The organism is Rhizobium sp. BK661, assembly GCF_024808825.1.
GTDB lineage: Bacteria > Pseudomonadota > Alphaproteobacteria > Rhizobiales > Rhizobiaceae > Rhizobium.
Map to the genome: position 1 here is coordinate 674056 of NZ_JANTYT010000001.1, position 56649 is coordinate 730704.

The 56649-nt window shown below is 60.0% G+C and carries 57 protein-coding genes (1 of these 57 only partly in view); 39 read left to right on the forward strand and 18 right to left on the reverse strand.

The features are described 5' to 3' along the window. The 5 genes from FHX16_RS03315 to FHX16_RS03335 all read right to left on the reverse strand — a co-directional run. Window positions 1-707, reverse strand: partial view of a glycosyltransferase family 2 protein gene (locus FHX16_RS03315; RefSeq protein WP_183752736.1) — the 5' portion only. 211 nt of this gene lie to the left of the window's left edge; the window shows 707 of its 918 coding nt (coding positions 1-707); the start codon lies at window positions 705-707; its stop codon lies off the left edge, out of view. Between the two features lie 722 nt (window positions 708-1429). After that, the gene (locus FHX16_RS03320; RefSeq protein WP_183860252.1) at window positions 1430-3052 is read right to left on the reverse strand and encodes a VOC family protein; all 1623 of its coding nucleotides are present in this window, start codon (window positions 3050-3052) and stop codon (window positions 1430-1432) included. Further along, on the reverse strand, window positions 3049-4665 hold the full coding sequence (locus tag FHX16_RS03325; RefSeq protein WP_259126498.1) for a response regulator: 1617 nt from the start codon (window positions 4663-4665) through the stop codon (window positions 3049-3051). The genes FHX16_RS03320 and FHX16_RS03325 overlap by 4 nt, the downstream gene beginning before the upstream one ends. Further along, window positions 4658-5095 (reverse strand): response regulator, encoded by a 438-nt coding sequence (locus FHX16_RS03330; RefSeq protein ID WP_183752730.1) that lies wholly within the window; start codon window positions 5093-5095, stop codon window positions 4658-4660. Before FHX16_RS03330 ends, FHX16_RS03325 begins: the two co-directional genes overlap by 8 nt. Further along, window positions 5082-7229: a PAS domain S-box protein gene (locus FHX16_RS03335; RefSeq protein WP_183860248.1), complete on the reverse strand. Its 2148-nt coding sequence runs from the start codon at window positions 7227-7229 to the stop codon at window positions 5082-5084. Before FHX16_RS03335 ends, FHX16_RS03330 begins: the two co-directional genes overlap by 14 nt. Before the next feature lie 169 nt (window positions 7230-7398). On the opposite strand from FHX16_RS03335, the gene FHX16_RS03340 reads away from it, so the two are divergent. The 3 genes from FHX16_RS03340 to FHX16_RS03350 all read left to right on the forward strand — a co-directional run bounded on the left by FHX16_RS03340 (window position 7399) and on the right by FHX16_RS03350 (window position 9239). Then, on the forward strand, window positions 7399-7773 hold the full coding sequence (locus FHX16_RS03340; protein ID WP_183752726.1) for a response regulator: 375 nt from the start codon (window positions 7399-7401) through the stop codon (window positions 7771-7773). A gap of 312 nt (window positions 7774-8085) precedes the next feature. After that, window positions 8086-8790: a helix-turn-helix transcriptional regulator gene (locus tag FHX16_RS03345; RefSeq protein WP_183752724.1), complete on the forward strand. Its 705-nt coding sequence runs from the start codon at window positions 8086-8088 to the stop codon at window positions 8788-8790. 14 nt (window positions 8791-8804) lie between these two features. Beyond that, entirely contained in the window at window positions 8805-9239 is a 435-nt protein-coding gene (locus FHX16_RS03350) for a response regulator (protein WP_183860246.1), read from the forward strand. Between the two features lie 8 nt (window positions 9240-9247). On the opposite strand, the gene FHX16_RS03355 is transcribed toward FHX16_RS03350, so the two are convergent. From FHX16_RS03355 to ybaL, 4 genes are all read right to left on the reverse strand, one after another. Further along, window positions 9248-9955 (reverse strand): ATP-binding protein, encoded by a 708-nt coding sequence (locus tag FHX16_RS03355; RefSeq protein WP_183860244.1) that lies wholly within the window; start codon window positions 9953-9955, stop codon window positions 9248-9250. 85 nt (window positions 9956-10040) lie between these two features. Next, a complete protein-coding gene (gene secD / locus FHX16_RS03360; protein ID WP_183860242.1) occupies window positions 10041-12596 on the reverse strand; it encodes a protein translocase subunit SecD in 2556 nt (851 codons plus the stop codon). A 91-nt stretch (window positions 12597-12687) separates the two neighbouring features. Further along, on the reverse strand, window positions 12688-13071 hold the full coding sequence (locus FHX16_RS03365) for a hypothetical protein (RefSeq protein ID WP_183860240.1): 384 nt from the start codon (window positions 13069-13071) through the stop codon (window positions 12688-12690). Window positions 13072-13125: 54 nt separating this feature from the next. Continuing rightward, window positions 13126-14943 carry a YbaL family putative K(+) efflux transporter gene (ybaL, locus tag FHX16_RS03370; RefSeq protein ID WP_183860238.1) on the reverse strand — a complete coding sequence of 606 codons (1818 nt, stop codon included), beginning with the start codon at window positions 14941-14943 and terminating at the stop codon, window positions 13126-13128. Between the two features lie 34 nt (window positions 14944-14977). Between ybaL and FHX16_RS03375 the strand changes: the two genes are divergently transcribed. After that, window positions 14978-15286 carry a DNA-binding transcriptional regulator gene (locus FHX16_RS03375; protein ID WP_183752712.1) on the forward strand — a complete coding sequence of 103 codons (309 nt, stop codon included), beginning with the start codon at window positions 14978-14980 and terminating at the stop codon, window positions 15284-15286. A gap of 81 nt (window positions 15287-15367) precedes the next feature. On the opposite strand, the gene FHX16_RS03380 is transcribed toward FHX16_RS03375, so the two are convergent. After that, window positions 15368-15736: a hypothetical protein gene (locus tag FHX16_RS03380; RefSeq protein WP_259126501.1), complete on the reverse strand. Its 369-nt coding sequence runs from the start codon at window positions 15734-15736 to the stop codon at window positions 15368-15370. 205 nt (window positions 15737-15941) lie between these two features. After that, entirely contained in the window at window positions 15942-17375 is a 1434-nt protein-coding gene (locus FHX16_RS03385; RefSeq protein ID WP_183860234.1) for a glycosyltransferase family 39 protein, read from the reverse strand. Window positions 17376-18020: 645 nt separating this feature from the next. Here FHX16_RS03385 and FHX16_RS03390 point away from each other — a divergent pair. The 13 genes from FHX16_RS03390 to visR all read left to right on the forward strand — a co-directional run bounded on the left by FHX16_RS03390 (window position 18021) and on the right by visR (window position 30109). Continuing rightward, the gene (locus FHX16_RS03390; protein WP_183860758.1) at window positions 18021-19634 is read left to right on the forward strand and encodes a globin-coupled sensor protein; all 1614 of its coding nucleotides are present in this window, start codon (window positions 18021-18023) and stop codon (window positions 19632-19634) included. A 63-nt stretch (window positions 19635-19697) separates the two neighbouring features. Next, window positions 19698-19994: an STAS domain-containing protein gene (locus FHX16_RS03395; RefSeq protein WP_183860232.1), complete on the forward strand. Its 297-nt coding sequence runs from the start codon at window positions 19698-19700 to the stop codon at window positions 19992-19994. Further along, window positions 19991-20356 carry a chemotaxis response regulator CheY1 gene (gene cheY1 / locus FHX16_RS03400; protein ID WP_007530053.1) on the forward strand — a complete coding sequence of 122 codons (366 nt, stop codon included), beginning with the start codon at window positions 19991-19993 and terminating at the stop codon, window positions 20354-20356. Before FHX16_RS03395 ends, cheY1 begins: the two co-directional genes overlap by 4 nt. Before the next feature lie 17 nt (window positions 20357-20373). After that, complete coding sequence (locus FHX16_RS03405) at window positions 20374-22656, forward strand: chemotaxis protein CheA (RefSeq protein ID WP_183860230.1); 2283 nt, start codon at window positions 20374-20376, stop codon at window positions 22654-22656. 4 nt (window positions 22657-22660) lie between these two features. Further along, complete coding sequence (locus tag FHX16_RS03410) at window positions 22661-23128, forward strand: chemotaxis protein CheW (RefSeq protein ID WP_183752702.1); 468 nt, start codon at window positions 22661-22663, stop codon at window positions 23126-23128. Next, a complete protein-coding gene (gene cheR, locus FHX16_RS03415) occupies window positions 23125-24036 on the forward strand; it encodes a protein-glutamate O-methyltransferase CheR (RefSeq protein WP_183860228.1) in 912 nt (303 codons plus the stop codon). The genes FHX16_RS03410 and cheR overlap by 4 nt, the downstream gene beginning before the upstream one ends. Beyond that, window positions 24033-25076, forward strand: coding sequence for a protein-glutamate O-methylesterase CheB (cheB, locus tag FHX16_RS03420; RefSeq protein WP_183860226.1), 1044 nt, complete (start codon window positions 24033-24035; stop codon window positions 25074-25076). Before cheR ends, cheB begins: the two co-directional genes overlap by 4 nt. Further along, a complete protein-coding gene (locus tag FHX16_RS03425; protein WP_007530058.1) occupies window positions 25076-25465 on the forward strand; it encodes a response regulator in 390 nt (129 codons plus the stop codon). The genes cheB and FHX16_RS03425 overlap by 1 nt, the downstream gene beginning before the upstream one ends. Beyond that, entirely contained in the window at window positions 25462-26016 is a 555-nt protein-coding gene (cheD, locus tag FHX16_RS03430) for a chemoreceptor glutamine deamidase CheD (protein ID WP_016552743.1), read from the forward strand. Before FHX16_RS03425 ends, cheD begins: the two co-directional genes overlap by 4 nt. 17 nt (window positions 26017-26033) lie before the next feature. Continuing rightward, entirely contained in the window at window positions 26034-26426 is a 393-nt protein-coding gene (locus FHX16_RS03435; RefSeq protein ID WP_016552744.1) for a hypothetical protein, read from the forward strand. A gap of 110 nt (window positions 26427-26536) precedes the next feature. Beyond that, entirely contained in the window at window positions 26537-28228 is a 1692-nt protein-coding gene (gene fliF, locus FHX16_RS03440; RefSeq protein ID WP_183752696.1) for a flagellar basal-body MS-ring/collar protein FliF, read from the forward strand. Window positions 28229-28603: 375 nt separating this feature from the next. After that, window positions 28604-29350 (forward strand): transcriptional regulator VisN, encoded by a 747-nt coding sequence (gene visN / locus FHX16_RS03445; RefSeq protein WP_114711407.1) that lies wholly within the window; start codon window positions 28604-28606, stop codon window positions 29348-29350. Window positions 29351-29362: 12 nt separating this feature from the next. After that, window positions 29363-30109 (forward strand): transcriptional regulator VisR, encoded by a 747-nt coding sequence (gene visR / locus FHX16_RS03450; protein ID WP_183860224.1) that lies wholly within the window; start codon window positions 29363-29365, stop codon window positions 30107-30109. Window positions 30110-30127: 18 nt separating this feature from the next. On the opposite strand, the gene FHX16_RS03455 is transcribed toward visR, so the two are convergent. The 6 genes from FHX16_RS03455 to motA form a co-directional block, all read right to left on the reverse strand. Next, window positions 30128-30568, reverse strand: coding sequence for a hypothetical protein (locus FHX16_RS03455; protein WP_259126509.1), 441 nt, complete (start codon window positions 30566-30568; stop codon window positions 30128-30130). A 4-nt stretch (window positions 30569-30572) separates the two neighbouring features. Beyond that, the gene (gene flhB / locus FHX16_RS03460) at window positions 30573-31652 is read right to left on the reverse strand and encodes a flagellar biosynthesis protein FlhB (RefSeq protein WP_183860220.1); all 1080 of its coding nucleotides are present in this window, start codon (window positions 31650-31652) and stop codon (window positions 30573-30575) included. Between the two features lie 129 nt (window positions 31653-31781). After that, on the reverse strand, window positions 31782-32822 hold the full coding sequence (gene fliG / locus FHX16_RS03465; protein ID WP_183860218.1) for a flagellar motor switch protein FliG: 1041 nt from the start codon (window positions 32820-32822) through the stop codon (window positions 31782-31784). A 29-nt stretch (window positions 32823-32851) separates the two neighbouring features. Beyond that, the gene (fliN, locus tag FHX16_RS03470; RefSeq protein WP_183860216.1) at window positions 32852-33436 is read right to left on the reverse strand and encodes a flagellar motor switch protein FliN; all 585 of its coding nucleotides are present in this window, start codon (window positions 33434-33436) and stop codon (window positions 32852-32854) included. A gap of 64 nt (window positions 33437-33500) precedes the next feature. Further along, window positions 33501-34439, reverse strand: a complete 939-nt coding sequence (locus FHX16_RS03475; protein ID WP_183860214.1) for a FliM/FliN family flagellar motor switch protein — start codon at window positions 34437-34439, stop codon at window positions 33501-33503. A 6-nt stretch (window positions 34440-34445) separates the two neighbouring features. After that, entirely contained in the window at window positions 34446-35318 is an 873-nt protein-coding gene (motA, locus tag FHX16_RS03480) for a flagellar motor stator protein MotA (protein ID WP_007796569.1), read from the reverse strand. A 250-nt stretch (window positions 35319-35568) separates the two neighbouring features. Here motA and flgF point away from each other — a divergent pair, with 250 nt between their 5' ends. From flgF to fliP, 13 genes are all read left to right on the forward strand, one after another. Next, window positions 35569-36303 (forward strand): flagellar basal-body rod protein FlgF, encoded by a 735-nt coding sequence (flgF, locus tag FHX16_RS03485; protein ID WP_016552754.1) that lies wholly within the window; start codon window positions 35569-35571, stop codon window positions 36301-36303. Window positions 36304-36317: 14 nt separating this feature from the next. Continuing rightward, entirely contained in the window at window positions 36318-37709 is a 1392-nt protein-coding gene (fliI, locus tag FHX16_RS03490; protein WP_183752684.1) for a flagellar protein export ATPase FliI, read from the forward strand. Window positions 37710-37720: 11 nt separating this feature from the next. Then, window positions 37721-38272, forward strand: a complete 552-nt coding sequence (locus FHX16_RS03495) for a flagellar protein (RefSeq protein ID WP_183752682.1) — start codon at window positions 37721-37723, stop codon at window positions 38270-38272. A 173-nt stretch (window positions 38273-38445) separates the two neighbouring features. Further along, on the forward strand, window positions 38446-38838 hold the full coding sequence (gene flgB / locus FHX16_RS03500; RefSeq protein ID WP_114711419.1) for a flagellar basal body rod protein FlgB: 393 nt from the start codon (window positions 38446-38448) through the stop codon (window positions 38836-38838). Between the two features lie 4 nt (window positions 38839-38842). Then, window positions 38843-39259: a flagellar basal body rod protein FlgC gene (flgC, locus tag FHX16_RS03505; protein ID WP_037114251.1), complete on the forward strand. Its 417-nt coding sequence runs from the start codon at window positions 38843-38845 to the stop codon at window positions 39257-39259. Continuing rightward, entirely contained in the window at window positions 39259-39585 is a 327-nt protein-coding gene (locus FHX16_RS03510; protein ID WP_183860212.1) for a flagellar hook-basal body complex protein FliE, read from the forward strand. The genes flgC and FHX16_RS03510 overlap by 1 nt, the downstream gene beginning before the upstream one ends. A gap of 19 nt (window positions 39586-39604) precedes the next feature. Then, complete coding sequence (flgG, locus tag FHX16_RS03515; RefSeq protein ID WP_016552760.1) at window positions 39605-40393, forward strand: flagellar basal-body rod protein FlgG; 789 nt, start codon at window positions 39605-39607, stop codon at window positions 40391-40393. Between the two features lie 17 nt (window positions 40394-40410). Then, the gene (gene flgA, locus FHX16_RS03520) at window positions 40411-40896 is read left to right on the forward strand and encodes a flagellar basal body P-ring formation chaperone FlgA (protein ID WP_183860210.1); all 486 of its coding nucleotides are present in this window, start codon (window positions 40411-40413) and stop codon (window positions 40894-40896) included. After that, a complete protein-coding gene (locus FHX16_RS03525; protein ID WP_183860208.1) occupies window positions 40893-42014 on the forward strand; it encodes a flagellar basal body P-ring protein FlgI in 1122 nt (373 codons plus the stop codon). The genes flgA and FHX16_RS03525 overlap by 4 nt, the downstream gene beginning before the upstream one ends. Beyond that, entirely contained in the window at window positions 42011-42544 is a 534-nt protein-coding gene (locus FHX16_RS03530) for a MotE family protein (RefSeq protein WP_183752674.1), read from the forward strand. Before FHX16_RS03525 ends, FHX16_RS03530 begins: the two co-directional genes overlap by 4 nt. Continuing rightward, entirely contained in the window at window positions 42541-43257 is a 717-nt protein-coding gene (flgH, locus tag FHX16_RS03535) for a flagellar basal body L-ring protein FlgH (protein ID WP_016552764.1), read from the forward strand. The genes FHX16_RS03530 and flgH overlap by 4 nt, the downstream gene beginning before the upstream one ends. A gap of 11 nt (window positions 43258-43268) precedes the next feature. After that, entirely contained in the window at window positions 43269-43787 is a 519-nt protein-coding gene (locus FHX16_RS03540; protein ID WP_183752672.1) for a flagellar basal body-associated FliL family protein, read from the forward strand. Then, on the forward strand, window positions 43784-44521 hold the full coding sequence (gene fliP, locus FHX16_RS03545) for a flagellar type III secretion system pore protein FliP (protein ID WP_183752670.1): 738 nt from the start codon (window positions 43784-43786) through the stop codon (window positions 44519-44521). The genes FHX16_RS03540 and fliP overlap by 4 nt, the downstream gene beginning before the upstream one ends. 91 nt (window positions 44522-44612) lie before the next feature. On the opposite strand, the gene FHX16_RS03550 is transcribed toward fliP, so the two are convergent. Continuing rightward, window positions 44613-46544, reverse strand: a complete 1932-nt coding sequence (locus FHX16_RS03550) for a glycosyltransferase family 41 protein (protein ID WP_183860206.1) — start codon at window positions 46542-46544, stop codon at window positions 44613-44615. A 321-nt stretch (window positions 46545-46865) separates the two neighbouring features. Between FHX16_RS03550 and FHX16_RS03555 the strand changes: the two genes are divergently transcribed. From FHX16_RS03555 to FHX16_RS03595, 9 genes are all read left to right on the forward strand, one after another. After that, complete coding sequence (locus FHX16_RS03555; RefSeq protein WP_183860204.1) at window positions 46866-47756, forward strand: flagellin; 891 nt, start codon at window positions 46866-46868, stop codon at window positions 47754-47756. A 282-nt stretch (window positions 47757-48038) separates the two neighbouring features. Next, entirely contained in the window at window positions 48039-48929 is an 891-nt protein-coding gene (locus FHX16_RS03560; protein WP_183752664.1) for a flagellin, read from the forward strand. 242 nt (window positions 48930-49171) lie between these two features. Further along, window positions 49172-50080 carry a flagellin gene (locus FHX16_RS03565; RefSeq protein WP_183860202.1) on the forward strand — a complete coding sequence of 303 codons (909 nt, stop codon included), beginning with the start codon at window positions 49172-49174 and terminating at the stop codon, window positions 50078-50080. Between the two features lie 265 nt (window positions 50081-50345). Next, entirely contained in the window at window positions 50346-51311 is a 966-nt protein-coding gene (locus FHX16_RS03570; RefSeq protein ID WP_183752660.1) for a flagellin, read from the forward strand. A 165-nt stretch (window positions 51312-51476) separates the two neighbouring features. Further along, window positions 51477-52112, forward strand: coding sequence for a hypothetical protein (locus FHX16_RS03575; RefSeq protein WP_183860200.1), 636 nt, complete (start codon window positions 51477-51479; stop codon window positions 52110-52112). Continuing rightward, on the forward strand, window positions 52109-53392 hold the full coding sequence (locus FHX16_RS03580) for a MotB family protein (protein WP_183860198.1): 1284 nt from the start codon (window positions 52109-52111) through the stop codon (window positions 53390-53392). Before FHX16_RS03575 ends, FHX16_RS03580 begins: the two co-directional genes overlap by 4 nt. A 2-nt stretch (window positions 53393-53394) precedes the next feature. Continuing rightward, window positions 53395-54702: a chemotaxis protein MotC gene (gene motC / locus FHX16_RS03585; RefSeq protein WP_183860196.1), complete on the forward strand. Its 1308-nt coding sequence runs from the start codon at window positions 53395-53397 to the stop codon at window positions 54700-54702. 1 nt (window position 54703) lies between these two features. After that, window positions 54704-56101: a flagellar hook-length control protein FliK gene (locus FHX16_RS03590; RefSeq protein ID WP_259126522.1), complete on the forward strand. Its 1398-nt coding sequence runs from the start codon at window positions 54704-54706 to the stop codon at window positions 56099-56101. Next, window positions 56043-56606 carry a transglycosylase SLT domain-containing protein gene (locus FHX16_RS03595; RefSeq protein ID WP_114711449.1) on the forward strand — a complete coding sequence of 188 codons (564 nt, stop codon included), beginning with the start codon at window positions 56043-56045 and terminating at the stop codon, window positions 56604-56606. Before FHX16_RS03590 ends, FHX16_RS03595 begins: the two co-directional genes overlap by 59 nt. Window positions 56607-56649: the final 43 nt, after the last annotated feature.

The window sequence follows — 56649 nt, forward strand, 5'->3', positions numbered from 1 at the left end:
CCGAAGGCGTAGCCGGTCTGCAGGCGCTTGATATCAGCGAGATCACGCCGTCCATGAAAGTGCTTGACGGCAAAATCGGGCAGATATTCGACGCGCACGCCGGCATTGAAGGCGCGGTGGACATAATCCGTGTCTTCGCCGGAGCGGAAAGGCGTGCCGGCCCCGAAACGCGTGTCGAAGAGGCCGATCCTTTCGACCAGGCCATGCGGAAACGCCATGTTGGCGCCATGAATGAAGCCGCCGGCGTGCAAGTCGCTGGTCAGCACCGCGGGTTCCATCTCAGGCTTGATCGTCACCGGCAGGTCGCGGGCATCACCGAGTTCGATCCGTCCACCGCGCATGACCATCTCGGTATCCGAGCTGAAAAGCGCCGCAAGCGTCGTGAAATAGTCTGGGAAAATCTCGCAGTCGTCGTCGGTAAAGGCAAGGATGCGGCCCCTCGCGGCGTTCAGGCCCGTGTTGCGGGCAACGGCGAGGCCGGGCTTCGCTTCGTAGATCAAGTTGGTCTTGATCGGCGCGGTCGACGCCCATTGGCGAACGACGTCCGACGTCTCGTCCGTGGATCCATTGTCCACGAAGACCAGCTCAACTCTCAGATAGTCTGCCTGCCGGGCGGCAACAGACACGGCATCCAGGCAGTTCGTCAGTCCATAGGCCCGATTTCTCGACGAGATAATCAGGCTGATGTCCACGGGCCGAGGAGGCATGCAATTTCCCCTTCTGCGATCGATGTCGAGGCGAGGATAGGGCTGAGACCCCGCTTCGGCAAGGAGCTTTTTGCGCTGCAGCAAAATAGAACAGTTGGAGCAGTTCGCAGACGAATGTGGTAATTTCTTGCCTCAAGAAGACAGAAAATAAATACAAATATAGATTTTGTCACAAATCAAAGTTAATCGTAAAAATAACAATGAAAAATAATCTTATGTAGTTCTATCTAAGCACCAAAGAATTTTTAGCTTGCCAAAATTAAAGAAGATTGGCGTGGCTTCGGTTGTTTCTATAGTATTCCCCTGTCAAAATGCAATAAGAAGTATTTTGTCGATAAGTGCTTGCAATAATCGTTGCGGCAGTCGGTAGTCCTTAACAGAAACGATCACAAACACCCTTCTGGGTAGCATTGGCCATTGCCAACGGCATGGCGCGATCACTGTGCAGATTCGAGAATAGATAGCCATCGGATCTGTTGGAGTGCCATTTCGCATGTCTTCATCGTCGTCTCATGCCGCCAACGTAGTGTTGTCCGCTACCGCCGCTGTGCGGACGTTAAAACACTACTCTGCCAACAACTGGCAAAACTGCGGGCGCCTGGGCATGGGTCGGAGCACGCGGGCAAACGCCTTGCTCGCAAGGGGGCTATTATCCCCAGTTATACCAAGGCGCTGTAGCCGAATCGCTCGACGCTGATGCCCTTCGCCACAAGGCGCTCTGCTCAGTTGATTTGCTGCGACAGCCATTTCTGGATGATCGAGACGTCCCCCTCTCCGAGGTCGTGTCCGCCGGAGATGACATCCGAATCGACTGTCGCGCCCGATTGCTTGAGGCGCGTTTCGAGTTCGTTCGCATACTTTCCGTAGGCATCCGTCTTTCCGCTGATAACAAGAAGATCCGTGCCTTTTAGATCGGCATGCGGATAGGTCTTCAAAACAGGCATGGAGCGCAACAGCACCGCACGGTGCACCAGATTCGGATGCAGATAGAGCAACGAGTTGAGCAGGTTCGCGCCATTGGAATAGCCGACATAGACGATCTTCTTGGGATCTAGACCGTATGACGACACGGCGCCCTCGATAAAGGCGGCGAAGGCCTCTGCTTCGCTCTTGATGTCATCCTGGTCGAAGGAGAACGGCGTGATGCGCTTGTACCAGCGCGGGATGCCTTCCTCGGTCGCCCGTCCGCGCACACCAAGCAGCGTGGCACGCGGGGCAGCCTCATGCAGGAGCGGCATCAGCGTTGTTTCGTTACCGCCCGAACCGTGCAACAGCACGAACACGCTGCCGTCAGGATTTGGCGGCGTATAGAAGCGGTGCACGAAAGGCAGGTCGCGATAATTGACGCGCGGCTCGCCCGGCATCGAAAACTGCGGCAGCACGACCTTGAGGTCCTTGAGGTCAGTGATCGGATCCTTGGGGACGAAGAGCTTGGTGCCGAGTGTGGCCTGCGGCTCGTCCACCATCATACCGGGCTTGTCAGTCGCCAGTTCGATTAGCGTGCCGCCCGGCTCGCGGGCGTAGAGCGATTCGAAATATTTGCGATCGTGCAGGTTCGTCGCTGCCGCGCCGCCATCCTTCAGCGCATCGTGTACCTTATGGAGCTGCTTTTCGTTGGCGGCGCGGAAAGCGACGTGGTCGGCAGTCCCTGTGCCCGGCGCGCCGGCCCAGAAGCCCTGAGCGTTTCTGACGTCGACAATATCGCCCGATTCAGAGACAAGCCGTTCGATGTTGCCGCGGCTCTCCTGGAAGCGATAGCCGAAATGCCGCTCCACGAAGTCACGGCTTTCGGCCGGTTTTTCCGTCAGCATGGTAACGCCGCGCACCCGCTGCACGGCATGCTCGATCGGCACGCCGGCGCCATCCCAGGCGGCCGGGGACTTCAGATTACGAGCACCGGCAAGCTTGACGATGATGTTGTCGGGGTCTTTCAGCCGCAGCACGGGTTCGCCAAACTCGTCGGCCGGACCTTCGGAGCGAAACCCGAAACTCATAGAGCGGGTGAGCCAATAACCGATACTGGAGGGATCGATGGCAAGCGAGAGTTCGCCGATCTGGCTATGGCCGACACGACCGGGCGAACCATCCTCCCAGACGAGGAAGGTCACCAACGAGCCGGGGCTGCCCACGGTGTCTCCGTAGAACAGATGAAGCTGCGTGGCGTCTTCGAAGCCCGCGGTCTGCTTGACCAGCCGCATGCCGAGAAACCCCGCGTAGAAATCCACGTTGGCCTGTACCTTTCGGGTCAGAAGGGTCACGTGATGGATGCCAGATACCATTGAGTTCAGTCCGGATGGCGTGGAGGGCGTCGTAAGCGCCAGAATCAGTGCGAGTATAAACGTCATGCCGTTACAATTGGAGTTTGCCTCGAAGGTTCCGCATAAAGAACTAGGCTATCTCCGCGCGACTTCAAATCCAAACTGTCCAGTCCGGCCAAGGCCTCCTGAAACTGTTGGAGGGTTGGCGGCTTGGTCATGTAGGCGCTAGCGCCAAGTCTTTTTGCCTGCTGGATGTCGCTTTCGTCGCTAGAAGTGCTCAGGATGCAAACCGGAATGGTCTTCAGCCGCGCGTCCGCCGAAAGCGCCCCGAGAACCTCGAAACCGTCCATGATCGGCATGTTGATGTCGAGCAGCATGAGGTCGATTCCAGGGATGCCATCTGATGTCGCCCGCTCCTGCAGTAGTCGCATGGCATCGCGGCCGTTGCCGGCGACATGGAGGTTGAAGTTCACCTTGGCGCGTTGCATCAGCTTGATCTTCAGCAGTTGAACGTCCGCAGGGCTATCCTCGACGAGTAGAACCTCGGCAAGCCTGGGCGAGCCTTCGGGTGCTGGCGACAACACATTGGCAGCATGTCCATACGGCACATTTGCCGAAGCGGAGGCAGCGGGTCTGGCAAGCGGCAATTCGACGACGAAGGTCGAACCGGTGGCCTGCCTGCTTTCGCACCAGATCGCGCCGCCATGCAGCTGCGCGATGCGCCGGCAGATTGCAAGTCCGAGCCCCGTGCCCTCGATGCCGCGTCCCACCAGTCGTTTGAACGGCTGGAAGATGACCTCGCGATGCTCCGCGTCGATACCTGGACCGTTGTCCTGGACGGCTAGGCGGCATATCTCACCATCGCTTGCCGCGGAGACATGGATTTCTGGCCGATCGACGCAGTAGCGGATTGCATTCGAGACGACGTTCTGCAGCAACTGCACCAATAGCGTTGTATCGCCCATTACTTCGGGCAGGTCGCCATAGGAAAGCGACGCGCCGGAACTGGCGATCTGTTCACGAAGGTTGCTCTCCACGCGTTCGATCACTGCCGCAAGCGCGATGGGCTTCAACTCCAGCTCGCCCGAAACCTCGAGCTTGGTAAAGCCGGAAACCTTTACGATGAGATCTTCCATGTGACCCGCTGCCCCGACGACGTAGTCCAGCAATTCGCGGTCCTCGTCTGACAACGTCGGGGAAACCTGCAGGATCTTGCTGAACGACCGGATCGTGCGCAGCGGCTCCTTCAGGTCATGCGCCATCGCGCGGGTAAAGATTTCCAGCGACTGCCGCTTCTGCTCCAGCTTGGCTTCGAGGTCGCCATGCATGATGGCGTTCTGGATGCACCAATGAAGAGTTTGCGGGGAGAGCGAATCCTTCGTCAGGTAGTCGCGAGCTCCGGCCTTCATCACCTCGACGGCGATGGTTTCGCTTCCTTGGCCGGTCAGCATGACGACGTTTGCGGTCGGATCCTGTTTCAGGATTTCTTCCAGCACGCCGATGCCGTCGCGGCCGGGCAGAGAGTAGTCCAGCAAGATGCAGTCAGGACGTTTCTGAAGGCTAAGTGCGACTCCCTCGTCGCCGCTTTCGGCCTCGCGAACACTGTAGTGGGCCTCGGACACCCGCGAGAGCATGCGTCGATAGAAATCGCGGTCGTCGACGTTGTCATCGACGATGAGTATGGCGCAGTCGTCAGCCACGGTCGTCCCCATCGGCGGGTAGGATGGCGATCTCGAACCAGTATTCCTTCAGCCGTTGTATGGCGGCGAAGAGGCCATCGAGATCCACCGGCTTCTGCACATAGGTATTGGCGCCGAGCGCATAGCACCCTTCGATGTCGCGCTCGTCGTCGGATGTCGTAAGGATCACGACCGGGATCTTGCGCCATTCCGGATTAGATTTGATCGCCTCCAGCGTCTTGCGGCCGTCGAGGCCCGGCATGTTCAGATCCAACAGGATCAGGCCGGGTCGCGGCATCATGGCGGCCAGCGCTTCCAGGGCATCCTGCCCCGACGCTGCCCAGCGGATAGGATTCTTCAGCTTGGCACGCTGAAAGGCGCGCAGCGTTGCCTCGAAATCGTCTTCGCTGTCCTCGACGATGAGGATCGGCTGTGATTCACGCTGTGGCATTCTGGTCCTCTCTTTTGTGGCCCAAGGTGAAGTAGAAGGTCGTTCCACGCCCCACCTCGGACTCCAGCCAGATATCGCCCTCATGCCGGGCGATGATCTTGCGCACGAAGGTCAGCCCGGCTCCGGTACCGTCGTCGGAATCCTTAGGCTTTTCCAGCCGTTTGAAAATACGAAAAATGTCTTCGTGGAACTCAGCCGGAATGCCCTTCCCATTGTCCCTGACGAAGAAGACGTCGCGTGCCGAAGTGCCATCATTGCCCGTGAATTGCTGGAGATGTCCGATTGTTACGATGGGGTCGGGCTTGTCGTTGTACTTGACAGCATTGGTGATCAGGTTGCGGTAGACCTCCGTCAACCGCAGAGCATCGCAGACGATCTCCGGCAGGCGACCTTCGACCTGAACCTTGGCATGGCGCTCCTCCAGATAGAGTTCCATGGTCGAAACGACGTCCCCGACGATCGCGTTGACATCGCTGCGCTTGATTGCCAGCTGCTGCCGCCCGATGCGCGAAAAATAGAGGAGGTCGTTGACAAGCTTCTCCATCCGCTGGCTAAGGAGAACGAGCCGGTTGAGACGCCTGGTGCCGTCCTCGTCGAGCTGGCTTTGATAGTCTTCCAGGAGAAAACGGGAGTGATTGTGCAGACCGCGCAGGGGCTCCTTGAGGTCATGCGAGGCGATGTAGGCGAACTCGTCGAGATCCGCATTGCTGCGCTCTAGATCGGCCGTATAGGCCTGCAATTGGCGAAACATCGTCTTCAGCTGCTCCTCATGCGCGACGCGATCGCTAATGTCGCGAAGGATGCCGACGAAGGTAATGGTCGTGTCCGTTGCCAACCGACTCACTGAGAGATCGAGAGGAAATACCTCGCCGCCCTTGCGTCTGCCGGAAACGGACCGCGTTGTTCCGAGGATATGCTTTTCGCCGGTCCGGGCGTACCGAGCAAGATAGCTCTCATGCTCGGAATGATAGGGCTCCGGCATCAGCAGTCGAACGTTCTGGCCGATAGCTTCTTTGGCGGCATAGCCAAACATTTTCTCCGCTGCCGGATTGAACAGCGAGATTAAGCCTTCCGCGTTTATGGCGATCACGGCGTTCGGCGTGTTTCTGATGACGCTGTCGAAGCGAATGCGCTCCGCATTCAGGCTGCTGTCCTTGCGGAGAAAATAGAAGACGAGCAGGGCGACCAGCCACAGCGTCGCTATGGTGATGGCCCGGTTGGTGGCCTCGTACCAGTAGCCTGCGCCCGCCCGATCGACCGCAAAGAACCCGAGTGACACGAGAACGGAACAAGCAAACGCGAAGGAAAAGGGTGCATTCTTGTTGCCGAACCACAAGGAGGCGAGCACGAGAGGCACATAGAGAATGCCGTTGGCCACGCCGAGCGGCGTATAGAGATCGACGAATAAGCCGGTAAGGCAAACGACTGCCGGCAACCAGATCGGCATGCGGCCGCGACTTTCCGGATTCAGCCACCAGGAGCGTGCCAGCATCGCCGACCCGAACAGCACCAGCCCAGCCGCGGTATGGACGGCCATGCCGATATTGGCACCCCATTGGTATCCTTGCTCAGACCGCGTCGCATAGCCGGCAAGCGCTGCCATGCCGAGCCCGATGACGACGTAGCCGACAAGCTCCTGCACAAGCTGTGTTCGCTCCGCTCGCCCGGAGAGCGCGAAAGCGAGCGAGAGGTTGGCGACGAAGAAGATGACCGCCGTATTCGGGGCCATGCCGCGATTGACCCTCGCGGTAAAGGCGGGGTCAACGATCAGGCTTGCGAGAAAGCGCTCGACGATCTGCGCCTGATTTCCGACAAACAGGATCTCGATCAGCCGCTGTCCGCTCATCGCTGCCGCAAGGCTGAAGAGCAGGAATGCCAGCATGTGACCGCGGTGACCGGGTTGAACGGAGGAGATGAGACCGAGCCCGGAGAGCGCAAAGCATAGGGCCGTGTTCAGGGCCATTGACGAGAAGCCGGGCAGCACTGAGAGAATACTCTGGACCTGCGCGATCCAGGCGACGATCACGACCGCGCCGAGCGCAACGAGGAGGGCGCTGATCGCTATAACAACGAACCGGTACTGCCGTTGGCGGCGTAGTATATCGGCGCTGGCGGCCTCGATCGGCTTTGGCACGCGGTCTCTCCCATTTGCGCGCTCATCTAGTTCTGGAAACTGGGAACTTTCAATATGGTTCGTTGCGGTTACGAGAGCTTTCCCGCGCGCTGCAGGGATGGCGTATTTCGGTTTTCCCGCCACCCGATCCTAAGGCATAGTGGCAGCCTCATGGTTCGAACGGATCGATATGCCGACGGTATTCTACGTAGATGACAACGCCGACGACCTCTTCTACGCCGATTATGTGCGCAAGAAGCAGCAGGTTGGCGTCACGCTCCTATGCTTCTCCAAGGCTGAGGATGCCGTGCAGGCGCTGGAAGAAACATATGCGAAGCATGAAGAATTGCCGGACGCCCTGATCGTCGATCTCTATATGCCGCTCGACAGCGGCCTCGACCTGATCATGCGACTGCGCGCCGACGCACGGTTTTCGCAGGTTAGGCTCGGTGTTTGCACAGGCTCGGATGCGGATGAGGATCGCCGGCGCGCGCTGGCCGCGGGTGCCGACTTCTATGTCGAGAAACCGATCGATCTCCCGGCCATGGTGGCGCGGATAGGCTGATGTTGGAAGAAAAAGCTGAGAGAGCCGGGCAACCTTAAGTTTGCCGCCACAAACACAGCCAACCCCTTGACTGAAAGGCTGCCGGCTCCCTCCAATGCCGCTACGGCACCGCCTTCCGCACTCAAGGGGTGTTGGATGCGGAAAGACAAAAGACTGGGAGGAGACGGCGCGGGCCCCTAATCCGAAGATCGAGGTCTTGTTTCACGCTCTTCCTGCAATAGTCTTGCTGGTGGTAATAACTGTGCCGGTCTAGGACGTGTATCCTTAGATCTAGGGATAAGGCCGCCAAACCCGAGAGGCCCAGGACGTGCAATGAGCAGTGCCGCCGCCATTCCTTTCCATCTCGGACCGGAGCTCGGTCGGGCGATAAACCGCACCGATTTCTTTCGGTTGCTGAAGTCCGCAGCACAGCACTACCGCTTCGACTGCTTCGCCCTGGCGCGTGTCTCCGAAGCTTCGCCACCGTTCAGCAACCGCGAGATCATCATCACAAACGTTGCCGAACGGCGCGTCGCCCTGTTTCTCTACGGCATGCGCCAGGCTCTAGGCCTGCTGAAGACGAAAGCCGCGCAGTTTCTGGCGATGCCGCTCACCGGCAGCGGCAGTTTGCGGGAAGATTACCCGCGCGATCTCGTCCTCAACGAATTTGACAGTAATTCCTTCCTCCTTGTTCCGTTGTTCACTCCGGAGGGCAAGCGCTATTGCGTCGCCTTCAGCGGCAAGCGGGCGGAGCCGGATCAGGGCGAGGTCGCCGAGGTGCTGCTCGACACGATCCGAATCTTCGATAAGTTTTATGAGGAGATCCTGGCGCATGAAATGTCTGCACGTCTTACCCAGCGCGAGACCGAAGTCGTGAAGTGGACCAGTGAGGGCAAGACATCCGCCGATATCGCGATCATCCTTGGCCTGTCGGAACACACGGTCAATTCCCACATAGCGGCCGCCGTGAGAAAGCTTGAGGCTGTCAACCGCGTCCACATGGTCGCAATCGCGCTGAGGATGGGGCTGGTGTCGTGATCGGAGAAACGGGAATGACAGCCGGTGAGGGCCGCAGGGCGGTAAAGGTGCTGTTCGTCGACGACGAGTTCATCGAGTTTCGATCGCTGAAAAAGAAGCTCTCTACGTTGACCGAGCCGCCGGTCGAGATCGACTATGCACAATCGATCGGCGACGCTTTGGGCAAGCTCGGTGGCGACAGGTTCGACCTGATCCTCCTCGACAATCGGCTGCTGCCGAATGCCGATTTTCGCGAAACAATGCCTAAGCTGCGGGGCAGCGGCTATACCGGCCCGATCGGCGTCATTTCCATGGACATCTCGGACGGCTACTTCCAGCAGTTCCCAGACTACGGCGTCGACTTCCGGATCGGCAAGGACGAGATAGACGCAGACACCTTGCAATACATCATCCGCGAATATGTGACCTACAACATGCCCGACATCTGGAAGGACGACTACACCACGTAGCTCGTTTTTTATGCTCGCGAGGCGGGGAGGCGAATGGCAAAGCGACTGCCGCCCGCGTCCGACCGCTCCAGACGAATGCTGCCGCCGAGCGCCCGCAAGATTTCGCGCGAGGCCGTCAGTCCAAGCCCAGGGCCGACCGGCAGGCCCTCCTGCGGCAGCTTCCAGAAAGCATCGAAGATCTTGTCTTGATGAGTCGGGTCAATACCGGGACCGTTGTCGGAAATGCGGATTGTCACTTCGGCGGCTTCCCGCTCGGCTTCGATTGTCACGACCGGAACCAAGCTGCCGCGATGGGTCAGTGCATTGGCAATCACGTTTGTCAGCGCGATCCTGACGATCGCACCATCCGAAACGATCGTCGGGAGGCGATCGTGCTGCAAGGTCGCACCCGATGCGATCACGTCGCTCTCCATAGCGGCCCAGATCTCCCTGACAAGACCGTTTAGATCGATCTCATCCGCGGTCACCTGAGGCATGCTGGTGGCAAAGCCGATCAGCGCCTTTGTCAGTCGCTGCGCCGTCTCTGCTTTATGGAGAATGGTTTGCAGGCTTTGCAACTGCTCGCTGTCGAGCTTGTCACCCAGGTCGTCGAGCAGGATTTCCGCATACATCGCAATATGCCGCAGCGGCGACTGCAGATCGTGCGAGGCGATCGCGAGGAAGCGGCGAATGCGCTCCTCGTTCTCAGTCGATGCAAGCGATTGTTCAGACGACATGCCGCGGAATCTCCTTGCGTCAACATAGAAAGAGGGCGCCGGCTCTGCAACCGGCGCCCTCTTTTCAAGTCACGTCAGCATGTTCTCAGCCCGCGGTCTTGCGCGACTGGCCCTCTTCCGGAGGGATGATCTCCGGCGCGCTTTCTGCGGCCGCGACAGCCTTGCCGTGGCGACGACGCCAGTCGCCGAGGAAGAGCAGGATGGGTGCCGCGATGAAGACGGACGACGCGCCGGCAACGAGGATGCCGAAGACCATCGGGATCGCGAAGCTCGAGACCGCGCTGCCACCCCAGATCGCCATCGGCAGCAGGGCGAGGAAGGCGGTCGCGTTGGTGTAGAGGCTACGTGCCAGCGTCTCGTTGATCGACCGGTCGATGATTTCGCGGAGCGGCATCGACTTGTAGAGGCGCATGTTTTCACGCATGCGGTCATAGACCACGACCTTGTCGTTCACCGAGTAGCCCACCAGCGTGAGGATGGCGGCGATGGCGGTAAGGTTGAAGTCGAGGCCGGTCAACGCGAAGAAGCCGATCGCCTTTGTCACGTCGAGGATGAGCGTGACGATGGCGCCGACTGCAAACGGCCATTCGAAGCGGTACCAGATGTAGAACAGCATCGCGAGGCTGGCGATCACCACCGACAGGATGCCGGCCCAGGCAAGTTCGCCGCTGACCTTCGGACCGATGACGTCGGTGCCGGTGACAGTTGCCGACGGGTCGATCTTGATGATCTCCGCCTTCAGCTTTTCGACGGCTGCCGTCTGGGCTTCTTCACCGCCGTCCTGGCGTTGCGCGCGCACCGCCATGGTGTTGTTGTCACCATAGGACTGCAGCGACACCTCGCCGAGGCCAAGGCTGTTCAAGCCTTCGCGGAAGCGGCCAAGATCGCTGGCTTCCGCGGTCTTCACCGACATCTGGATACCACCGCGGAAGTCGACGCCGTAGTTGAGGCCCGGATGGATGAAGAGGACGACCGAGGCGATCGACAGAAGCGCCGAGACCGTCACGCCGAAGAAGCGAGCCTTCATGAACTGGATGTGGCGGCCGTAAGGGTTGAACATCATCGGGATCAGCGGCTTGATGTTCAAAACCTTCAGCTTACGGCGACGCGTGATCTCGATCATCGTGACGCGAACGAAGGCAACCGACGTGAACATCGAGATGATCAGGCCGAGCGCCATGGTGACCGCGAAGCCACGAACCGGACCGGTGCCGAACCAGAACAGGATCGCCGCTGCGATTAGCGCCGTCATGTTGCCGTCGATAATCGTCGAGTAGGCGCGGCGGAAGCCGGTGTCGATGGCTGCAAAGGCGCTCTTGCCCTTGCGCGTTTCTTCGCGGATGCGCTCGTTAATGAGAACGTTCGCGTCAACCGCAAGACCGATACCGAGAACGACACCTGCGATACCCGGCAGCGTCAGCGTCGCGCCGACGAGCGTCAGCGCCGAGAAGGTCAGGATCGTGTGGATGAGCAGCGCGAAGTTCGCGAGGAAGCCCCACTTGCCGTACAGGATGAAGATGAAGACAGCGACCAGCACGAAGCCGACGAGGCCGGAATAGATACCCATGCGGATAGCGTCCGCACCGAGGTCGGCGCCAACGGTGCGTTCTTCGATGACGGTGAGCTTGGCGGGCAGGGCGCCGGCGCGCAGCATGGCGGCAAGCGTCGTTGCGCTGTCGGCCGAGAAGCTGCCGGAGATCTGGCCGGAGCCGCCGGTGATCGGTTCGCGGATAACAGGCGCGCTCAGCACCTTGTCGTCGAGAACGATGGCAAACGGGTTGCCGACGTTCTGGCGGGTGATGTCGGCGAAGCGGGTTGCGCCGGCGCTGTCGAAGCGGAAGCTAACGACAGGCTCATGCGTGTTCGGATCGAAGGAGACGCGGGCATCCGAGAGGCGGTCGCCCGAGATTTCGACGCGATCGAGAACCGGATAGCTGTTGCCCTGCTCGTCCTTGAGCATCGTCACGCCCGGTCCCGGCTGGTTGTTCGGAGCGAGCATGTGGAAGGACATCTTCGCGGTGGAGCCGAGAAGCTGGCGAAGGCGGGACGGGTCCTGTGCGCCCGGAAGCTGCACGAGAACGCGGTTTCCGCCGATACGCTGGATCGTCGGTTCGGCAACGCCGACCTGGTCAACGCGCTGGCGAATGACTTCAAGGCTCTGCTGGACCGCGGAATCGACGTTGGCTGCGATACCGGCCGGCGAGAAGGCGACGAGGATGTTGCCGCCGCTGGTCGTCACCGCGAGATCGGACTGGCCGGCGCTGAGGCCGGTGGCGATGGCGTTGCCGAGCGTCTTCAGCTGCGTGACGGCTTCGTCGGTCTGGGCAGTATCCGTCAGGGTGACGACGATCTGGTTCTGATTGCGAACGATCGACTTCGTCTGGATATTCTTTTCACGAAGCACGCGACGCGCGTCCTGCAGAAGCGATTGCAGGCGCTCGCGGGTCAGGTCCGCCTCGTCGACTTCGAGAACGAGATGCGAGCCGCCGCGAAGGTCGAGACCGAGGGAAACCCGGTCGTGCGGCAACCACGAGGGCAGGCGGTCGAGGGTGGACTGCGGCAGTGCGTTCGGCAAAGCGATCAGAATGCCGAGGAGAATGATCACCGTATAGGTGAACACCAGCCATGGTGAATTACGCATGTTGTTGTTTATCCTTGATAACGCTTGAGCCTGCGCTCCTCGCGCAGGCGGCGTGTCTTAAAAGCCATGGAAAGCGCCGGAGGGCGCGCATTCATGCCGCGGCCGCAGGCGGGCCGTGCGAATCGTAAGCCTTCGCATCGGCGGCACGAAGCTGCGGGTGGAAGGCGACGGGATATGTAGGCTCCACGAACGAAAGGAGCGCAATTCCGGGGATTGCTCCGACTGCGGCGTTGGCGGAATCGTAAGGAATATATTTCGGTGCCGCTTTGCGCTCGGCGGTCAGAATACCGCGGACGGCGTCTCGCACGCTGAGCTGCAGCGGCTGGCCATCCTTGCTGGACGAGGAGACAGAGTTCGGGCCGCGCGTCGGGCCGATGACAAGGTTGCCACCGAACAGCAGGCCGAGATAAGCGAAGACGGCAATGACCAGAGAAATCGCAACGCGACCGCTCATGCGGCGTGCGTCGAGCCTCATCTCGTGGTCACCCAAATTTTCGGCCTCGTACCGGTTCAACGGCGCAAAAGTCTCTCATTCTTTGTCGGGAGAAGGCGCTTCCTTGGCTGCAATTGTAGCAGTCTCGGCCTCGTCTTCATAGCGCACACTGTCATGATGCACTTGAGCGAGCCGGTCAACCATGCCCATGGCAATTTCCCGTTCGCCCATGATGACGGTATCGGCGCCGTATTCCTTCAGTTCCTCGACCTCGGCGTCCGAATGCGCACGCGCGACAATCAGGATGGACGGGTTGATGTCGCGGCCCTGTTCGGCGATGCGGCAGGCCTCGAAGGCATTGGGGATGGCGATGACGAGGCTGCGGGCGCCACCGATGTTGGCAAGGTCGAGCACCTCGCGCGATACAGCATTGCCGCTGATTGCCTCGATCCCTTGATCCCTGAGTTCTCCAATGCGCTTGTCGGAGTCCTCGATGACAAGGAAGGGCGTACCTGAAGATTTCAGGTTTTGCCCGACGATGCTGCCCACACGGCCGTAACCGACGAGGATCGCGTGCCCCCGAAGCGCCGTCGGGTGCACATCGTCTTCTTCTGCCGCGGGCTCGTCAGCCGGCTCTGGTGCCGTCTCAGCAGTCAGCTCGGCGACAGGCTCTTCCCGCTTGCCACGCTCCAGCATCGGGCGCAGACGATCGCAGACGTAGAAAAGCAGCGGATTGAGGATGATCGAGATGATCGCGCCCGCCAGGATGAGGTCGCGCCCTTCCTCCGGCAGCAGGCCGAGGGCGACGCCAAGCGTTGCCAGGATGAAGGAGAATTCGCCGATCTGCCCGAGGCTTGCCGAAATCGTCAGCGCCGTGCCGACGGGCTTGCGGAACAGCAGTACGATCAGGAAGGCGGCGATGGATTTGCCGATGACGATAATGAAGATGGTTGCAAGCAGCGGCAGCGGCTTGTCGACCAGGATGTTCGGATCGAACAGCATGCCGACGGAGACGAAGAAGAGAACCGCGAAGGCATCGCGAAGCGGCAGGCTTTCCTGGGCGGCCCGGTGGCTGAGTTCGCTTTCGGCCAGAACCATGCCGGCAAAGAAAGCGCCAAGAGCCAGCGAAACGCCAAACATCTTCGAGGCGCCGAAGGCAACGCCGAGCGCAATGGCAAGCACGCCGAGGCGGAAGAGTTCGCGCGATCCGGTGTGCGCGATGCGGTGCATCGTCCAGGGAATGATGCGCCGCCCGAAGACCAACATCAGCCCAACGAACAGCGCGACCTTGATCAGCGTCATGACGATAATGCCGCCGATGCCGAGATCGAGGCCGAAAATTCGGCTGACAGCGGCTGAGAGCGGCTCGACGGTCGCATGCTCCCCACCGCCGATGCTGGCCGCGGCCGGGATGAGAACCAGCGCCAGCACCATGGCGAGGTCCTCGACGATCAGCCAACCCACCGCGATCTTGCCGCGATCGGTTTCGATCAGCCGTCGCTCCTGCAGCGCCTTCAACAAGACGACCGTCGAAGCGACGGAAAGAGCGAGTCCGAAGACGAGGCTCCCGCCCGTCGGCCATCCCATCAACGCCCCCAGTCCCCAGCCGAGCAACGTCGCAAATCCAATCTGCACGATGGCGCCCGGAACGGCGATCCCGCGAACGGAGAGGAGATCCTTGAGAGAAAAGTGCAGCCCGACGCCGAACATCAGCAGGATGACGCCGATTTCGGCGAGTTCAGGAGCAAGGTTTTGATCGGCAACGTAGCCGGGGGTATGCGGGCCGACGAGCACGCCGGCAATGAGGTATCCGACCAAGGGGGGCATGCGGAGCCTGTTGGCAAGCGCGCCGAGGATGAACGCAAGCACGAGACCTCCGACGATCGTCGAAATCAAAGGTGTGTCGTGCGGCATCACGTTCTCCTGTACTGGAAATCCCGGTTCAATTATGACATATATGGCTTATATCAACCAATATGGGTGGTTTGACATTATGGGTCAAGGCGCGAAGGAAACAATTCTGACCCCGGCACTCTGCCGGGCCGCTCGTGGATTGCTCGACTGGACGCAACTCGATCTGGCAGAGCATGCGGCCGTGTCGCGCAGCACCATCCGCGACTATGAAGGAAAGCACCACGAAATCCACCGCGCAACCGAGGCGCAGTTGCGGCTTGCTTTCGAAAACGGCGGCGTCGCGTTCGTGGATGTCGAAGGCATGGGGATCTGCCTGGGCCTGTCAGCGCCAGACGATCGCTAGATGTTAGCCTCACGAGGTTGTCCATGCCGCTTCCCGGCAGGGACCTTCGGTGCGGTATAAGGGGCACGCCGCGCCGGACCGTTAGCCGGAAGCGAGTGTAATGTCGCGAATGGCCTCCCAGTGGTCCAATGGTGCGGAGCCGAGTTCAAAGCAGACCGATACGTGACCGTCAGGCAGGTCAATGACAAGCTGGTGGAAATTGCCGTATCCGATCGCGACGAAGCGCATGCCGCCACAATCGAGGTCGCCGCGTTGGCGCGCCAGCTTGAGCAGCGTGGGATTGACGAACAGTTCCTCGTATTTGTCCGATTCCGATGCAGAGGCGCCAGCCACCTGCGATTTCTGTCGCGAAACCAATTCGCCCCTTCGGTAGAGGGCGACATAGCGGATCCCATCGGACACCTCGAAAATGCGATCGATCAGCAGTGCGTCGGGCGAACTGGATGGCATGTCTCGCTCCCTCTTCGCTGGAATGTCGGTCGGCTGCGAAGCCTAGCGCTCAAGAGAATCGTGTCAATGTCAGCCCCGACGGGTGACTACATCAGCCTCCGGTCGCTGGCCGTTGCGCTTAGCGACCTCTCGGCAAGCCCTTTACGCAAATGACAGCGATAGCTCCTCCAGCCGAGGCCTTGGCGTCCGAAACCGATATACTCACTCAACGCGGTTGGTTAGGTACCGCAAGGCAATTCGGTGAAATCCGGTAAGCGAAGATCGTCTTGCCGCGATAGTAGCCTTCCGCCGGCTGCCAGCTCCGGACGAGTTCAGGCGCTTGCGCACAGTCCACCGGATGGATCGTTATGTAGAGCACGTTGTCCGCGATTTGACTCGGCAGCGCGAAGGTCTGCTCGTAATAGTTATCAGGCGCGTCGACCGGTGGCTTCGCATAGATGTGGACAGGATCGTTCCGCAGCGTATGGAACATGTCCGCCAGAAGGTCGCGGCTGTCGCTGACGATCACCGGTGTCGCCGACTGCCGCGCCAGCTCGCCGGCCTCGCGGCTTATCGCACTGCGGCCCAGGTAGCGCTTCATGACTTCGCTGCCGTTCGGCAGCACCAGCTGATGTGCAAAGACCGCGGCGAGGGGAAACAGGAGGCTGGCCGTGCCGTTGATCGCGAGCGATAAGCGCAACCCCTTCGGCCAGAGGCGGTCAAGCACCCACACAGCAAGGATCGTTCCAGCAACATAGGCGGTCACACCCCAGTTGGCGTAGGCCTTGGCGACCAGTGCCTGAAGCGTGATTAGCAGCACGACCGGGATCGACAGCCAGATCAGCAACCGTTCCTGCGGCTCGCTCTCCCCCTTGAGCGCACGCGCAACGCCCCACAGCATGGCGAAGAAGATGATCGGCCCGACAACGCCGAATTGCGCGGCGAAGAATTCGAGGCCACCGCCGATGTCAATGCCGAGCTTGCTCCAGTGTGCGATGTTTGTCGTGTGCCGGACGGTCGTGGCGTCATGCGCAAGGTTCCACCAGAGATTCGGGGCGGCGACGGCGAGGGCAACAATCACGGACAGAAAGAAGTCGCGCCAGGCGATCCGCGCGTTTGGAACAAGGATGAGCGCGATCAGCCCGCCGGGGACGACGAAGAGGATGGCGTATTTCGACAGAAAGGCGCAGCCGAACGCAAATCCCATCAGGAGAGCGAGACCGACAGAGCGCTTCTCGGTCAGGCCGAAATAGGCCCACAGCGCCACAGTCAGGAAGAAGAGAAGGACCACATCGGTGGAAAAGAACACCGATGAAAGGGCAACGCCCGGCAGCGTGATGAAGGTGGCGCCGGTCCAGCCTTCAATCTTTGGTCCGACAAAGCGCTTCGCCGTCTTCATCAGCACAATTGCCGTCGCCATATGGATCAGCGGTCCGCTGACCCTGATCCAATAGATCGATGTCGATCCGGCGATCTCGGTCATCACGCGAATGACCCAGGCGATCATCGGCGGTTTCGAGTAATAGCCGAAATCCAGATTCTGCGACCAGAACCAGTACTGCGCCTCGTCGACGAAGAGGTCGGTGGTGTCAAAATGAAGGGTGAGAACTCGCCAGAGTGTCACGCCAAGGATGATGAAGAGGCCAAGTCTGGCAGACATGAACGGAAATTCCGCTGAACGCAAACAGTAGTCGAGCCGAGGTTTAGCGCGCCGGCGTGCCGGGCGCGTGGCTGGTTTCTACTGGCGTATTATGGAAATTCAAAGAACACGGAGGGCGATTTGGCCGCGGGTCGCTTCGATGCGGTCCAGCAGCGTAACGGCTGCGAGAACAGCAATTGCGAGGAAGCACGACCCCAATCCGAGAACAATCATTGCCCAATCCTTCTGACGTCATGTCACGGTTATTTTCGGGGCTATAGCACAAAGCTTGCGCCGGACTTGTAGCAGCGCGGCAACGCAAGCCCAGTAATTCGTAGATGGTTATTAGGGTCTGCCGGAAAGTCGACATTCATAAAATACGCATTAACCTTCAGGCAAGGAATTAACCATAAACATTGCATGACACGTCGGAATGGGAAAACTCACTCGTTCCCACCAGGCATGACGCCGCACCGCCGTACCGGTCAATCCGGAATCCATCTCTTCAAGTAGCTCCGAAGTAGAAACTACTGATCGGGAGGCTTCAGGCCGCCGGCGGCCGCCGGAGGCAAGCCATCAATCAGCAGTGTGCCTGCCGCTCGGAGCGGTAGAATTATGACGGGCACCCGCCCGGCATGTGGTTGGGGGCAGGCGTTGGGGCAGGAAATGCCATCAGATCAGGCACGAGGAGCGCAGGCAGGCAGCTTGCGCGACAGGCTGCGTTTTGCCGGTCTCGATGCCGAGCACTGCGACCTGGTGCGGCGTCGCCGCCTTGATCTCCAGCAATACCTGGCTGCTGGTCTGCGCGATCTTTTCCAGCGTTTTCAATCGTTTCCCGATGCGGCCCGGAACTTCGAGAGCGAGCGCCAGGTTGAGCGGCTCCACGATCTCCAGGCGTCACACTGGGACGTTTTGACGGATGCACGCTTTGACAGTCTTTATGCCGAGCGCGTGAAGGTTCTCTCGGATTCCGAAAGCAAGATGGGTCTTGACCCGCGCTGGCATGTCGCCGGCCATGGCGTCGTTCTCGAGCACATCATTGGCGGCCTCGCCGGCGAGCTCGCGGGACGTTCCTTCCTGCCGAGCGGCCGCCGTCGGGCAAAGGAAATCTCCGACCTCATGACCGCGGTCGTCCGCCTAGTGATGGTCGATGTCGAGATTGCAGTATCTTTGCGTTTCAATGCCTTGCGGGCTAGCCAGCAGCGCGCCCTTGCCGATCAGCGCAACCATGACAAGGCCGATATCACCCGCGTTTTCGCCGATGTCATCAACGGTCTTGTCAATCGCGACCTGACGGTCAGGGCAAACGTTGAGGAAGAGGGTGCCCATCGGGACATCGCGCAGGCACTCAACGGCGCCCTCGATGCCATTCAGTCCGAATTCCAGTCGATTGCCGAAAAGACTGCGGCCGCGGAAGCGTCGGTCGGGACGCTTGGCGATTCATCAAAGCAGTTTGCCGGCAATGCCTCCGCGCATGCCCAGCGGCTGCTCTCATCTGCGGCCGCCCTTGCCGATCTCTCGGAGAGCGTACGTCACGGTGCCGCGGGCAGCCGTGCTGCGGAGCAGGCGGCAGCGTCGACGCGCACGGCAGCCGAAGAGAGCGGCCAGGTCGTCGGTCGGGCAATCGCCGCCATGGCGGACATCGAGCAGTCGGCCGAAAGGATCGGGCAGATCATCGGAGCGATCGACGAGATCGCTTTCCAAACCAACCTTCTAGCGTTGAATGCCGGCATCGAAGCCGCTCGCGCCGGTGATTCCGGACGCGGCTTCGCGGTCGTGGCCCAGGAAGTGCGCGCCTTGGCGCAGCGTTCCGCGGATGCTGCGCGGGAGATCAAGACGCTTGTAAGCACCACCAAATCGCAGGTGGGTGCGGGCGTCCAAATGGTCGGCCGAACGCAGGATTCCATTGGCAACATCGTTCGTCAGGTCACCGACATCAACGCGGCGATTGCGGCGGTCGCCAATCAGGCGGGCGAGCATGCCGCAAACCTTGATCTGGTGACGACCGACGTCAAGGATCTCGGTGTTCAGATGACCGGCAGTGCTGCCTCGGCGACACAGTCCGCGGAACGCGCCGACGACCTGCATACCGTCATTGTCGAACTCGGCCAGACGATCCGCGAATTTCGAATTGCACGGCAAAATGCCGAAGCTGCGCGCTCTGCGCCGCTGTTGTCGGCGACGCTCGATGTCAGACGCCCTGTCGACGTCGTGGCCGAGGAAGACGATTTCGGATTTGTGCAGCCCGTCGCCTCGGTCGGAGGGCGGATTGTTTACTAACACACCAGTATATGAGCCCTGCTCACCTTCGGTGAGTGGGAACGAGGAGACAAGGACGAGCTGATGGCGGCAAGAAAAACTGGGAAGACGCTGAACCTGTCGGCGGTGCTTGATCTGAACGAAGCGACCACGCTTCGCGACAAGCTTGCTGCGTTGCGCGGCAACGATCTGGCCATCGACGCCTCTGCGGTTGAACGCGTCGGTGCGCTCAGCGCGCAGGTCCTGATGGCGGCTGCCAAAACCTGGGACCAGGACAAGCTGGCCTTCAAGTTCAGCAAGGCTTCGGACGCATTTCAGAAAACCATGCAGCTGATTGGTGTCGATATCCACCATCTGCTTGCCAAGGAGATCCGGCAATGAAGAAAAAAGTGCTTACCGTGGATGATTCACGGACCATCAGGAACATGCTTCTCGTCACCCTCAACAATGCAGGGTTCGAGACAATTCAGGCGGAAGACGGCGTCGAAGGCCTCGAGGTTCTGGAAGAATCCAACCCTGACGTCATCGTCACTGACATCAACATGCCGCGCCTAGACGGCTTCGGCTTTATCGAAGGCGTTCGCCGCAACGACAAGTACCGCGCGATCCCGATCCTGGTCCTGACAACCGAAAGCGATGCGGAAAAGAAGAACCGCGCGCGCCAGGCCGGTGCCACCGGCTGGATCGTCAAGCCGTTCGACCCTGCCAAGCTGATCGATGCCATTGAGCGCGTAACCGCTTAAACCCAGGATTTTCTCCTATGGATATGAACGAAATCAAAGAGATCTTTTTCCAGGAGTGCGAGGAGCAGCTCGCCGAACTGGAATCGGGTCTTCTGAAAATGAATGATGGCGATCGCGATCCGGAAACCGTCAATGCGGTGTTCCGTGCCGTCCATTCGATCAAGGGCGGCGCTGGCGCCTTTGGTCTGGATGATCTCGTCGCTTTCGCGCATGTGTTCGAGACCACACTTGATTGCGTTCGTTCCAACAAGCTTGAGCCGACCCAGGATGTCCTGAAGGTCATGCTGAAGTCGGCAGACGTCCTGGCCGATCTGACCAATGCTGCCCGCGATGGCGGCAGCGTCGATGAAAGCCGCAGCCGCGGCCTGGTAAAGGAACTGGAAGCGCTCGCCAACGGCGAGCTGCCGATGCCTTCCGCAGCCGTGGAAGCTCCAGCAGCAAAGCCGGCGCCGGTCGCCGCACCGGTTGCCGCCACTCCAGCACCCAAGCCCACCGATGATAGCGGCTTCCAGCCGATCCCCTTCTCCTTCGACGATTTCGGCGACGAAGAGGACGGTTCCGATCTGCCCGCCTACGAAATCACCTTCAAGCCGCGCTCGGACCTTTATTCGAAGGGCAACGACGCAACCCTCCTGCTGCGCGATCTCTCCCGCCTCGGCGAGATGAGCGTCTATTGCAACATGGATGAGCTTCCCGGCCTCGACGAACTCGATCCGGAAGCCGCTTATTTCTACTGGAACGTCACGCTCAAGACCGACAAGGGCGAGGACGCGATCCGCACGGTCTTCGAATTTGCCGAGTGGGATTGCGACCTGCAGATCTCTGCCGTCGAGGAAAAGGCGGCTGCCGCCGAGACCGAAGAACTGCCGATGATCCCGGTGCCCTTCGACCTGTCGATCCTCGACGACGGCGCGACCGGTGCGCCGGCCGAGCAGCCGAAGTCCGATGTTGCTGCCGCGGTTGCCGCCGCCGAAACAGCGTCCAACGTCACGCAGATGGCTGCTGCGGCTGCTCGCGTCGAGAAGAAGGAATCGGCTGCCGCTGCTGCCGCAAGTGCAGCTGCCGCCGCCCAGAACAACGCCGCTGCCGGTGCTGGCCAGACCATCCGCGTCGATCTCGACCGCGTCGACCGCCTCATCAACCTCGTCGGCGAGCTCGTCATCAATCAGGCGATGCTCTCGCAGAGCGTCATCGAAAATGACACGACCGGAACGTCATCCATCAACATGGGCCTCGAGGAGCTGCAGCAGCTCACCCGCGAGATCCAGGATTCGGTCATGGCGATCCGCGCCCAGCCGGTGAAGCCGGTCTTCCAGCGCATGTCGCGCATCGTCCGCGAAATCGCCGACATGACGGGCAAGACGATCCGCCTGATCACCGAAGGTGAAAACACCGAAGTCGACAAGACGGTTATCGACAAGCTGGCCGAGCCGCTGACGCATATGATCCGCAACGCCGTCGATCATGGCATCGAAACGCCGGAGAAGCGCGCTGCCAACGGCAAGAATGTTGAGGGTACGGTTCGCCTGACGGCAAAACACCGCTCGGGCCGCATCCTGATCGAACTGGCCGACGACGGCGCGGGCATCAATCGCGAGAAGGTGAAGCAGAAGGCGATCGCCAACGAGCTGATCCCGGCCGATGCCAACCTCACGGACGAGGAAATCGACAACCTGATCTTCCTGCCGGGCTTCTCGACGGCCGACAAGATCTCCGACATCTCCGGACGCGGTGTCGGGATGGACGTCGTCAAACGCTCGATCCAGGCGCTCGGCGGCCGCATCAACATCACTTCGCGGCCGGGGCAGGGCTCTGTCTTTACCATGAGCCTGCCGCTGACGCTCGCCGTTCTCGACGGCATGGTCGTCACTGTCGCCGGCCAGACGCTGGTCGTGCCGCTGACGGCAATCGTCGAGACCCTGCAGCCGGAAGCGTCCGCGATCCACTCCTTCGGCGCCAGCCATCGCCTGATCTCGATCCGCAACAGTTTCTGCCCGTTGGTCGATGTCGGTCGCATCCTGAACTTCCGGGCCACCCAGGCCAATCCGGTGGAAGGTGTCGCCCTTCTCGTCGAATCCGAAGGTGGCGGTCAGCGCGCCCTCATGGTCGATGCGATCCAGGGCCAGCGTCAGGTCGTCATCAAGAGCCTTGAAGCGAACTACACGCATGTTCCGGGCATCGCTGCGGCGACCATCCTCGGTGATGGCCGCGTGGCGCTTATCCTGGACGTCGATGCGGTCGTCGGCGCTTCGCGCGGTCAGGCCTTGAAGCCTGAAATGTCTCTGGCAGCAGCGGGATAGCATCATGTCTTATGCCGCAAAAAATCTGAGCGCCGGCAGTCGCGAGTTGATCGCCTTCCGCATCGGCGATCAGGAATTCTGCGTCGACATCATGTCGGTCCGCGAAATCCGAGGCTGGACGCCGGCCATGGCCATGCCGCACTCCCCATCTTACATGCGCGGTGTGATAAACCTTCGCGGTGCCGTCCTACCGATCATCGACCTGTCGGCGCGGCTCGGCATGAAGGCCACCGAGCCTACGCAGCGTCATGTCATCATTGTCGCGCAGGTGTGCCGCAAGGTGGTTGGGCTGCTCGTCGAAGCGGTATCCGACATCCTGACGGTGACGGATGAAAATGTGCAGCCGACGCCGGAGATCGCTTCCGAACTGCAGCGGCAGTTTGCGCGCGGCATCCTGGCGATCGACAAGCGCATGATCTGCCTGCTCGAACTCGACGCAATCTTCCCCGATACGGAAAGCGAAGCTGCATGAATGTCATGAGTGCAAAAGACGTGCGGCAGGGAAGCCCGGACGAGGTGCTGGCGAGCGGCGAGTATCCGCTGACTCGTCGCGACCTCACGGAAATCGCCGCGATGATCTACTCGGACGCAGGCATCTTCCTGAACGAGACGAAGGCCTCGCTCGTCTACTCGCGTCTGTCGAAGCACATCCGCAACCTCGGCCTGTCCGGATTTCGGGAGTATTGTGCACTCGTCTCCTCGCCGGCCGGCGCGGCGCCGCGTCGCGAAATGCTGTCGCATCTGACGACGAACTTCACGCGCTTCTTCCGCGAGAACCACCACTTCGAGCATCTTCGCGAGCATGTGCTGCCGGAGTTGTTGCAGCGCGCCAAGATGGGTGGTCGGGTCCGCATCTGGTCGGCCGCTTCCTCGGATGGCCAGGAGCCCTATTCGATCGCGTTGACGGTTCTGTCGATGATGCCCAACGTCGCCGACTACGACTTCAAGATCCTAGCCACCGATATCGATCCGAAGATCCTGGCGATTGCCCGCGCCGGAGCGTACGATGAGAGCGCGCTTGAAACCGTGTCGCCTGCCATGCGCAAGCAGTGGTTCAGCGAAGTCGAGGTGCAGGGCCGCCGCAAGTTCCAGGTCGATGACCGCGTCAAGCGCCTGATCACCTACAACGAGCTGAACCTGATGGCGCAGTGGCCGTTCAAGGGCAAGTTCGACGTCATCTTCTGTCGAAATGTTGTGATCTATTTCGACGAGCCGACTCAGATGAAGATCTGGTCGCGCTTCGCCGAATTGATGCCGGAAGGCGGCCACCTCTACATCGGCCATTCCGAGCGCGTCTCCGGCGACGCCAAGCACGTCTTCGACAATATCGGCATCACGACCTATCGCTATACGACCAAGGGCGTGGGGAGGAAGGCATGAGTGCACAGGCACGTGTTCTTGTCGTCGACGACTCCGCCACCATGCGTGGCCTGATCACCGCAGTTCTCAGCGCCGATCCCGAGGTCAACGTCATCGGCCAGGCCGGCGATGCCCTCGAGGCCCGCGAGGCAATCAAGAAGCTTAATCCCGACGTCGTTACCCTCGACATCGAGATGCCGAACATGAACGGCCTCGACTTTCTTGAGAAGATCATGCGGCTCCGCCCCATGCCCGTCATCATGGTTTCGACGCTCACCCATCGCGGCGCCGATGCCTCGCTGGCGGCGCTTGAAATCGGCGCGTTTGATTGCGTCGGTAAGCCGCTTCCGGGTGATGCACGCCCGTTCGGCGATCTCGCCGAAAAGGTGAAGGCAGCCGCCCGTTCGCAGCGCCGCCAATATACGCAGCCGACGCCGGTTGTACCGCCCCCTGCGGTTGCCGACTTTCGCGTCGGACGCAAGATTGTCGCCATCGGTTCGTCGACCGGCGGTGTCGAGGCGTTGATTGCCGTGCTGCAGAAGTTCCCGGCAAACTGCCCGCCGACCGTTATCACACAGCATATGCCGCCGACCTTCACGAAGAGCTTCGCGGAACGCCTGAACCGCCTTTGCGCGCCGGTCGTGCAGGAAGCAACAGACGGGGCACGTCTGGAGATCGGCAAGATCTACCTTGCCCCGGGCGGCGAACGCCATCTGCAGGTTGTCAACGCTCACGCGCCGTGCTGCCGCCTGATCGAGCGCGATCCGGTGAATGGTCACCGGCCGTCCGTCGACGTGCTGTTCGACTCGGTTGCCGAACTGGCGGGCCGCAACGCGGTCGGCGTGATCCTCACAGGCATGGGTCGCGACGGTGCCGCCGGCCTGTTGAAGATGCGCCATGCCGGCGCGCGTACGCTTGGCCAGAATGAAAAGACCTCAGTGGTCTACGGTATGCCGAGGGTCGCCTACGAGCTCGGCGCCGTCGAGCAGCAATTGCCGTTGAATGCCATCGGCGAAGAAATTTTGAAAATGACAGCCGCCCGAAAGGAAGGAACTGACTAATGTCTATCGCAGAGAAAATCAAAGTTCTGATTGTCGACGATCAGGTTACCAGCCGTCTGCTGCTCAGCGACGCTCTGACCCAGCTCGGCTTCAAGCAGATCACGGCCGCCGGCGACGGTGAGCAGGGCTTGAAGATCATGACCCAGCAGCCGCATCACCTCGTAATCTCCGACTTCAACATGCCGAAGATGGATGGCCTCGGCTTCCTTCAGGCGGTTCGCGCCAACCCGGCGACGAAGAAGGCGGCTTTCATCATTCTGACGGCACAGGGTGACCGCGCCCTCGTCACGAAGGCAGCGCAGCTTGGCGCCAACAACGTTCTCGCCAAGCCCTTCACGATCGAGAAGATGAAGGCGGCTATCGAAGCCGTATTTGGAGCATTGAAATGAATCTCGAGGTTGCGGCCCGCCGCGTCAATATCATCCAGGGCGAATGGAAGGTCCTGAATGATCCGAACGCGGTTCTGACGACCATCCTTGGATCGTGTGTGGCTGCATGCCTGCGAGATCCCGTGGCAGGCGTTGGAGGAATGAACCACTTCCTCCTGCCGGGGACAGGAAACACGCCGATGACGGGCGGCGACGCCACGCGCTATGGCGTCCATCTGATGGAATTGCTGATCAACGGCCTCCTGAAGCAGGGCGCGCGCCGCGACCGCCTAGAGGCCAAGATCTTCGGAGGGGCGAAGACGATCTCGACATTCTCGAATGTCGGCGAACAGAACGCCGCTTTCGCCGTGCAGTTCCTGAAGGATGAAGGCATTCCCGTCGTCGGCTCCAGTACCGGTGGTGACCACGGGCGCAAGCTCGAATATTGGCCCGTTTCCGGGCGCGCTCGGCAGTACCCGTTGACGGGTGCCGAAACGCAGAGAACGGTCGCGCTCGAGCAGCGTCCGGCCGCTCCGCAGAAACCTGTCGAAACAAGCATCGAATTCTTCTGAGGGCGAGGACAGTAGTAATGACCGTGAATGCCATGACAGAGCAGCCGTTGCCGGCCGAAGCCCTGCCTGAGATCCTGATGCGCATCGTCTCGGAATTGCATGACGTCGCCTACCTGATCGAGCGGATCGAGCCGCAACTCCTTGACGTTGGAGGAGGCGCCGAACTGCTGAACTCGCCGGAAAGCATGAAGGTCATGCAGGGCATTGACCTTGCCGTGCAGAAGACGCGCGGTCTCGCAGAATTCATCGACACCATCACCGGTGAAATCCCGCAGGACTGGGCGGTCGATGTTGCGACTGCATTGAGCCTCGTGAAACTCAGTGAAATGCAGCGTGCCCTGGGTGGTGCCAGACGTCATGGCAACGTGCAGCCGCTGGCGAAGGCAGCCGGAGACTTCGACTTCTTCTGATCCCGCATTTACTCGCACGATTTTACGAAACGCTCGCACAAGTTTCGGCATCTATCGTCGGACATGAGGCAATAAGCCTGCTTTGTCGGTGACGGTCGTGCGAGAACAGAATGAATCTGTTAAATCAATTAGTTCAAATTTTTAAGAACTTCAGTTCGCTAGGGCGGAATCGCCTGTTGGCGCTGGCTGGCGTGGGCGTCGTTTCTGTCGCGCTCATCCTGGGGGCGGCCCTTTTGGTCAATAAACCGGCCCAGGAAACCCTTTATGTCGGGCTTGATCAGCCGGATCTGAACCAGATCAGCATGGCGCTTGCCGAGGCAAATATCGGCTTCGAGGTAGGAACCGACGGCTCCAGCATCACGGTTCCGGCCGGCATGACCGGCAAGGCACGCCTCCTGCTCGCCGAGCGCGGTCTCCCGAACAGCGCCAACGCTGGCTACGAACTTTTCGACAACGTCGGCTCGCTCGGCCTGACGTCGTTCATGCAGGAGGTCACGCGCGTCCGCGCACTTGAGGGTGAGATTGGCCGAACGATCCAGTCGATCTCGGGCATCACCGCAGCGCGCGTCCACATCGTCATGCCCGAAGTCGGAAACTTCCGCAAAGCCGAGCAGAAGCCGACCGCTTCCGTCATGATCCGCGCAAGTGCCGCGACAGGCCGCACGGCAGCGACATCAATCCGTCATCTGGTTGCATCAGCTGTTCCCGGTCTTGATGTCGGCGATGTCACTATCCTCGATTCCGCCGGACAACTGCTCGCCTCTGGCGACGAGGCCAGCAACAGCTCGCTGAACCGCTCCCTGAACATCGTTCAGAACGTCCAGGGCGAAGTGGAATCCAATATCGACAAGGCGCTCGCACCGTTCCTCGGCATGGACAACTTCCGCTCCAGTGTCACCGCCGAACTGAATACCGACGCACAGCAGATCCAGGAAACGACCTACGATCCGGAATCGAAGGTCGAGCGCTCGATCCGCACGACCAAGGAAGCCTCGCAGTCGCAGCAGAAGCAGTCCGACAACGCGACAACTGTCGAGCAGAACATTCCGCAGGCAGCGCCCGACTCCGGCGGCCCTACCGGCCCGGAATCGCAGGACAAGTCTGACAAAAAGGAAGAGCAGACCAACTACGAAATCAACAGCAAGACGACCGCCACGACGCGCAACAGCTACAAGATCGAAAAGCTCTCCATCGCTGTCGTTGTCAACAAGGGCCGCATTGCTCAAATGGTCGGCGAGCCGGCTGACCAGGCGAAGATGGATGCCTACCTTGCTGAAATGCAGAAGATCGTGGCATCGGCAGCCGGCATAAGCACCAATCGCGGTGACGTCGTCACCGTCACGGCCATGGACTTCCTGGAGAACCAGCTTCTCGAGGAAACGGGCGGTGGCGTTCGCGTCATGGATATGTTGAGCCGCAACCTCGCCGGCATCATCAACTCTCTCGCCTTCGTCGCGGTTGCCTTCCTGGTGATCTGGATGGGTGTACGACCGATGGTTCGCAGCGTGACGGGCAGTGGTGCCGCCGTCCTCGGCGACACCTCGCCGGAAAGTGCTGGACTCGAACTTCCAGACTTCGCTCCAGCAGCGGGCGGTGGCGCCGGTGGCGCGCTGATGGATGGCTTCGGCTCGGACTTCGGCTTCGACAGTACCGAAGACCTGCTCAGCCTTGGCGACGACGACGGAAACTTCAATCGTCGCGTCAAGGAAGGTCCAGAACGCAAGCTGGCGCGCATGGTCGAGATCAACGAGGAACGCGCTGCGAAAATCCTCAGGAAATGGGCGGTCGACAACGCCGCATAAAGAGAGGCCGGGAGACCGGCCTTTTTCTTTGTCTACGCCTACACGGCGATCCTAGTCATCTTTTGCCATCGGTCGAATGCGGGCATGAAGATTTCTGAGGATAGACTTGACAGAGGCCGGATGTAGCCACGCGTTTTACGCGAATCGTATTGTCAGAATTCCCCGAATCACTTTAAATTAAGAATTCCTTAACAAGCGGAATTTGCGTGCGAATCAGGGCACAAAAAGCAGGTAATGTAAATCCCAAGAACTCGGAGATGGTGCATTATGCTACCTATCGTAATCTTGGGTGATTCGCGGAGAGGTCGTAATTTGTTCAGGAGCATGCGGATCAAGCTTCTGTCGTAAGTGGTTTACAGCCGCGGGGTTTTGCCTATGGATATGCATATATTGCAGGCTCTCAAGAGCGATACGCACAAGGCAAACTTTGTTGGCATTGCAGCGACAAACCTCTCTTCACGTGACGAGCTGATCGCGCAGCTTTGTGAGATCTCAAGCACGGGACGGTTGCAGCCGGGGCTGCGGGCGCTGACCGATTATGTCGGCGCTTCGCATTATCTCCTGGCGCGAGCGGACCTGGTGCAGGAAGCCGGCCTCGACTTCGTGGTCTCCTCCGACTGGCCATTCGATCTTGTCACCAACCTGGCGCATGCCTTCGTTGGCGGCTTCGCCCGCGCGACGGAGCTCGAAAAATGCATGCTGCTCTTCCAGCCGCATTTCGCCCTCCTACCGGATGAGGCCGACGCGCCTGATGGCGCGAGCCGTCAATACTGTTCGCTCATGTTCAACATCGGCCGTTCGCGCCTCGTGCTGATGTTCCTGTTTGACGACGGCTTCATCCTGTCACAGGAGCGGCTGCGGGACGTGGGACTTTTAACGGCTTACTTCGCAAGCTTCCTGCAGTGCGGCGCCACCAAGGCTGACCGGGACTTCGAACTGACCGATCGCGAACTGGAGTGCCTTTTCTGGATCGCCGAGGGAAAGACCAGCGACGAGATCGCGATGATCCTCGGTATCTCCCGCAACACCATCAACAACTACATCACCAGTGTCATGCGAAAGACGGCCACGAAGACTCGTTCCGAGGCCATCGCATTCGCGGTCAGGAATAATCTCGTCTAGGGGGACGGCGTTATGGGGCAGTCATCCGGTCGCTCGATGGGACATTCAGAAACGATGCGCGCGGTGCGCGTCAACAAGGTTGCGAGCCGATCGGACCTGTTTCCACGCCTGATCGGCATGCAGAAACTCGCCGACGCTCAGAATTTTGCGGTTTACCGCATCAGCGGCGCGGGCGTGCCAGGAAAGCAGCGGCTGGTTTGCGAACTGGAGAACTGGGGTTCGACGCATAGCGGCTTCAGCCGCGCATTCGTCGACGCGCATGGCGAGGCGCTGCTCGATCATATCGAGAAATCGCTTCTGCCGGTCGTATGGGCCGGCGGGCTTGATCGCGCTGCCCCAAGACCTGCCAGCATTGCCCCCTTCATGACGCGCCTGAAGGACGGCCTGCTGCCGTTCTCGGGCATAGCTTTTCCGGTTCGCCTCGGTGCCGTCGGTAACGGCTTCATCGTCTTCACGGGCGATGATCTCGAACCAGCTAGTGATATGATCGTCGAACTGCATGCGAGGTCCTGTCAGGTCATGATCGATCTGCTCTCGCTCGACGAGCGCAGAGTGGCGGCCGCCGAAGCTCTCAGCGAACGCGAGATTGCCTGCCTGCAGCTTGCTGGAGACGGGCGTATCAGCGAAGAGATCGCCGACAAGCTTGGCCTCTCGGTGCATACCGTCAATGCCTATCTCGGCTCGGCGACGATCAAGCTGGATTCGGTCAACCGAATCCAGGCGATCGCGAAGGCCATTCGCCTCGGATATATCAGCTGATATGAGGGCGAGGGCGTCTTAGCCCGCCAGTGCCCGCAATGCCTCGACGTTATAGCGCGCGTCGCGCAGGCTCCGCTCGAGGAAAACGGTGTTTTCGTCCGGATCAGCAGATGGATCCTGGAACGCGATGTGGTTGATCTCGATGCCGGCATGTTGCTCGGCGAGCGTCAGCTGTGCGTAAATCGTGACGCCGCGTGGCTTGATTTCGAGGTCGATCACCACTTCAGGCTTGCCGCCCCATTCAAGCGTATAGCTACCGCCATGGCCAAAATTGACCGTGCCGGGGTGGAAGAAGAGCTCCGCAGCTGACGATACCAGATCGGAAAGATTGCCATAGTACTCGAAGCGCAGCAGCGAGATGAGGTCCGAAGCGTCCAGAAGCCTTAGTTCGGTGGCTACCGGGCTGATGGCTTCCGCCAGGATTTTTTCACGCTGGGTAGAGTAGGGGCATTTTTTCATTCGGCTATCTTACCCGTTTGTTCTTGGCATGCGTCGCGTAAACCCGATGGATGAGCTCCGCGACTGCCTTGTAGAATACAGACGGTATGACACTATCGACCGAGACTTGCGCAAACATGGAGCGCGCAAGAGGCGGGTCTTCGAAAACCGGAATCCCGTTCTTTTCCGCGATCTCTCTGATTTTCAACGCAATTAGATCCTGGCCCTTGGCGACGACGACAGGCGCGTCGTTCTCCTCGCGCACGTAGCGCAGGGCGACCGCAAAGTGCGTCGGGTTTGCAATCACGAGCGTGGCGCGGTCGACATTGGCAATCATACGGCGGCGGGCCCGGTCGCGCATCAGCGAGCGCTGGCGGCTCTTGACGAAGGGGTCGCCTTGCGACTGCTTGTTTTCTTCCTTGACCTCGTGCCGCGTCATCTTCAGTTCGGTGAACCAGTGGTAGCGCGTCCAGAAGAAGTCGGCGATCGCGACGACCGCTGTGGCGATCAGAACGACGATCGTGATCTTCTGCATCGACGTCATCATGCGGGTGAAGATCGTTTTCGGATCGGAAAACATCGCATCGATGGCGCCGAAGTATTCGCTCTTCAGCACGAAGAACATCACGACACCGACGATCACGATCTTCGTCAGCGATTTGCCGAACTCGACGAGGCCGGGCAGGCTGAACAACCGCGACCACCCCTTGGCAGGCGAGATACGCGAGAACTGCGGCCTGATTCGCTCGAGCACCGGCGTCGGCAGGTTCTGAGCGATGGACGCGCCGACACCAAACACCATGAACAGGATGAAGGCGGGCGCAAGCAAGGTCGCCGAAACCCAGCCGAGGTGAACGAACAGCGAAAGCGCGTCCGGCCCCGTTTCGAGCTTCCATTGGTCGGGTTGCTCGAAAATGTCCTTCAGCGCCTCCCCGACCTTACTCAGCCCGCTCGGCAGAAAGAAAATGATGTAGATGAAGGTGGCAAGAACAGTGGCAAAGAGCGGCACCTCTCGCGAAAAAGGGACGTTACCTTTCTCGGCAGCGTCACTTTTCTTTTTCGCTGTCGGGTCTTCTGTTTTGCTGTCCTTGTCGTCGTCGGCCAAGGCCGAAGCCCTCCATCAAAAAGAAATGGCCGCGCCAGGGCGCGGCCTTTCCGGAAGGGTATCTCCCTTTCGTCGCCGCGATCAACCACGGTGACCGGGAGGAGACGCTTCGTGCACAACAACAGCGGCTTAAGCCGCTGCCGAGTCTTCCGCCTCGGTCTCCTTGAGCTGGATCTGACCGGAATTCGACAGGCGAATCGCTTCCTGGGCGATGGCGCGGCGCGCGATCGCGATCTCGCGCGGGTTGATGCCAGCCGTTCCGCTCTGCAGATCCGATTCGATCATGCGGCGCTGGCGCGGGCTGATCGAGGCGAGAACCGCTTCGCGCATTTCGGTGGACGAGCCACGCAGTGCCATGGTCAGGATGTCCGCCGAGATATCGTTGAGCAGCATGACGCGGCTGCGCTGCGGCATGAGCATGAGGTCGTCGAAGAGGAAGATCTTCGGGCGCACCTTGTTGACCGATTCGCGGCTGATCGATTCGAGCGAGGTGAGCAGGGTATCGACCTGCGGCTTGTCCATCTCGTTCATCAGTTCGGCAACCTTCGTCGAGCCGATCGAGTTCTTCTCGGCATCGATCTCGGCCAGCAGGGTCATCACCTGCTTTTCGATGATCTGCGCGGCCTTTGGGCTGACGGACTTGAGATTGACCGTGCGGTTCATGATATCCGCACGGCGGCCATCCGGGATCTGCATCAGAACCTTGGCGCCAAACGACGAGGGCATCATCGAGAGAATGTAGGCAACAGTCTGCGGGTGCTCGCGCAACAGGAACTTGCCGATGAAAGCCGGATCGCCTTCGCCGAGGCGGTCCCAGATCGACGTCTCGTAGGCCTGGAACGTCGTGCGACGGCCAAGCAGACTGTCGACCTCGTCAGGGGTCAGGCCTTCCTCGAGAATGCTTTCGATCGCCTTGGCGTTGTCCATGAGACCCGCACCTTCGGTGAACAGGTCCTCGAATTCCGCGACAAGTCCAAGCAGCTCATCCGGTGGGATGGCGCGCAGCGTTTGCGCCGAGTTGATGATCGTTTGCAACTCGGCCTGCGTGAAATACTTCAACAGCCTGCCGGCGACCCCTTTCCCCATTGCGAGGAGAACGGCCGCCGCCTTTTCAGCCTGGGTCAACGGTTTCTCGGCTAGAGCGCCGCCGAAATCGTCAAAGTCCATCATGGTCTAACCTCTCCGTCCCTGCACCGGGATCAGGCTTTTTTCGTACTCAAAACTTCTATCAGCTTGACGCCAAAACGCGTGTCGTCGTTGTCCAGAACGGTGATCTCGCCGCGCGCGATCTTGCGGCCGTTCACCATGATTTCGACCGGTTCGCCGATCTTCTTGTCGAGCGCGATGGTTGCGCCTTCATTCAGGTTCATCAGGCCGGCAACCTGCATGCGGCTGCTGCCGAGCATGATTTGAACGTCGATCGGAATATCCATGATCAGGTCGAGGTTCGACTGCATGGCGCTGCCAAGCGGCGCCGGCTCGGACGCGATCGCACCGAAAGAGCTGTCGCCGAAATCGGAAGAGCCGCCAAAGTCGGATGTTGCGCCGAAATCGCTTCCACCGAATGCGGAATCGCCGGCGGTATCCTCGAAATCGCCGCCAAAGGTCGACAGATCGGTGCTGCCGCTGAACGCGTCGCTCTCACCTGCGAAGTCCGGCAGGCCGCCGTCCGCGTCGGTCTTCAGGACGCCGCGCAGGTCATCGATAGCCTGATCAAGCTCGGCCTCGTTGCCCGGGAGCTCCGTTGAAAGGTCGCTGGTCTTGGGTGTCTTCTTCGTCGCCATGAAATCACTATTCCAGTTGAAACTTGCCTCAAGCTGCCGTGCGGCGGCTCGGTTGGAAAATGGGCTAATTCATCAAGTGGCGGATGAGCTCGTCATCCGAGTTAATCGTATCCTTGACCCGGACGGTGTAATTCTCGCCCGAACGTCCAAACTCGCAGATGTACAGTTCCTTGCTGTTGGCGCTGACTTCGACGCGAACGTCGCCGCGGTCATAGAAGGGGATAACGTCGCCGGCAGCGAGCTTTGAAATGGTCCTCAGCGTCAGGTCCTGCAGACGGATTTTGGCGTTGAGCGTTACCTGCGAGCGGCGCACCTGCTCGCTGAGCTGGTCGGTCCATTCCGCGGACTTTGCCGACTGTCCCTTGGCTTTTGGAGGCGCCACCGTCGTCTTCAACAGGGCGGCCTGGGGTACGATCAGCGAGAAATCCGAAGTGATGCCGGACAGCGTGATCGACATGTTGATTGCGGCGGCAAACTCGTCGGGTTTGTCCTCGGCGGGCTTGGTTCGCGTTTCGAAGGCGTAGGGGAACTCCATGGCAGGCTCGAATCCACCGGGCGCGTTCACCGCCGAGCGGAGAACATTGGCGATCTTGTCGAAGACCATGACCGCGAGTTCGAGCTCGATTATGGAGAGCAGGCGGTCGGCCGGCTGCTCGACTGTCCCGGCATCCGCACCCAGCAAATGCTCCATCAGCGTGATGACAAAGCTGTTGCCGCAGGCGAGCGTGATATTCTGCGACCAGTTGCGGAGTGTCGCGTCGACAAGCGTGGTGTTGCCGCCCAGGTCGGTAATCAGGTCGTTCTTGTGCCCGCTGTCGCAGCCGAGATAGGTGACTTCGACGTCCAGGTTGGTCTCGCTCTTGATGACGTCCGGCAGGAAGGCCGTATAGACATCGCCGAATGCGCCGCAGATCTTCTCGATGGTAGCCTTGTCGCCGAGCCGGCCAGTCAGCTTGGCAAGAAGGGCTTCATCCATGAGGGGTTTCTTGAGGATAGCGTTCATGACCGTTTACGCCGCCTTGTTCTCGCCGCCGGGGTTCATCATTTCCTGCTCGACGGCGTCGATTGACGGACGTTCGTAGGCCGAGATGGTCTTGCGGCCGTATTCGAGCGCAACCTGCGGCACCGAGCCGTTCATGTAGGCAAGCAGTGTCTGCTTGACGATGACATAGAGGCGGTGCTGCTTGTTGCGGACGATCTTGATCTGAGAAACGATCGGCGAGCAGACGCAATAAGACAAGAGAATGCCGAGGAAGGTGCCGACGAGTGCCGAGCCGATCAGGTGGCCGAGAACTTCGGGCGAATCGTTGATGTGCGCCATCGCCTTGATGACGCCGAGAACGGCGGCGACGATACCGATCGCCGGGAAGGCGTCGCCCATGGTCTGGATCGCGTGATAGGGCTTCATCTTGTCGTGAAGGATCGTGTTGATCTCTTCGTCCATGAGCGCTTCGATCTCATGCGAACGGGCATTGCCGATGATGATCAGGCGGACGTAGTCGCAGATGAACGCCGTCAGTTCCTTGTTCTTCAGGATCGTCGGCGCGGATTGGAAGATCGAGGATTCGGCCGGATTGTCGATATGGGCTTCGATCTCGTTGCGCGATTTCGTACGAAGGTCGCGCATCAGGGAATAGAGGACACCAAGCGTATCGAGATAATTCCGTTCCTTAGGGACCGTGTGCTTGAAGGCTTCGCCGAGCGCCTTGCCGGAATCCTTCACCACCTTCATCGGGTTGCCCATGACGAAACTACCGAGGCCCGCGCCGCCGATGATGACGAGCTCGAAGGGCTGCCAGAGCGCTTCGACGTGACCGCCCATCGCCATGAAGCTGCCGATGATGCAGCCGCAGGTAATCACAAATCCGATAATGATATTCATCGTCAGTCCAAACCTGATCGTTATTTTCAACCCAAGGGATAGGGCTGCTGGCTTGCGTGAGGCTGATGGTTGCCCCTGTAAACCAAGCTTTTGCATGCCAGCTTCGCGCAAGCATTTGCTGTCAGCTTGTCGGTGACGAATGGGCATCCGTGCCCGTTTCTGAGATGCCGCCTCAGCGAGATCCGTGGTCGAACCGACTGCAAACACCCGGATCTCGTACCGTTCATCGCCAATGCAGGAGCCTATCGGGATGCAATCTGGTCTTTATGTTTCTTTGTCGTCGCAGATCGCACTCGAACGTCGCCTCACAACCATCGCCGACAATATGGCGAACGTGAACACGACGGGCTTTCGCGCGACGGAGGTGAAGTTCGACGAGATGCTTGGCGAAACAGGCAACAAGATCAATGCCAAGATCGCCTATGTGTCACAGGGCAACGACTATCTCTCTGGTGATAGCGGCGAGCTCGAGCACACCGGAAACATGCTGGACTTCGCAATCAAGGGCGACGCCTGGTTCTCGGTGGACACGCCGGCCGGCAAGGTTCTGACTAAGGACGGCCGCTTCACCATGAAGGATAACGGCGAACTCGTTTCGGTCCGCGGCTATCCGGTTCTCGATGCCGGCGGTGCGCCGGTGACGCTCAACACGGCTGCCGGCGAGCCAAAGGTCGGCGCCGATGGGCTGATCTACCAGGACGGCAAGCAGGTCGGTTCGCTGGGTCTCTTCGAGGCCGATATCAGCAAGGGTTACCTGCGCTATGAAAACAGCGGCATCATGACGACGGAGCAGCCGCGCGCCGTGACCGATCGCTTCAACGTCGGCGTCCAGCAGGGTTACCTGGAAAACTCCAACGTCAACGCCATGCGCGAAATCACGCAGCTGATCGAAGTCAATCGCGCCTTCGAGAGCATGACGTCGCTTTCGAAGGACAGCGAAGCGTCGTTCAGCGAAGCGATCAAGACGCTCGGCGGCAGCCGCTAATCGAGGTCTGACGCATGGGTAATACGCCGCTTACCGAAGCCGATCTCTCACCGAAGCTCGCGCATCTTGCCGGGCTCGTGTCGCGCTACTCGAATCCCGATTTTTCGGTCGCCGCCGGCGGCCATGTCCAGACGATCGCGGCCGGCCACTACACGGTCACCGGGCTGTCGCGCCATGTGAGGCTCGGCGAGTTCGTAGCACACAAATCGTCCACCGGTATTCACCTCGGTGAGGTCGTGCGTGTTGAGCCGGAACTGACCTATGTCTGCCCGATCGAGCCGGGCGAGCCGATTGGCATCCATGATACGGTCATCCGCAAGGGTGCCTTTCGCATTTCGCCTGATGACAGTTGGTGCGGGCGCACGATCAATTCGCTGTGCGAGCCGATCGATGGGCTCGGCCCCATCGTAGAAGGGCTCGGCCGCCGCTCCATTTCGAACACCGCGCCGCCTTCGATGACGCGAAAGCGCGTCGAGAAAGGCTTCAAGACAGGCGTTCGCGCCATCGACATTTTTTCGCCGCTCTGCCTCGGCCAGCGTCTCGGCATTTTCGCGGGTTCAGGTGTTGGTAAATCGACGCTGCTCTCGATGCTGGCGCGCGCCGACGCCTTCGACAAGGTCGTCATCGCCCTGGTTGGCGAACGTGGCCGTGAAGTACGCGAGTTCATCGAGGACACGCTCGGCGCCAACATGAGGAAGGCGATTGCCGTCGTTGCGACGAGCGATGAGAGCCCGATGCTGCGCAAGATGGCGCCGCTGACCGCCGTCACCATTGCCGAACACTTCCGCGATCAGGGCGACAATGTGCTCTTGATCGTCGATAGCGTCACCCGATTTGCCCACGCCATCCGCGAGGTTGCGACCGCATCCGGCGAACCGCCGATCGCGCGCGGCTACCCTGCTTCTGTTTTCACCGAGCTGCCACGTTTGCTGGAGCGCGCAGGTCCCGGCCCGGAGGGCACGGGGACGATCACCGCGATCATCTCGATCCTCGTCGATGGCGACAACCACAACGACCCGATCGCCGACTCGACCCGCGGTATCTTGGATGGTCATATCGTCCTGCAGCGCAGCCTGGCGGAGGAGGGACGCTACCCACCAATCGATCCGCTGGCCTCGATCTCGCGCCTCGCGCGCAAGGCCTGGACCCCGGACCAGGAAAAGCTCGTGTCGCGTCTGAAGACGCTCATCCACCGCTTCGAGGAAACCCGCGACCTTCGCCTGATCGGCGGCTATCGGCAGGGCGCCGATCCTGATCTCGACATGGCGGTCAAGCAGGTACCGATCATTTACGATGTTCTGAAACAGTCGCCGGGCGATGTCGATTCGCAGGATGCCTTTGCCGATCTGGCTGGGGCCCTGAAAGCGGCGGCCGGCATCGGCGGCCAGCCGAATATCCGCAGGTAGAGAGGCGTGACGTGACCGATTTCGATGACGATGAGAAGATCGCGCCGTTGAAGCCCTTGCGGCGCAAGACCGTGTTCCTCGACCGCGCCTTGACCATTGCCGGCCTCGCATTGGCCGGAGCGTCGGCTTTTTTCCCGTGGTACGTCTTCTTCAACGAGGACAAGTTCGGCATCAACGTCGCGCAGGGCGACCGGACGCGCGATCTTCCGGACTGGCCGGCGCGAAACGTCTTCAGCGTCTCGCCGCTGGCGATGGCCAACAAGAACCAATACGAGAAGAAGCCCGAAATTCCGGTCGATCCGCTGACGACCGCGACGGTCTCCAACATCGGCAAGGAGGATGACAAGGGTCCGCCGGCCGAAGATCAGCCGTTTCCCAGCAAATCCGGTTTTCGACTTCTCCACGTGGCAAACGGCCGCGCGCTGATCGAAGACCCGTCCGGCATGTACGTCGTGCGTGTCGGCTCCATTCTGCCGGACGAGAGCCGGCTGGCGACATTGGAGGAGCGTGATGGCAAATGGGTCATCATCACCTCCAAAGGCGATGTCTATCAGCATAATTGAGCACCGCCCACGAGGCAGCGAATCAACGGAAGGCTCAGCCGGATATGGTTGGAGCCTTCTTCGCGTTGTGGAGGCTGTGGCCAAAAAGCTCCGGGATTGCCGGACCGCATCCCCCGTAAGTCTGACGCAAGATTACCGCCCTAGGTTCGCATCAGTAAAAACGGAGAGTTCCCATGCAACCGATTCAACTTTTCGACTTGGCCTCGCGGCAGGCCGAATGGCTGACGATCCGTCAGGAGGTTGTTGCCGGCAACATCGCGAACGCGAACACGCCGAAATATCGCGCCAAGGACATCACGCCCTTCCAGGCCGCCCTCGACAAGTCGGACGTTACCATGGCGCGCACCAATGCGGCGCACTTGACCGGCAATGACCTGGGCACGAAGAGCGACATCGATGTGAAGGATGCAGCTCTCGATCAGGAGATCGGCGTCCAGGAGTCGGGCAATACTGTCGGTCTAGCCGAGGAACTTTCCAAGTCCGGTGAAATCAAGCGGCAATACGATCTGAACACCTCGCTGGTGAGCTCGTTCAATCGGATGATGCTGATGACGGTGAAGGGCTAAGATCATGGATCCTTTGTCGGCAGCACTCAAAATCGCAGGATCGGGACTCGAGGCGCAATCGACGCGCCTGCGCATCGTATCCGAAAACATCGCCAACGCCCGCTCGACGGGTGATACGCCCGGCGCCGATCCCTACCGCCGCAAGACGGTAACCTTCGGCGAAGCCGTCGACCGCGCAAACGGCGTCACCACGGTCAACGTCAAGAAGCTCGGGGAGGATGAATCGAAGTTCATCACCGAATACGACCCGAGCAATCCTGCGGCGGACGAGAAGGGCGTCGTCAAGCTCCCCAACGTCAACATGCTGGTCGAAATGGCCGACATGCGGGAAGCCAACCGCTCCTACGACGCCAACCTGCAGACCATCAAGCAATCCCGCGACCTGATCTCGGCAACGATCGATCTACTGAAGAGCCAATAATGATCAACAACGTCAATAGCGTCAGCTCCCTCTCCATGACCCGCGGCCTCGCCGCTATCGAACAGGACAGCTCGACGGCTTCGTCGGCAGCAGAAAGCGCAGCAAACGACGGGGGCTTCGGTGCTGCTCTCAGCAATGTTGCGACTGGCGCCGTGAACACCCTGAAGAATGCGGAAGGCATGTCTTTCGCCGGCATCAAGGGCACGGCCACGACGCGCGAAGTCGTCGATGCCGTCATGCAGGCGCAGCAGACGCTGCAGACCGCAATCGCCATTCGCGACAAGGTCGTTTCTGCCTTTCTCGACGTCACCCGGATGCAGATGTAATTGATTTAAGGACGAAGCCATGAGAGCGCTTGCCATTGCTGCAACGGGTATGGATGCCCAGCAGACCAATCTCGAAGTCATCGCCAACAATATCGCGAACATCAACACGACCGGCTACAAGCGGGCCCGCGCTGAATTTACCGACCTGCTGTATCAGACCGAGCGCGCCAAGGGCGTTTCCAACCGCGCGAACCAGGCGATCGTGCCGGAAGGTGCGAATATCGGTCTCGGCGTCCAGACGTCTGCTGTCCGCAACCTGCACATCCAGGGCGAACTCTCGCAGACCGGCAACGATCTCGACGTGGCGATGATCGGTCGCGGCTTCTTCCAGATCCAGGCGCCGGACGGCACGACGCTCTACACCCGCGCCGGCGCATTCAACAAGAACGAGACGGGCCAGATCGTCACGGTCGACGGCTATCTCGTGGCACCGAACATCACCATTCCGCAGGGCTCGACGCAGGTCACGATCAGCCGCTCGGGCGAAGTCTCGGCGAAGCTGCCGGGCAATACCGATCCGACCGTGCTCGGCCAGCTGCAGATCGCCGACTTTGTCAATGAAGCCGGCCTTCAGCCGCTCGGCGACAACCTCTTCCAGCAGACGCCGGCCTCCGGCGATCCCGTCGTCGGCACGCCCGACGAAGAGGGCTTCGGCTACATGAAGCAGGGCTACCTGGAGTCCTCGAACGTCGATCCGGTGAAGGAAATCACCGAGCTGATATCGGCACAGCGCGCCTATGAAATGAACTCCAAGGTCATCACCACCGCCGACGAAATGGCCTCCATCGTCAGCAAAAACCTGAAGTAATCGGGAAGGGCCGAAACATGATGTTTTGCCGGGTCAAAGGTATCCTCGGATGGGCGGCAGCCGCCGCCATTGCGATGGCCGCATTTGCCGCAGCGCAGGCAGCTGTTGCTGCCGGCATGGGCTTTGCGGTCGTTCCGACGACGACGATCTACCCCGGCGAAACCGTGTCCGGCGCCCAGCTCCAGGAAGTGGAAGTAACCAACCCGAACCTGGCCGGCGACTACGCAAAGTCGATCCGCCAGGTGGAGGGAATGATCTCGAAGCGCACGCTCCTGCCGGGACGCACCATCTCGGTCTCGGCGCTGCGCGAGCCCTTTACCGTGACACGCGGCTCGTCGATCCGGCTGATCTTCACGCTTGGCCCGATGACGATCTCGGCCGCCGGCTCGCCGCTTGAAGACGGCATGACCGGCCAGCTCATCCGCGTTCGCAACATGGATTCCGGCGTGATTGTCAGCGGCACCGTGCTCGCCGACGGCACCATACACGTGGCCGCAAAATGAAGAAGTTTTTCCGCCTTTTCGTCGCTCTCGCGTTTTTGTCTCCGAACGTCGTCGCTGTCGCGCCCGCCGCGGCGATGAATTCGCGCATCAAGGACATCGCATCCTTGCAGGCAGGACGTGACAACCAGCTGATCGGCTATGGCCTGATCGTCGGCCTTCAAGGCACTGGCGACGGCTTCCGCGCCTCGCCCTTTACCGAGCAGTCGATGCGCGCGATGCTGCAGAACCTTGGCATCTCTACGCAGAACAGCCAGTCCAACGCGAAGAATACCGCGGCCGTGATGGTCACCGCCAACCTGCCACCTTTTGCCAGCCCCGGCAGCCGCATCGACGTGAACGTCAGTTCGCTTGGTGATGCGACCTCGCTGCGCGGCGGTACGCTTATCATGACCTCGCTCTCGGGCGCGGACGGCCAGATCTACGCGGTCGCCCAGGGCTCCGTCGTTGTCTCGGGCTTTAACGCCCAAGGCCAGGCGGCAACGGTCACCGAGGGTGTCACGACCGCTGGTCGCGTGCCGGGCGGTGCCATCATCGAGCGTGAGCTGCCTTCGCGCTTCAAGGATTCCGTCAATCTCGTTCTGCAGCTGCGCAACCCCGATTTCTCGACGGCCATCCGCATCGCCGATGTCGTCAACGGCTATGCGTCCGCGCGTTTCGGTGGTCCGGTAGCCGAGGCCAAGGATGCGCAGGAGGTCATCGTCCAGAAGCCGAGAACGGCGGATCTGACGCGCCTGATGGCCGATCTGGAGAATCTCGTCGTCGAAACGGACACCCCGGCCAAGGTCGTGGTGAACGAACGGACAGGAACGATCGTTATCGGCGCGGACGTGCGCGTGTCGCCGGTCGCCGTCAGCTATGGTACTCTGACCGTCCAGGTGACCGAGACGCCGCAGATCATTCAGCCCGAGCCGTTCTCGCGTGGCGTGACCGCGGTGCAGCCGCAGACCGATATCGCGGCGCAGAAAACGGGCGGCAAGGTGGCGCTGCTGGATGGGCCTGACCTCAGGACACTGGTGGCCGGCCTCAACAATATTGGCGTCAAGCCGGATGGCATCATCGCCATCCTCCAGGGCATCAAGTCAGCCGGCGCGCTGCAAGCGGAGCTCGTTCTGCAATGATGAAGACCATGGCTTTGTCAGATTTGCTTCAGCGTCTTGCCTTGCCGGCCATGGCCGTCGTGGCGCTGTCCATTCCCGGCGCCTTCGCACAGGAGCAGCCGGCGCCGAAGGGCGAAATGACCTCGCAGGAGGAGATCAAGCAGTTCTGCACGAACATTGCCGATCCCGCCCGCGACCAACGCTACCTGCTTCAGAAGCAGGAGCTCGAGAAGCTTCGTGCCGACGTCGATTCGCGCATCGCCGAGATGAACAAGCGCAAAGAGGAATATCAGGACTGGCTGAAGCGCCGTGATGTCTTCCTCAAGCAGGCCGAAGCGGGCCTCACCGATATCTACAAGAAAATGAAGCCGGACGCAGCCGCATCACAGCTGCAAGAGGTCAAGATCGAAGTCGCAGCGGCGGTCATCATGCGGCTGAACCCGACCCAGTCGAGCCTGATCCTCAACGAGATGGATCCGCAGAAGGCTGCGGTCATCGCCAACATCATCGCCAGCGCGTCCGATCCAAATACGTCGAAGGACCCCTCATGAACAAGCGTTTCCCGGCCGCGATTGCCGCTGTAGCCCTCCTTGCAGGCTGCGCATCGCCGCAGGCCGTCAACGAGATCGGTCGCGCCCCGGCCATGAGCCCGATCGGCAGCGGTCTCGCCTACGGCCAGACCCCACAGATGGCGCTTTATCCGAAGCAGCCGCGCCAGGTGGCGCAAGGCTATTCGCTCTGGAGCGACTCGCAGGCCGCCCTTTTCAAGGATGCCCGCGCTCTCAACGTCGGCGATATCCTGACCGTCGATATCAAGATCAACGATAAGGCGAAGTTCGAGAACGACACCAGCCGCAGCCGAACCAATTCGAGCGCCATGAACTGGGACGTCAACGCCAACGTCATGGGCTGGAATCCGTCGTCGAAGACCGACCTGACCTACGGCTCCGACACGAGCACCGACGGCAAGGGTAAGATCGACCGCTCCGAAACGCTGAAGCTGCTGGTCGCCGCGGTGGTCACCGGCATTCTCGAGAACGGCAACCTTGTGATCAGTGGCTCTCAGGAAGTTCGCGTCAACCAGGAGATCCGCATTCTCAACGTCGCCGGTATCGTCCGTCCGCAGGACGTCGACGCCGACAACCTGATTTCCTACGAGAAGATTGCTGAGGCCCGCATCTCCTACGGCGGTCGCGGCCGCCTGATGGAAGTGCAGCAGCCGCCGCGCGGCCAGCAGGCCGTCGATCTCTTCTCGCCGCTCTGAGGCAGAACATCATGGCAGAGACAGAAGCCGCCGAAGGCCAGCCGAAGAAGAAATCGGCCGCAATCATGACCATCGCCGGGCTTGCGATCCTGACGCTGCTTGGCGCCGGCGGCGGCTGGGTGGTTGGTGCCATGGTCGCGCCCAACATCAAGGGTGCCGAGCAGGCGGAGCAAGCAAAGGCGGCCAAGGACGAGGCCGCGCAAAAGAAGGAAGGCGAGGCGGGACTGCCTCACATTTCCACGGAAGCCAACAACGTCGTTCAGCTTGAGCCGATCACGTCGAACCTCGCCTATCCCTCGGAGAACTGGGTTCGTCTGGAAGTCGCACTGCTGTTTTCCGGCCCGCCCGACGTGAAACTCGCGGAGGATATCCATCAAGATATTCTCGCCTATGTCCGTACGGTTTCGCTGCAGCAGATCGAAGGGCCGCGAGGCTTCGAATATCTTAAGGATGACATCCAGGAGCGTGTTGACCTTCGCGCGCAAGGCCGCGTATCGAAGGTCATGTTCAGGACCTTCGTCGTCGAATGATTCGATTCCTATTGCTGTTCGCTGCCATGATGGCGGCACCGGAGCTGGCGCATGCGCAGCAGCTCCCGACAAACCTGTTGAACTTGCCGGTCGACGGTTCGGTCGCGGCATGGATCATCAGAACATTCGGCCTGCTGACCGTCCTTTCGGTCGCGCCGGGCATTCTGATCATGGTGACGAGCTTCCCGCGCTTCGTCATCGCCTTCTCGATCCTGCGATCGGGAATGGGCCTGTCCTCCACTCCTTCGAATATGATCTTGCTGTCGCTTGCGCTGTTCATGACTTTCTATGTCATGCAGCCGACCTTCGACCAGGCATGGCAGACGGGCGTTCAACCGCTCCTGTCGAACCAGATCGACGAGCAGCAGGCCATCACGCGCATTGCGGAGCCCTTCCGCACCTTCATGACAAGCAACACGCGCGACAAGGATCTGGCGCTTTTCGTCGATTTGGCGCGGGAGCGCGGCCAGAGCGTCGAGACCGGTGAGAAGATCGACTACCGCGTCCTCATTCCTGCCTTCATGATCTCAGAGATCCGGCGCGGTTTCGAGATCGGCTTTCTGGTTGTTCTCCCATTCCTCGTCATCGACCTGATCGTTGCCACCATCACCATGGCGATGGGCATGATGATGCTGCCGCCGACATCGATTTCGCTGCCGTTCAAGATCCTCTTCTTCGTGCTGATCGACGGCTGGAATCTCCTGGTCGGAAGCCTGGTCCGCTCCTTCCACTAGAGTAGGTTCACGGCGCAACAGGCGGTCCAGATACCACGAAACAGTAAACCCGCCGCAGAGACGCGGCGGGTTTTCTGTTTGTCGGGTTGGCTCACACGGTCGTGATGAAAGGCGTTGTCCGCGGCGGCAGCGCCGGGACGTCGAGATGATCCGGCTCCAGGCCACGCTTGGCGCGGTCGATCATCATTTCGTAAGCCGTCTCGAGATGCTGCCGGAAGCGATCCGCATCAAAGAGCGGCATGATGCCGGCGTTTTGCTTAAGGCGCGCCTTGTAGGCGACGACGCGTTGCGCGTCGAGCGCCATCTCCACAGCCATCTCCTCATAGGCCTGCGTATCGGCGGCCACGAGTTCCGGCAAGCCGATGGCATTCAGCAAGCTCTCGCTGACGCGCGACGCAAAGTTGGTACCCTTGACGGTGAGGACCGGCAAACCGCCCCAGAGCTGCTCCGACGTTGTCGTGTGGCCGTTGACCGGGAAGGTGTCGAGGCCGAGATCGGCGCATTGCTGTCGGTCGATGTGCTTTTGATAGGTGACGCGTGGGCAGAAGATGATGCGGTCCGAAGTGATTCCGCGCTTGTTCGCATAGTTCCGGATATTCGTTTCGGCGCGCACTGACGACAGCATCAGCCAGAGGACGCTGTTCGGCGCCCGCCGGAGGATGTTGCACCAGATATCGAGTGTCTCAGCCGTGATCTTGCGGTTGCCGTTGAATGACGCGAACACGAATGCATCGTCCGGCAATCCGACCGCCGCCCGCGTGGTGGGGGTCGGCTTTGGGCGGTTCGTCGGATCGTTCGGCTGGTAGCTCTCAGGCATCCGAACAAATTTCTCGTGATAGTGAGGCTTGGCGCGATCGGGGAGAACAAAGTGATCGCCGACGATGTAATCGAGGTCAATGTTGACAGTGCTGCCGGGAAAGCCCAGCCAGGAGACATGGATCGGGGCGACGCTCTGGTTGAGGATATCCGGCCGTCCGTCAGTGGTATGCCCCTTCAGATCAACCAGAATGTCGATTTCCAGCTCTCGGATTTTCTCGGCGACCTCCGCGTTGGTCAGATCACGGATCAGGCAGACATTGCCCCAGGCGGATCGGTCGGCCTTGTTCGCCGCCAGATACGCTTCTCCGGAGTGGCAGAAGAGGGTAATTTCAAAGCGGTTGCGGTCATGCAGCTCGAGCACGCGCTGGAGAAGCTTCATCGTCGCATGGTCGCTCCAGAAGTCTGACGAGAGATAGCCGATCCGGATTTTCTCTCCCCACTTGTGAGGCAACGACCGCCGCTTTGCCGCGAGTTCCGGCAGTGAAAGGAGGGGGTTGAGCGAGACGATGCCGTTCAGCGCCTCGTCTCCGCACCAATGCAGATTGTAGAAGGGATTGTCCTTCCGCAGAAACTCGAGATCGCGCTTCGCGATCATGTCGGCGATCGGACCAAAGAGGCTGGCGACGCGGCCGTAGTCGCAGGTCTCCCGCGCAAAGACGAGATTGAGCAGGCGGAGCGCCGGCATTTCCGGAAATCGCTTGAAGAGGTTCGCTACGAGGGCCTCGTTCGTCGGATCCAGAATGTGGTCGGTCAACGCGTGAACCGCGAGCGCGATGTGTTCCGGATTGGAGCTTTCCGAGATGACACGCCTGAAAGGGCTGATGAGATCAAGCCGTCCCTGCTTGATGTAGATTGAGACGAGGACAAAGGCGAGATCGGCGTCGTTTTGCGCCAACTTCATCACGCGCAAGGCATGCGCCAGCGCTTCCTGTTCGTCGCCGCTCTGGAAATACAGGATTGCTGCTTCGCGTGTGTAGATCGACTCCGCCTGACCATCGAGCTTCCCGGCGAGCGAATAGGCGGCGGCGGCTTCGGCCTTGAAGCCAAGCTTTATAAGGTTTTTGGCCAGAAGCACGTAGGTCTTGACGTCCTTCTGCGTGTCGACGAGTTGGTTCAGCACCTCAAGCGACTTGAGATAGAGGCCCTTCTGGTAATCCTTGGAGGCCGCTGCGAATGAAATGCTACTGTTCAAGACCCACTCCATGCCGGGATTTCGTCGACGCACCGGACCACGAGCATATGGGCACGGTCCTAGCTGTCTCATTCTAAGCATTTGAAGCTTGCATGAAGCCGGTGTTGCAGCGGGGCGAGGCGATCTCTTCAGTCATCGTTAACCACTGCAGGCGTCGGCGGCGGTTTCCTAATGATCTTAACTGCTTGGCAATCAATGGCTGCGAAATTCAGATGGACATGACGGGTTTGGTTGCAAACAAAACGGCACCGAGTGGCATGAAGCTGGTCCGTCATCGCCGGTATAGAAGTCCGGTATGTCCTCCTTTTGTATTTTGTTTTTGGGGACAGACTTATGACAAGCATTAACACCAACAATTCTGCAATGGCGGCACTCCAGACGCTGCGCAACGTCAACAAGGGCTTGAACGAGACGCAGGCGGCCGTTTCGTCTGGCCTGCGCGTCGGCAAGGCTTCCGACAACGCTGCTTACTGGTCGATCGCCACCACGATGAAGTCGGACAACAAGGCCCTTTCGGCCGTTTCCGACGCCCTCGGCATGGGTGCTGCAAAGATCGACACGGCTTACACCGCTGTCGACAGCGCCATCGATATCGTTGGCGAAATCAAGGCCAAGCTCGTTGCCGCAACCGAAAAGGGCGTCGACAAGGCGAAGGTTCAGGACGAAATCTCCCAGTTGCAGGCGCAGCTCTACAGCGTTGCTCAGTCTGCTTCGTTCAACGGTGAAAACTGGGTCAACAACTCGGGCGGTACCGTCAGCGTTGTTTCCTCCTTCGTCCGCGGCACCAACGGCACGGTCAGCATCAAGACCACCGACTACGCTCTCAGCGCCACGAACACCCTGTTCAACAGCGCGACGGGCGGTATTCTCGGCTCGACCGGCACGAACTACACCGCCGGCTCGATCTACTCCTTCACGATCAGCTCGACGACGACCCAGGGCCAGATCGACAGCCTGCTCAGCGACGTTGAAAGCGCTCTGAAGTCGATGACCACGCTTGGCTCGCAGCTCGGTTCGCTGCAGAAGCGCGTCGACATCCAGTCCGACTTCGTTTCCTCGCTCAGCGACTCGATCGACTCCGGTATCGGCCGCCTGGTTGACGCCGACATGGAAGAAGAGTCCTCCAAGCTCAGCGCCCTGCAGACCCAGCAGCAGCTGGCGATCCAGTCGCTGTCGATCGCGAACTCCTCTTCGCAGAACATTCTCTCGCTGTTCCGCGGCTGATAACAGCCTCGCGCAGTATCAGAGAAAAGATTTACGGCCGGGGCTTGCCCCGGCCGTAAATGTTTTAATTTCCGGTTAATGCGGTGCCGCTAAGCGTTGGATTTTTTTAACTATTTTTAATTTTTCGGTTCAGAGTTTCTTAACCATGATGGGGTTTTATGTGCCTATCGAAACGGCGAGTTGACTGCGCACAGTGAGCGGTCAACAGGCATGAGGCTGACCGTCGTTCCCGGTAGTCCGGAATGTCCCTTCCTATCAATTATGCCAAAGGGGCAAATTAAAATGACCAGCATTCTGACCAACAATTCCGCAATGGCCGCTCTCCAGACGCTGCGTGATGTCAACAGCGGCCTGTCGAAGACGCAGGGCGCCGTTTCGTCTGGCCTGCGCGTCGGCAAGGCTTCCGACAACGCTGCTTACTGGTCGATCGCCACCACGATGAAGTCGGACAACAAGGCCCTTTCGGCTGTTTCCGACGCCCTCGGCATGGGTGCTGCAAAGATCGACACGGCTTACACCGCTGTTGACAGCGCCATCGACCTCGTCGGCGAAATCAAGGCCAAGCTCGTTGCCGCGACCGAAAAGGGCGTCGACAAGCTGAAGCTGCAGGACGAAATCACCCAGCTGCAGGCACAGCTCTACAGCGTTGCCCAGTCTGCTTCGTTCAACGGCGAAAACTGGGTCAACAACTCGGGCGGCACCGTCAGCGTTGTTTCCTCCTTCGTCCGCGGCACCAACGGCACGGTCAGCGTCAAGACCACCGACTACGTCCTCAACGCCACGAACACCCTGTTCAACAGCGCGACGGGCGGCATTCTCGGCTCGACCGGCACGAACTACACCGCCGGCTCGATCTACTCCTTCACGATCAGTGCAACGACGACCCAGGGCCAGATCGACAGCCTGCTCAGCGACGTCGAACTCTCTCTGAAGGCGATGACGACGCTCGGCTCGCAGCTCGGTTCGCTGCAGAAGCGCGTCGACATCCAGACCGACTTCGTCTCCTCGCTCAGCGACTCGATCGACTCCGGTATCGGCCGCCTGGTTGACGCCGACATGGAAGAAGAGTCCTCCAAGCTCAGCGCCCTGCAGACCCAGCAGCAGCTGGCTGTACAGTCGCTGTCGATCGCGAACTCCTCTTCGCAGAACATCCTCTCGCTGTTCCGCAACTAACACTAGGAGCGCCTCCGGGCGTTTCGGCAGACAGATCGCCAATCGAAAGCCGCGCTTCCCAAGCGCGGCTTTTTTAATGCTTGTTAACTTCGCGTTAACCAAACTCATGTTTTCTGCCGTCAACGAAACGGTATGTTAACCAACCCTAAGAAGCGGTTAGCGGGCATGAAGCTGATTGCCGTTCCCCGGTGGCGGACCGGAATGTCCCTTTTCAATATTTGCCAATAAGGGGCGATAATTTCATGACCAGCATTTTGACGAACGTCGCGGCAATGTCCGCCCTCCAGACCCTGCGTAGCATCAATGGCAGCCTGGAAGAGACACAGAGCCGTGTTTCGTCCGGCTACCGCGTCGCCGAAGCCAAGGACAACGCTGCCTATTGGTCGATTGCAACGACGATGCGCTCTGACAACAAGGCGCTTTCGGCCGTTTCCGACGCGCTTGGCCTTGGTGCGGCAAAGGTGGACACCGCCTATTCGGCGATGGACAGCTCTATCGACGTCGTTAGCGAGATCAAGGCGAAGATTGTTGCGGCGACTGAAAAGGGTGTCGACAAGAACAAGATCCAGGATGAAATTGCGCAGCTCCAGCAGCAGCTCTTGAGCATTGCCCAGTCTGCTTCCTTCTCGGGAGAGAACTGGGTTGCAGGCAACACGACGAAGAGCGTCGTTTCGTCTTTCGTCCGTAACGCCAATGGCCAGGTTTCCGTCCAGACAACCCAGTATGTGCTCGATGACAGCACCAGCGGTAATGTCCTCTTTGGCATGACCACTACGGGTGCCATCAGCACCACCAGCGGCATCATCGGGACGTCCTCGGGCAGCGTCGGTTCTATTTACAGCATGAACATCAGCAGCTTCAGCCCGAGCGACATCGACCTTGCCCTGACGACTGTCGAAGCCGGCCTCAGCGCAATGACGAAAGCCGCCTCCCAGCTCGGCTCGATCTCGACCCGCATCGACCTGCAGGAAAGCTTCGTTTCCGACCTCAGCGACTCGATCGACTCGGGCGTTGGACGCCTCGTCGACGCGGATATGGAAGAGGAATCGAGCAAGCTAACGGCCCTGCAGACGCAGCAACAACTGGCGATCCAATCGCTGTCGATCGCGAACTCCAGCGCGCAGAACGTTCTGACGCTGTTCAAGAACTAAGCCGTCCAGCAGTATCATAAAGAGATAGGAAAGCCGCGTCGTCGATGCGGCTTTCTCTTTGTTTTTGAAGCAATAATCAAGATTGCGCGAGGCTTGCGACACTGAAGCCGCTGCACTTGCGCCCGTGGAAGGCCTTGGTTAACTTCGTTTAACAGTTGATTTGTTTTTGCGACAAACCGGACCTGGGAAGCCAGCCGGGGGCATGACGCCAGGTCAGTCGCTGCCGGTCGCCGGCCTGTCCCGTTTCCCTACTCAGAGCCAGAAAATGACATACAAAATTACCAGCTCGGCCCAGGTAAACGCCCTCGCGGCGCTGCGCATCATTAACAAGGACGTCGCAACGACACAGCAGCAGGTCTCATCGGGCTATCGCGTCGAAACGGCTGCCGACGATGCGACCTACTGGTCTTTTGCAAGCGTCATGCGCTCGGACAGCAGCTCGCTGCAGAATGTTCACGACGCGCTCGGCGTCGGCGCATCGAAGGTCGATACCGCCTATACGTCGATGGAAAGCCTCATCGACCAGTTGGGCGAGATCCGCAAGACCTTGGTGACAGCGCAGGAGGCCGGCGTCGACAAGACGAAGCTCAATACGACGCTGACCGAGTTGAAGGGACAGTTGCAGACGACTGTCCAGACGACGAATTTTGCCGGTGAGAACTGGCTGCTCAACCGCGATACGAACCTGCCGATCTCGCGCTCGGTGATCGGCGGTTTCGTGCGTGGCACGAGCGGTGAATATCAGGCGCAGACCATTGATTTTCCGGCCGACCAGACCGTCATGATCGATATGACTGACGCCAATCGCGGTCTTCTCACGAAGACGGTCGACGCGAACACGTTGAATTCCGATGGCACGACGACTGCGCGCAACTACTACCTTCTGGATGCGGGCTCGACGACGCCCGCGAGCGGAACCGAAATAGCGCTCGACGCCAACACGACGCCGGCGCAATTGAAGGACATGATGGCGGTTGTCGATTCCATCCTGTCGAAACTGACAACGACCGCGGCCGGCCTCGGCACGATGAGTGCCCGTATCAGTGATCGTGTTTCCTATACCGCCGACATGTCCGATTTGATCGACAAGGGCGTTGGCGCGCTGGTCGACACCGATATGGATGAAGCCTCGACCCTTCAGAAGGCGCTCCAGACGCAACAACAAATGGGCGTTCAGGCAATCTCGATCCTGAACACAGCCGCCAGCAAGGTGCTGATCCTGTTGCAATAGTGGCCGGAGCTGTTGAGCTTGTCCGGCTCCACCCTTCATCCTCGCGCAAGTTTGACACCCTAGTTTCGATACAAAGGCGCAGTGCGAAAACCGTGCCGGATGAGTTGTCAGTTTCATGATGGGGTACGGCATGTCGCAGTCCTCTGCAGCGAAAGGGTGGATTCGGTGAGCGCGCTGCTCTCTCGGTACCTCAAGGATTTTGGCGAGCCTGCCGTCGTCGCTCCCGTTACGGAAGCGGATGATTTCGCGGGCGACTTTGGCGGGTTTGCCGACGTCGCCTCCGAACCCGTGATTGATCTCGAAGCAGAACGCCACAGCGCTCATGCGGACGGCTATGCAGAAGCCACCGCGGCGCTGACGGAGAAATATGAGCTGGAAGCGCAGACGGTGGCACTCGTGCACCAGCGTGAAGTCGAAGAGCTTCGCGACCGGTACGAGGTCGAGGCCGCAGAGCTGATCGCCTCCCGTCTCGACGCGATGGCGGGCGATCTCGCCGAGCTCGTCAGCGCGACGGTCGCAAAGGCGCTTGCGCCTGTCATGACCGATGTTCTGTCACAAAAGGCTGCCGTTGATCTTGCCGGCATCCTGCGTGAGGCGTTGCTGGAAGGTGATGTCGGCACCGTGACGGTCAAGGGGCCGACGCGACTGTTCGACGTGCTGAAGAATACACTCGGCGAAAAGGCTGGTCTTCTGCGCCATCATGAAACGGCTGATGTCGACCTGACCGTCGAGTTTGACGACGCCGTCCTTGTCACGCGCATGTCAGCCTGGGCGACGAGCCTGAAGAAAGTTCTGGAATGAGTGATAGCGAAAACCACCATCACGGCAAGAACGAGATTATCATCGTCAAACGGCATGGCGGCGGTGATCACGACGGTGCGCATGGTGGCGCCTGGAAGATCGCCTATGCCGACTTCATGACGGCCATGATGGCGTTCTTCCTCGTCATGTGGCTGGTCAACGCTGCGAACGAGGAAACCAAGGCCTCGGTCGCGACCTATTTCAATCCGATCAAGCTCGCCGACGAGAAGCCCACGCAAAAAGGCTTGAAGAAGCCGGTCGACCAGGCGGATGGCGACCAGAAGCAGGACAAGTCGAAGGAAAAAGAGGACGAACCGACCAAAGGCGCATCGGCCGCCAATGGCGATGACCAGACCTCGACCTCCGGCGACCAGACGAATTATTCGGAAGCCGACTTTTTCGAGAACCCCTATTCCGTGCTGGCGGAGATTGCGCAGGAAGTCGGTCAGCAGGCAAATGTCAGCGCCAAGGGCGAGGGCGGTGCCAGCGAATCGGGTCCGGCAACTGGTGCCGACGGCGGTCAGGCCTATCGTGACCCCTTCGATCCTGATTTCTGGACGAAGCAGGTGGAAGTCACGCATGCCGACAAGAAGCAGCCCGCCTCGAAGGATACGCCTGTTGATGGTGCGGCAGACGCCACCGAAGTTGCCAAGGCGGAGGCCGAGAATCCGGCGGATCTGACCGGCAAGGCTCAAAGTGAGCACGCTGAGGAAGCGGCCGAAAGCCAGTCTCCACAGGCTGAATCGTCCGTGGACACGGCGTCTGAGAATGTCGACGGCAAGGAAAAGCCGCAGACTGAGGCACAAAAGGCCGCCGAGCAGAAACGGGCTGAAGAGCTGCAAAAGGAAATCGCCCAACAGATTAGCGGCGTAGCCGGCAAGCTCGCCGAAGGTCTGACGGTAACATCATCGGAAGGCGGCCTCCTGGTCAGCATTTCCGATCAGAGCGACGATTCCATGTTCAACATCGGATCGGCCGTCCCACGCAAGGAAATGGTGCTTGCGATGGAGAAGATCGGCGAGGTCCTCAAGGGCAAGCCCGGCGCTGTCGTCATCCGGGGTCATACTGACGGTCGCCAGTACAAGGGCGAGAACGAGAACTGGCGCCTGTCCATGGATCGCGCCCAGGCTGCCTATTACATGATCATTCGTGGCGGCCTCGACGAGAAGCGGGTTTCGCAGGTCTCAGGCTTCGCTGACCGCAAATTGAAGGATCAGGCGGATCCGTTCAATGCCACCAACAGACGAATCGAAATATTGCTGCAGGCGGATCAAGGATAGTCATGATCCGTCACCACCAACGTCTTCTGCTTATGCTTCTCGGCCTCGCGGTGGGGCCTGCTGCGGTCGCGCATGCGGAAGATCAGGAGGACATCGCGCCTTACAAGATGCTGCGTTCGTTGCAGTTCGTGCAAGATTCCGTCGTGCTCGGCGATCACTCGGCCGCCGAGATGCAGCGTTTCATGCTTGGCACGATTGATCAGCGCCTGCGTACGATCGACCAGTCGGTGTTTGACGATGATCGCAACGTCGATGCGGCACTCATCTATGCGATGAGTGGCGGCAATCCGGAGACCCTCGAATACCTGGTCGCCCGGGATGTAAACGGTCACTTCGACAACCGCATCAGCGACGTGCTGCGGAAGTATCTCAGCGGCAAGGGATTGCTCGTCGCCAAGAGCCTTGTCGAGACCGCGAACGAATACAAAGACAAGAAGATCGGTCCCTATCTTGCGCTGGTCGGCGGTAACGTCACCATCGCCAAGAGTCCGATGGAAGCACTGAAGCTTTATGATCAAGCGCGCCTCACTGCGCCGGGAACGATCGTCGAGGAGGCGGCATTGCGTCGCTCCGTTTCGATCTGTGTTGAAGCCGGCATGGTGGATAAGGGACTTGATTATTCGCAACGCTATGTGCGCCGCTTCCTGCATTCACCCTATGCCAGCCAGTTCGCGGACTTGTTTGTAAGGCTGCTCGTCTATCACGATCACGAAGTGAAGGCGGACGACGTCATCAGCATCCTCTCCTTCATGGATGAGGCGAGGCAGCGTGAGGTCTATCTTCGCATCGCCCGCGCGGCTGCGATCGCCGGCAAGGGCGATCTCGCACGGATGGCCGCGGCCCGCGCCCAGACGCTCTCCGGCGATTCTGACAATGCCTTTGGGGCGCTGGCGGATTTTTATGGCGGCATGGCGTCGATCCCGACGGACAAGATCGACGCGGCCACGAAGAACATCTCATCCATCCCGGACCAGGAGTTGTCGCCACGCGACCAGGCACTGCGGGCCGCGGCAAAAGCTATTGCGGAACAAGTGCTTCGTGCGCCCGATCCGGCAAGCTTGACGCAAGCGACGACCCCTAAATCTTACAGCCAAGAAATTACTTCTGAACAGGCAGCAGCCTCACCGGAGGCGGAGCAGGGGGATATACCAAATCCAGCTCCAGGTCCTGTTGTCGGAGACGCGGATCTAACGCCGCCATCCAATGTTGGGGGACAGCAGGACGCCGACCCGTCATTCAGCGCATTCGTGACGTCAAGCCGATCGCAGCTGGATGAAATCGACGGCCTCTTGAAAAAAGAAAGTAATTGAGATGATGGACATCAGCGTTTCGGGGGGAGCGTCTGGAGCAGGGGCCGCCTCGGCGGCCGGCGCTGGCCGTCAGACGGTCAGCGGCGGTGATGCGGACGCAGGAGGGTTCTCCGACGTCCTGAACAAGGCAAGCGGCGGCAAGCATGACGCGGCAGGGCAAGCGACGGCAGACGGCAGCGGGTCCAGCGCGCCGCGTCATACGAGCACGAAGGCATTGATCGACCTTGGAGGCGCTTCGCTCGCAGCCCACACCGAGATGAAAGAGAAGGCGTCCGGCTCCGTGGACAAAGACACGAAGAAGACGGAGCGCGGCGCCACCAAGGCCGCGGGCAAGCACGATGAGGCCGTCCCGGAAGATGCTGCCGACGTGCTGGAGGATGCCGTCGCGTCCCGTCCAGCCAAAGGCGCCAAGGAGCCGAAGACTGACGCCACTGAGGTCACGAACACTGGCGACAACGACAATGCCATCTCCGATGTTCTCAGCCTATTGAAGCAGCTACCGACGGACGGAACCGCCGCAGCCGCGTTTGCGGCCATGGCGGCTGCGAACCAAAAGGCTGACGGCAAGGTAATGGCCGATCCCAAAGACAAGCAGGTGGCCGGCATCAAGCAAAAGGACGACACGTCCATTCACAACGATGCTGTCAGCGTCGATGCGACGGGTGACGTTCAACTGCCGGGCACGGATGTTGCTGGCGTTACCGACGCGACGACATTCCGGCTGAGCCGCGCCGATGGCCGCGGCCAGTCGATGGACATGCATCTTGGCTTGGACAAGGATGCCCCAGCCGAGTCCGGCGGCAAGGCCAGCATCGAGAGTGTATCCGTCCTCGACACGCGCCGCTATATCGGTCTGGCACAGAACACCAATTCTGCCGCGGTGACGGCCGCGATATCCGGTGATCCGGAATGGGCGCAGGCCATGCAGGCGAGCTCATCCCTGTCGAACGCCGCTGAGTGGTCGAGCACCGGCAAGGTGGTGAATACGCTCAAGATCCAGATGAATCCGATCGATCTCGGCCTGGTCACGGCCACGATGCGGCTTCAGGGCGACGCGCTCAACGTCGACCTGAAGGTCGAGACCGGAGCGGCCTATCGACAGCTCAAGGAAGACCACGGCAAGATCATCGAGGCTCTGCGCAGCCAAGGCTACGCTATCGACAACGTCACGATCAGCATGGCGCCCGTCGACCGCTCCGACACCGGCAATCAGGCGAACACACAAGCGCAGCAGCAGGGCCAGGCCTTTGCTCAGCAGGGCCAGGGCGAGGCCAGAGAGCGCCAAAATCAATCAGGACAGCGAACTGGCGGAGGCTTCAATGGCTCGGGCGAAAGCAGTGTTGAAGGCACTTCTCCTGGCGCCGCTGGCAGCGGCCGCAGTGGCGACGTCTATCTCTAGCGCATGGGCGTCGAACAGCGCCTGTGAGCAGGAGATTCAATCCGCCGCGTTGAAGTATGGCATCCCCGAAGGGATACTCTATTCCGTTGGTTTGACCGAGACCGGTCGCAAGGGATCGCTCTACCCTTACGCGCTGAACATCGAAGGGAAGGCCTTCTTTCCTCCCTCCGAGCAGGACGCTCTGAGGCAGGTTGACGTTGCGCGCAGGTCCGGTGCGAAGCTGATCGACATCGGCTGCATGCAGATCAACCAGTACTACCATGGTGAGAATTTTCGGTCGGCAGAGGAGATGTTCGACCCCCGCCGCAATGTGGAATACGCGGCACGGTTCCTTCGCAACCTCCATGACCGGCACGAAACATGGACAATGGCGGTCGCCCGTTATCACGCCGGACCCAACAACGACCCCGCCCAAAAGCAATATGTCTGCCGGGTCATCGCCAATCTGGTCGCCACTGGCTACGGCAAATGGACTCCCAATGCGAGCAACTTCTGCCAGAATTGACTCAATCAAAGCGAGCAGAAAACAGAACAAAGCAGAAATGTGT

What these genes read in the sequence shown, in the direction of transcription:
- FHX16_RS03320 (WP_183860252.1), bottom strand. Translation starts at nt 3,052, where the DNA reads ATGACGTTTATACTCGCACTGATTCTGGCGCTTACGACGCCCTCCACG.
- FHX16_RS03330 (WP_183752730.1), bottom strand. Translation starts at nt 5,095, where the DNA reads ATGCCACAGCGTGAATCACAGCCGATCCTCATCGTCGAGGACAGCGAA.
- FHX16_RS03340 (WP_183752726.1), top strand. Translation starts at nt 7,399, where the DNA reads ATGCCGACGGTATTCTACGTAGATGACAACGCCGACGACCTCTTCTAC.
- FHX16_RS03345 (WP_183752724.1), top strand. Translation starts at nt 8,086, where the DNA reads ATGAGCAGTGCCGCCGCCATTCCTTTCCATCTCGGACCGGAGCTCGGT.
- FHX16_RS03350 (WP_183860246.1), top strand. Translation starts at nt 8,805, where the DNA reads ATGACAGCCGGTGAGGGCCGCAGGGCGGTAAAGGTGCTGTTCGTCGAC.
- FHX16_RS03355 (WP_183860244.1), bottom strand. Translation starts at nt 9,955, where the DNA reads ATGTCGTCTGAACAATCGCTTGCATCGACTGAGAACGAGGAGCGCATT.
- secD (WP_183860242.1), bottom strand. Translation starts at nt 12,596, where the DNA reads ATGCGTAATTCACCATGGCTGGTGTTCACCTATACGGTGATCATTCTC.
- FHX16_RS03365 (WP_183860240.1), bottom strand. Translation starts at nt 13,071, where the DNA reads ATGAGGCTCGACGCACGCCGCATGAGCGGTCGCGTTGCGATTTCTCTG.
- ybaL (WP_183860238.1), bottom strand. Translation starts at nt 14,943, where the DNA reads ATGCCGCACGACACACCTTTGATTTCGACGATCGTCGGAGGTCTCGTG.
- FHX16_RS03375 (WP_183752712.1), top strand. Translation starts at nt 14,978, where the DNA reads ATGACATATATGGCTTATATCAACCAATATGGGTGGTTTGACATTATG.
- FHX16_RS03380 (WP_259126501.1), bottom strand. Translation starts at nt 15,736, where the DNA reads ATGCCATCCAGTTCGCCCGACGCACTGCTGATCGATCGCATTTTCGAG.
- FHX16_RS03385 (WP_183860234.1), bottom strand. Translation starts at nt 17,375, where the DNA reads ATGTCTGCCAGACTTGGCCTCTTCATCATCCTTGGCGTGACACTCTGG.
- FHX16_RS03390 (WP_183860758.1), top strand. Translation starts at nt 18,021, where the DNA reads ATGCCATCAGATCAGGCACGAGGAGCGCAGGCAGGCAGCTTGCGCGAC.
- FHX16_RS03395 (WP_183860232.1), top strand. Translation starts at nt 19,698, where the DNA reads ATGGCGGCAAGAAAAACTGGGAAGACGCTGAACCTGTCGGCGGTGCTT.
- cheY1 (WP_007530053.1), top strand. Translation starts at nt 19,991, where the DNA reads ATGAAGAAAAAAGTGCTTACCGTGGATGATTCACGGACCATCAGGAAC.
- FHX16_RS03405 (WP_183860230.1), top strand. Translation starts at nt 20,374, where the DNA reads ATGGATATGAACGAAATCAAAGAGATCTTTTTCCAGGAGTGCGAGGAG.
- FHX16_RS03410 (WP_183752702.1), top strand. Translation starts at nt 22,661, where the DNA reads ATGTCTTATGCCGCAAAAAATCTGAGCGCCGGCAGTCGCGAGTTGATC.
- cheR (WP_183860228.1), top strand. Translation starts at nt 23,125, where the DNA reads ATGAATGTCATGAGTGCAAAAGACGTGCGGCAGGGAAGCCCGGACGAG.
- cheB (WP_183860226.1), top strand. Translation starts at nt 24,033, where the DNA reads ATGAGTGCACAGGCACGTGTTCTTGTCGTCGACGACTCCGCCACCATG.
- FHX16_RS03425 (WP_007530058.1), top strand. Translation starts at nt 25,076, where the DNA reads ATGTCTATCGCAGAGAAAATCAAAGTTCTGATTGTCGACGATCAGGTT.
- cheD (WP_016552743.1), top strand. Translation starts at nt 25,462, where the DNA reads ATGAATCTCGAGGTTGCGGCCCGCCGCGTCAATATCATCCAGGGCGAA.
- FHX16_RS03435 (WP_016552744.1), top strand. Translation starts at nt 26,034, where the DNA reads ATGACCGTGAATGCCATGACAGAGCAGCCGTTGCCGGCCGAAGCCCTG.
- fliF (WP_183752696.1), top strand. Translation starts at nt 26,537, where the DNA reads ATGAATCTGTTAAATCAATTAGTTCAAATTTTTAAGAACTTCAGTTCG.
- visN (WP_114711407.1), top strand. Translation starts at nt 28,604, where the DNA reads ATGGATATGCATATATTGCAGGCTCTCAAGAGCGATACGCACAAGGCA.
- visR (WP_183860224.1), top strand. Translation starts at nt 29,363, where the DNA reads ATGGGGCAGTCATCCGGTCGCTCGATGGGACATTCAGAAACGATGCGC.
- FHX16_RS03455 (WP_259126509.1), bottom strand. Translation starts at nt 30,568, where the DNA reads ATGAAAAAATGCCCCTACTCTACCCAGCGTGAAAAAATCCTGGCGGAA.
- fliG (WP_183860218.1), bottom strand. Translation starts at nt 32,822, where the DNA reads ATGATGGACTTTGACGATTTCGGCGGCGCTCTAGCCGAGAAACCGTTG.
- fliN (WP_183860216.1), bottom strand. Translation starts at nt 33,436, where the DNA reads ATGGCGACGAAGAAGACACCCAAGACCAGCGACCTTTCAACGGAGCTC.
- FHX16_RS03475 (WP_183860214.1), bottom strand. Translation starts at nt 34,439, where the DNA reads ATGAACGCTATCCTCAAGAAACCCCTCATGGATGAAGCCCTTCTTGCC.
- motA (WP_007796569.1), bottom strand. Translation starts at nt 35,318, where the DNA reads ATGAATATCATTATCGGATTTGTGATTACCTGCGGCTGCATCATCGGC.
- flgF (WP_016552754.1), top strand. Translation starts at nt 35,569, where the DNA reads ATGCAATCTGGTCTTTATGTTTCTTTGTCGTCGCAGATCGCACTCGAA.
- fliI (WP_183752684.1), top strand. Translation starts at nt 36,318, where the DNA reads ATGGGTAATACGCCGCTTACCGAAGCCGATCTCTCACCGAAGCTCGCG.
- flgB (WP_114711419.1), top strand. Translation starts at nt 38,446, where the DNA reads ATGCAACCGATTCAACTTTTCGACTTGGCCTCGCGGCAGGCCGAATGG.
- flgC (WP_037114251.1), top strand. Translation starts at nt 38,843, where the DNA reads ATGGATCCTTTGTCGGCAGCACTCAAAATCGCAGGATCGGGACTCGAG.
- FHX16_RS03510 (WP_183860212.1), top strand. Translation starts at nt 39,259, where the DNA reads ATGATCAACAACGTCAATAGCGTCAGCTCCCTCTCCATGACCCGCGGC.
- flgG (WP_016552760.1), top strand. Translation starts at nt 39,605, where the DNA reads ATGAGAGCGCTTGCCATTGCTGCAACGGGTATGGATGCCCAGCAGACC.
- flgA (WP_183860210.1), top strand. Translation starts at nt 40,411, where the DNA reads ATGATGTTTTGCCGGGTCAAAGGTATCCTCGGATGGGCGGCAGCCGCC.
- FHX16_RS03525 (WP_183860208.1), top strand. Translation starts at nt 40,893, where the DNA reads ATGAAGAAGTTTTTCCGCCTTTTCGTCGCTCTCGCGTTTTTGTCTCCG.
- FHX16_RS03530 (WP_183752674.1), top strand. Translation starts at nt 42,011, where the DNA reads ATGATGAAGACCATGGCTTTGTCAGATTTGCTTCAGCGTCTTGCCTTG.
- flgH (WP_016552764.1), top strand. Translation starts at nt 42,541, where the DNA reads ATGAACAAGCGTTTCCCGGCCGCGATTGCCGCTGTAGCCCTCCTTGCA.
- FHX16_RS03540 (WP_183752672.1), top strand. Translation starts at nt 43,269, where the DNA reads ATGGCAGAGACAGAAGCCGCCGAAGGCCAGCCGAAGAAGAAATCGGCC.
- fliP (WP_183752670.1), top strand. Translation starts at nt 43,784, where the DNA reads ATGATTCGATTCCTATTGCTGTTCGCTGCCATGATGGCGGCACCGGAG.
- FHX16_RS03550 (WP_183860206.1), bottom strand. Translation starts at nt 46,544, where the DNA reads ATGGAGTGGGTCTTGAACAGTAGCATTTCATTCGCAGCGGCCTCCAAG.
- FHX16_RS03555 (WP_183860204.1), top strand. Translation starts at nt 46,866, where the DNA reads ATGACAAGCATTAACACCAACAATTCTGCAATGGCGGCACTCCAGACG.
- FHX16_RS03560 (WP_183752664.1), top strand. Translation starts at nt 48,039, where the DNA reads ATGACCAGCATTCTGACCAACAATTCCGCAATGGCCGCTCTCCAGACG.
- FHX16_RS03565 (WP_183860202.1), top strand. Translation starts at nt 49,172, where the DNA reads ATGACCAGCATTTTGACGAACGTCGCGGCAATGTCCGCCCTCCAGACC.
- FHX16_RS03570 (WP_183752660.1), top strand. Translation starts at nt 50,346, where the DNA reads ATGACATACAAAATTACCAGCTCGGCCCAGGTAAACGCCCTCGCGGCG.
- FHX16_RS03580 (WP_183860198.1), top strand. Translation starts at nt 52,109, where the DNA reads ATGAGTGATAGCGAAAACCACCATCACGGCAAGAACGAGATTATCATC.
- motC (WP_183860196.1), top strand. Translation starts at nt 53,395, where the DNA reads ATGATCCGTCACCACCAACGTCTTCTGCTTATGCTTCTCGGCCTCGCG.
- FHX16_RS03590 (WP_259126522.1), top strand. Translation starts at nt 54,704, where the DNA reads ATGATGGACATCAGCGTTTCGGGGGGAGCGTCTGGAGCAGGGGCCGCC.